Here is a 57,671-nt window from a genome sequence, read left to right as displayed (position 1 = left end):
ATTCTTGAGAGTTTGCTTTACAAAAAAGTTGGCAAGCCGCTCACGAATTGGGCCGGCGTTGAGTGATAACCCGAAAAGGCAAGAATGATGAAACCACAGATGCAGACAGATGTAACCGGCTATGAGTTGCAGATGTGGTTGTGATGTTTCTGCCGGCTTTATGGGCGGTTTACAGACTGCCCATATATCCTATAAATTCGACATCAAAGGGTCTTTAGTCGAATTTATCTAACCTTAGCTGTTCGCTGGGAAATAAATTTTTGGACGGCTTGGCGGGTGCAACTTCAATTTTATTGAAATGAGAAAAGTTTTTTAGTTAGATTTACCTAACTTTAGCTGTTAACTCGGAAGTAAAATTCTGGGCAGTTTAGCGGGTGCAACTTTAATGTTTTACTAATTTATTGTGTTAAGGCTGATTCAATTCTGATGCTGCAAAACCTCTACCCACAAAAGCGTTCAAAACTCATTGCCCTCTTCCTAACAGGGCTGGTTTCACAATCGCTGCTGCCTATTTTTATCCCGGAGAAAACGCTCGCTCAAAGCCCCGCAGCTACTGCCGCGTGTGCCGAAATTAGTGCGCCCCTAACGCCAGAAGAGCAGGTTTATGCGAAAGCTGCTTGGCAGTATTTTGTTAACAACTCTCAGGAAGCAACCGGATTTACCAACTCCACCGGCGGCTATCCCTCTGGCACACTTTGGGATATGGGAAATTACCTGATGGCGCTGAATTCAGCGCGTTGGTTAAATTTAATTGACCAGGCAGAATTTGACGGGCGCATCAACAAATTTTTAACCGGCATGAGTGCGTTAAAACTCTTTGAAGATGGCTTGCCCAATAAAGTTTATAACACCGCCACCGGCCAAATGGTTGATTACGGCAATAACCCCATAGAAAAAGGCATTGGTTGGTCAGCTTTAGATATCGGTCGAATTTTGGCAGCCTTTCACGTCATCCGAACCTGCCACCCTCAATATGGAGATTGGCTCAAAGGAATTGTTGCGAAGTGGCAAGTCGCCCGATCTGTCGAAGATGAACAACTTTACGGCGCAATGATTGACCCCAATAAAACCACCTTGCTCGTGCAGGAAGGGCGGCTTGGTTACGAAGAATATGGGGCGCGAGGTTACGAGCTTTGGGGGTTTAAAGTTCCGAAAGCAATTGCCGTAGAGCCGTTTAAATTGGTAGAAATTAACGGCATTAAAGTGCCGGTGGACACCCGTGACTACCAAACCACCAACGCCAACAATTATGTGGTTAGCGAATCCTATATTCTGGATGCCATCGAATTTGGTTTAGAAGGCTACCTAAAAGATTATGCAGCCAGCGTTTTAGAAGTACAAAAGCGCCGGTTTGAAGCCACCGGCCAACTAACGGCAGTATCAGAAGACAATATCGATCAAGCCCCTTACTTTCTCTACAATACGGTTCATTCAAATGGGCAAGATTGGGCAACCATTACCGATGAAAATAAGCCATTTCCGCAATTGCGAAGTATCAGCACAAAAGCGGCGATTGGTTGGTATTATCTTTACCCAGGTAACGCTTATGCCAAGCAACTTTTTGATGCGGTAAAAGATTTACGCGATCCGAATGGAGGGGGTTTTTATGCCGGCCTTTATGAAGAAACCAAAAAACCGAATACCGCCCTCACCGGCAACACCAACGGGCTAATTTTAGAAATTTTGTACTACAAAGCCAGAGGCAACCGCCCCCTGATCGGGCCGGAATTAGTCTCATTTGCCTCGGCACCGCCCACCGGCAACACGATCAGCCCAGCCGAATCAACCGCAGCCGCGCCCACTCCACCGCCGGCAACCCCAGCCGCCCAAACTCCGCCACTGGCAACCCCAGCCGCCCAAACTCCGCCGCCGGCAACTCCAGCCGCACAAACTCCGCCGCCGGCAACTCCAACACCCGCCCCAGTGGCTGCTGCGCCACCCAAGCCTGCCGCCCCAGAAGTTGTAGCAGTCGGCCCGATCCCGCCGGTAGGCAAACCCGAACCCTCCGAGTGCCCAGCGCCGGCTCGCTCCCTAAACGTCGTAGAACGGCGCTATGCAGACGCAGCTTGGGGCTATTTCAAAGCCAACTATCAAAAGGCAAACGGGCTGGTTGATGACCGCAGCGATATGAAAGCTGCAACCCTGTGGGGATTGGGAGATTACCTGGCAGCACTGCACGCGGCGCGCTCCCTTGAGATCATCTCCGACACCGAATTTGACGGGCGCACCCGGCAGTTGCTGGCAGCTTTGGGTAAACTCCCTCTGTTCGCCGGCGAATTGCCCCAGCGCGGCTACGACAGCCGCACATTGCAGCCGGTTGATTATGGCGGAAACCCGCTTCCCGAAGGCAACGGCTTCTCAGCACTCGATATCGGGCGGATGATGGCAGCGCTTTATAACTTGAAAAACTGCCATCCCCAATACACCAACGCCGTTGATCAAGTGGTACTCGATTGGTCATACCTGCGCGTCGTGCGGGACGGCGTACTTTCCAGCGCCTCCGTTGAAAAAGATGCAAATGGGCGCTGGCTGGCGCGAGTTAACCCGGAAACTCGTCTTGGCTATGAGGAATATGCCGCCCGTGCCTTTCAGATGTGGGGATTTGATGTTAATCGAGCGGCTGTGGGAGGGGAGTACAAAACCGAGTCCGTAGGGGGCGTTGAAGTGCCGGTGCAGCGCAACCGCGCAAACGTGAATTCCGAGGTGAATCATTACACCGTAAGCAATCCGTTCTTAGTATACGGGCTGGAATTTGGCTTTGATCCCCAGATGCGTTCCCTCGTTGAACCGTTGCTCCAGGCTCAAGCTGAGCGCTATCGCAGCACCGGCAACTTCACATCCTCTGCCACCACGCTGATTGATCGTGCGCCCTACAACCTACACAGCACCATTATCGGTGACGGAAAACCTTGGGCGACGATCGCAGATGATGGAACGTCGGCACCCGAGCTCCGCATGGTGAGTACGGCAGCAGCGTTTGCCTATTACGCGCTGTTTCCAGAAAATGAGTACGCCCGTGAACTGTGGCAGGCTACAACAGACTTGTACAATCCTTCTCTGGGCTTCTACGAAGGTTTTTACGAAAAAACCGGCAAAACAGCCGTTGGCTTCACCGGCAGCACCAACAGCACAATTCTGCAATCCTTGCTGTTTATGGTGACGAAGCAGCCTCTGATCAGTCCTGCAACAGCAATGGATTCCCCGTGGTGGCAAGAAGTGGCGAAAGGCAACTCCGGTCGGGGTTTGCCTGAGATTCCCACACAAAAAGCAAAGGTTGCTTCCGATGCTTCCGGGACTTACTGGACTTCTGGCGATGGCACTGTGACTTCCCCAACTTCAGCAAAGTAGCGTTCTTTCCAAGTCGTAAGGGCCGGTTGACGCAGGGAAATCGGCCCTTACGATGCCATTAACGAACTCAGCAAAAATCCTCAATTAGGTAGAAATTTTGCGCGAGATGTTAATCCTAATGCGATTATTTTAAACAGCCAACGCTACCGTACCAGAGGATTGTGTCCCCTGGCTTTTGCGGAATTGAGTGTCAGCGCACAGCCGTAAAGCCGGTGTGAAGTTCAATTTTTCCGCCGAACAGTCTTTCCCGAACCCATCTCCCCCTAACCCCATCGACCTTGCATGAATCCTGGCTGCTATGACAAATCCAGCTTCTATTGTTGAAAACTCACCCAGTTTTTCTGGAAACATTCGCTCTCGCTTAAAAGAGAGAACGTTGCTGTTTCGTTACCTTGCAGAAATCAACTTGATCTTAGGTGCTTGGTATTTGTATTGGCGCATCAACAATTCTATTAATTTTGATGCGCTGTGGCTGTCAATTCCCTTGCTCCTTGCAGAAATTTACAGCTTTTTCGGGGGGGTGATGTTCGTCATCGGGTTGTGGCGTCCTCTGGTTCGGCAGGTGAAGTCTATTGATAAATTGATGCCACCTTTGTCGCGCAGAGATTGGCCAACTGTGGATGTGTTTATTACCTGCTACAGTGAGCCGGCGGGAATGGTAGAGGAAACTGCAAGAGCGGCTTTAGCAATGGATTATCCCCCAACGAAGTTGCGGGTTTATGTGCTGGATGATGGCAACTCGCCGGCGATGCGGGCGATGACGGAAAAACTTGCTATCGAAGATTTGCAATCGCCGGTTTTGCAACATGAAGCGGAACAAATTGATAGTGAGCGAACCCAGTTAGTTGAGCGCCTCCGGCAACTCGAAAATCTCGCCCCTGATATTCAAGCGGCTGAAGAATTTTTGCAAGGGGAATCTGATAGTGCCAACGCAAAAATGGCGGGCTTTATACAGCGTTTGCAGCAGTTCGTTCTTTGGCTACCTCCCCAACATCAAAGTGTTCGCGAACACTTACAAGCTGAACGCAAAAGTTTAGAAGCAGCAATTGATCAAAAAGAACAGGAATTAATAGAACTGGCGCGGTTTCGCTACATCGCCCGCCCCAAAATTGCCGGGAAGGCTCACCATGCTAAAGCCGGCAACATTAATTACGCAATTTTTTCTGGGGAAACTTCAGGAGATTTTATTCTCACCCTGGATGCTGATCATATTCCTAAACCCCATTTTCTCAAGCGGGTTCTGCCCTATTTCTTTACCTATAATGTCTTTGCCGGTAAATACGAACACAATCGCATTGCGTTTGTGCAAACGCCCCAAGATTTTTACAACATCCCGCAAGGCGATCCCTTTGGACATCAAGCAAGTTTATTTTATGGCCCAATTCAGCAGGGTAAAGATGGAATGAATGCCGCTTTCTATACAGGAACCAATGCAGTTCTGAGGCGGGAAGCGCTGGTTAATGTTGGACTGCAATATTTTTCTGATGAATTTTCTAAGGATGCTCAGCGATTAGATGAATTTGATTTAGTTGGCGGCGTTTCCAGCAACAGCATTACAGAAGACATGAATACCGCCATGCGCCTGCACGGTGCGGGGTGGAAATCGCTGTATCACAATGAAATTTTGGCAGAAGGTTTAGCCCCCGATGACCTCAGTTCTACCCTGAAGCAGCGGTTGCGCTGGGCGCAAGGCACTATCCAAGTGCTCGTACGGGAAAATCCTCTGACAAAGCCCGGTTTAAATTTTTGGCAGCGGTTGCAGTATTTTCAAACAATGTATAGCTACTTTTCGGGTTTTGCTACCGTTGTTTTTATCGCTTGCCCAATTATCTATTTCTTCACCGGCGTTATTCCCGTCAAAACTTACGGGCCAGCTTTTGCTATCCACTTTATCCCCGCTTTTGTGATCAATCGCCTAACTTTCTTAGCCGCAAGTTGGGGCATTCCAGCTAGAGAAATTTGGCGTTCGGAGCAATATGCAATTGCTCTGTTTCCGCTGTTTATTCAAGCCGTCTGGAGTGTGTTAACCAACCGACCTATTAAATTCCAGGTGACCCCTAAACAGCGGCAAGCGGGAATTTACCTCCGGCTGGTTTGGCCGCAACTGTTGGTTTTTTGTCTGACAATCATCAGCATCGTATGGGCGCTTTGCTGGCTGGTAATCGGGCAAATTCAACATCCGAATTTAGAGCAGCCTATGGCTTATGTTCTCAATCTTGCCTGGTCAATTTATAATCTGACACTTTTGTGGGCTATTATTCGAGCAGCCATTTGGCAACCGCCATCTGCTGAATGAGCGACTAGAAGCCTTGTGAGCGCAGGCTAGCGCATAGATCTGGTTACAGCTAAACTGAGAAAACACAAAAAGTCACTCGAAACTAGGAGTACAATCACATGAGTACAGTCGTCAAAGTTGTTCAACCTTCTGGTATTTTAGATGGGCCGAAAGGCAACCAGTTACGTCGGGAGATTAGCGATGTTGTGGAAAGCAAACCTGATATTGTGCTGATCGATCTTCAAGATGTCCCTTTTATGGACAGTTCAGGGTTAGGTGCGCTTTTATCAGCGATGAAAATGGTGAGAACGGTGGGGGGTAAACTTTTTGTTTGCTCGATTAACCCTCAAGTAAAAATGCTGTTTGAATTGACAAAAATGGATCGAGTTTTGGAGTCGTTTGCGGACAAAGACGAATTTAACAAGGCTATCCTGAAAACTGAATAAGTTGAGCGGTTTAAGTGGCATGATTCAGGACAAATTTTTATTGTTAAAATGTCCGATCATGTCTTAAACATCAGTATAAGTTGAGGAGTTTAGACTTTAGTTAAAATTTACTCGTAATAAGGATAAATCATCATCAAGAACTTGTTTTGAATTTAAACACAGAATATAATTTATAAGTTTATCTAAGCAGAAATTTGTTTTTTGTTGAGAATCTAACAGGAAAGAAATGAAAGCCTCAAGCCCCCAGATTTGGGTATCTGTCAGAAGAATCTCATAAGCCCCATCACTAAAAATGTACATCGTGCTGCTTGGTGGAATCTCGCAAGAAGCCTCATCAAAATCAGTGTCAGGGATAAACCCTATTGGCATTCCGGTCGATTCTAAACGCTGAACTTGTGTGGCTGTCTCAGATGCCCCAAATAGCAGTACCGCCGGTGGGTGGCCAGCATTGGCATACACGAGTTGCCGGTTCACCGCGTTATAAACTCCGTACCAAATTGTAAAGTATTTATCACCTTGGGCGCTCATTTGAAAACCATTATTAAGAGCGCTTAAAACTTCGCTAGGCCGGCAAAAATCGGTGTTGGGTAAAGATTGTGTGCGTAAAACATTTAGCACAGAAACTGACAACAGGGCAGAACCGACTCCATGCCCGGAAACATCAAGTAAATACATTGCTAAATGATCACTGTCAAGCCAGTAATAATCAAAGCAATCTCCCCCCAATTGAGCGGATGGAATAAATTTGGCTTCTGTGGTGATATTGCCGGCTAATGGTGCCGGTAAAAGCGAACTTACATATTCCGCTGCTTCATCTAAATCGGCGCGTAACTCCTGGTTGAGTGCTTCTAAAGCGTACTTTTGGAGTTGCAATGTTTGGTTGAGTTCATATAAGCGCAAACCCGCCCGTACTCGCGCTTTCACTTCCTCCATATCAATCGGTTTGGAGACAAATTCATCTGCGCCGGCATCGAGTCCCTTCACGCGCTCATCCACAGATTCTTTATCACTACCTTTGCCTTTAGCAGTCAGCAAAATAAAGAATGTGGCTGATAATTCTTGATTGTCTTTAATCTGACGACAGACTTCTAATCCATCCACCGGCTCCATCACCCAGTCACAAATAATCAGAGCGGGTTTGATTTGTTGGGCTTGGATGATTCCCTCTTCACCATTACTCGCTACAGTCACCTCATAGCCCTGGTTGTGCAGGGTTCTTTTTAAGGCAGCCCGAACGATTGGGTCATCATCAATAATTAGCAGGTGAGACATGAAGCCGGCCCGATACAACAGGGGTATAACATTCTTTTATTATAAATTAGTTGAGCTACTTAAAATCTACGCCTTAAAAACATTTTGATTCGGGTTGTTTTATGAAGAACGAGACAACCTCATCACTTATTTTCAAAAAAAGCAGTTATTTTTTAATAAAATTATTAATCAATTCTATCATTAATAAGTTTCTGAATACCTTGAAGAAATCGCTCTAAATCTGAAAGTAAATCGGTTGCTCCTTCTATCTGTTCTCGGTGAGCAAGCTGATCTAATTTCTCGGCGGCTAGATGCATGGCAGTAGCTCCAATATTGCCGGTAGAGCCTTTAAGGTGATGAGCTTCTCGCTGCAACTGCTGAATATTATGCTCGGCAATGGCAGTTTTTGCCTTTTCCAAGTGGATCTGGCTATCTTCAACAAACATTTGCAGCAATTCCAATTCAAATTCCGCACTCCCTTCTGAAAGACTCTGCAAATGTTCCCAATCAAACTCAGCGGCAGCTGCCTTTTTTTCCTCACTGACATCTGCCAGCTTAGAAGTAACTGCTTCCTGTTCTGCCTGCTTGTAATGACTCCATCGTTCGATGACTGCTATCAGTTTTTCCTTCGACACCGGCTTACTTAGATAGTCATCCATGCCGGCACTTAAACACCTATCTCGATCTTCTTTCATTGCATTTGCAGTCATTGCAATCACCACCGGACGATGACCGGCTGCAAAGGCATTTTCCTGCCGGCGCTTTATTTCGATGGTGGTATTAAACCCATCAAGAATGGGCATTTGACAGTCCATTAAAACCAAATCATAGGGAATCGTTTTTAATAGCTGCAAAACTTCTTCTCCATTCGCAGCAACATCTGCTTCGTAACCGCCACTGCTAAGCTGTCTAAGGGCTACTTTCTGATTCACCGGGTTATCTTCAGCCACCAAAATTCTTAACTTGGGCTTTGCAGAAACCTCTTGTAATGGATCTGCCGGTTCTGATAAATTCTCCCCATTAGATATCGCAACAGGTCGCTGTGAGATATCCAAAACCGTGAGAATCGTATCGAGGAGACGTGATGGCTTAACAGGTTTAACCAAATAAGCAGCAAATCCTATTTTTAATGCCTGCTTCACCTCATCTCGCTGATTGGTAGAAGTCAGCATAATTAAAGGCACCCTCGCTAAAGCAGAATTTGTCTTGATTTGCTCCCCCAAACTCAAACCATCTGTTTGAGGCATCTGCATATCGAGTACAGCCACATCATAAGGCATTTTCTGCTCACAAGCTTCATGAAGCGCTTTCAAAGCGGCAGCCGCGCTGTCAGCCTCATCCACCTGCATTCCCCAGCGAGTAACTTGATGGTGGACAACCTTTCGATTTGTGGCATTATCATCAACGACTAATAAGCGCCGGCCACTCAATAAATTAAAATCTTGTTTGCTAATAGTAGCCGGCTGACTTCCTAGTACAAAAGGAACAGTAAACCAAAATTTAGTTCCTTGGCCTAACTGACTTTCTACCCCAATTTTTCCTCCCATTAAACTGACCAGTTCTTTACAAATTGCCAAGCCTAAACCCGTGCCGCCATACTTGCGAGTAGTGGAAGCATCTACTTGAATGAATGGGGAAAAAAGTTTGCGTTGAGCTTCAAAAGGAATCCCAATTCCGGTATCTGTCACAGCAAAATAAAGGCTTGCATTGGTTTCATTCCTTGATAGTAATTCTGTCCGAACCACCACCTCCCCAGAACTGGTAAATTTGATAGCATTGCCAATCAAGTTCATCAGGATTTGCCGCAGACGACCGGCATCTCCCTGAAGATAAACCGGAACATCCGGCTCAATTAGAGCAGCGATTTCCAATCCTTTCATATGAGCAGGAGGAGCCAGCAGATCTAACATTTCTTCAATACAAACCGATAAGTCAAAGTTTAAGACTTCTAACTCCATCTCACCGGCTTCAAGTTTGGAGAGATCCAAAATCTCGTTAATTAGGCTCAAGAGTGCATCGCCACTAATCCGAATTGTTTCAACGAAATCTCGCTGTTCAGGGTTTAAAGAAGTGTCTAAAAGCAAGCCGGTCATCCCTAATACCGCATTCATGGGCGTGCGGATTTCGTGGCTCATATTGGCGAGGAATAGAGATTTAAATCGAGAGGCTTCTAAAGCGGCTTCCCGCGCTTCTACCAACTCATTAATTCTATGCGTTACGACAACAATGCCGCCCACACATCCATCGCGCTCAAGCCACGGGTGAACCGCCCAGCGCAAATAAATTATAGAACCATCTTCGCCTTCAAATACATCTTCAGGACTGGAAATTGCCTCACCTTGAAGTGCCCGCTTATGAATGGCTTTCCAGCGTTTGGGAATGTTAGGAAACAGTTCGTAATGGCTTTTGCCAATAATCGACTGACCTTGTAAATTATAATCAATTAACCACTTATTGCTGTAGGCAATATAGCGAGTTTCTTGATCAAACATCGCCATTGCCACCGGCGCATTTGCAATAATTTGCTTAAGTTGCCGGCGCTCTCTTTCCAGGGCTTCTTGTACTAGCTTGCGCTCAGTAATATCTGTATCTGTGCCGGTCATGCGACACATCTTGCCGTCCGCATCTTGAAATGCGCTACCGCGAGAGAGAAACCACCGGAGGCTACCATCTTTATGCAGCCGCCGGTGTTCGATTTCATATTGGTAGGTTCGCCCCTCTAAATGTGCCTGAGTTACCTCTAATACCCGCTGTAAATCCTCAAGATGCACTAAAGATCGCCAGCCTTCTAAGGTGTCGGGAATGTCGAGTTCTGTATAGCCGAGTACGGCTTTAATGATGGGGTCGATATACATTTCGTTTGTCGCAATATTCCAGTCCCAGACTCCAACATCACCGGCACTGATTGCTAGCTCGTATCTTTCCTGGCTCAAGCGCAGCGCTTCTTCTGTGCGTCGGCGCTCGGTGATATCGTTGAGGGTGCCAAAAGTGCCGCAAATCGTGCCGGCGCTATCCAGTGCTAAACGGGCATCAACCTCGATCCAGCGGAAATCTATATGGGTTTCACCCTCTTCATTATTTTTGGAAAAAGCCAGGAGGGGATTTTGATTTTTAATTAAGTAACGAATTTCTACTCGACAAGACTTTCTTTTGCGCTGAATCAGGGATTGAAACAGTTCAGAAGTACGCTGTCGGTCATCTGGATGGATATAATCTAAAAAGTTTTTCCCAATACTTTCTTCGATAGTAAATCCGGTGATTTCTAACCAGGCTGGATTGAGGAATACCCACATCCCAGCAGCGTCAGTTTGGAAAATAACTTCCTTAATGTTGTTAACAACCGAGCGATATTTTTCTCCACTTTCGCGTAGCCCTTCCTCTGCCCGTTTGCGCTGGACAAACTGACCGATTTGGCTACCTATCGCTGTCATCATTTGCAGCAAATTTGCTTCAGGTTCTTCGATCTGCCGGCTAAAGAAAATGAGAACCCCTAAGGTTTCATGTTCATCCCGAACCGGCAAAGCGAAAGCGCCGTGTAGTCCCGCCCGACGGGCAATTTCAGCGCGTTGAAAGTTGGCATCTTTCACAACATCTGCAATCCACATCGGTTCGCCACTCGCCCACACACGTCCAGGCATTCCAGTGCCTTTTGTAAAGACACTCAGCTGGGCGAGTGCTTCAAACTCTGAAACTTCAATTGACGGCTGGTGCCAGGTTTGAGCGCAGTGCAGCGTATTGGCTAGCGCGTCGATACTCCAGAGTTCGCCGAGATCCCATGCTTGGTTTTCGCAGATAGCTTGCAGGATTTTCGGGGCTGCCTCGTTGAGGGTGGCTGACTCTGCCAAGATGCGTGAGATCGCGTGCTGTACTGTCAAACGCTGTTCGGCGCGTTTGCGTTCGGTAATATCAATGCCGGTGCTGACGATGTATTCAACCGCTCTTTCACTATCCAAAAGAACGGTATTTGACCACGCAATTAGTCGGCGATTTTTATCTTTTGTGAGCCAGTAGTTTTCATACTCTTTCTTTCGGAAATTGCCCTTCACTAGCTGCTGGAAAACTGCTTTAACCGGCTCTCTTTCTTCTGGAACTAAAAGTAAATTCCAGAAAGGCCGGCCTCTTACTTCATCGAAGGTGTAACCTGTGATCTGTTCACAGGCGCGGTTAAAGCGGATAACGTTTCCCTGCGGATCAAAAACTGCAACGAGAGCACTTGCTGTCTCAATTACTGCAAAGATAAAATTGCGCTCTTGCTTAAGTGATTCTTCTGTAAACTTGCGTTCGGCGATCTCACGATAGATCAGGTAATAGACGGCTGCAAGAATGATAAAAGCTAGAATAATACAAATCGAGAAGGTGAGAATTGTTTTTTGAGCTAGCGCATTTGCTGCTACCTTGCGCTGACTTAACAACGTCTTCTCTTCGTTTTCCATCTCCGTGATCATCTGACGAACTTGCTGCATCAGGCTTCTGCTTTGGTTCGTCTGGATCAGCTGCAATGCCGGCTCAAATCCTTGATCTTTTCGGACGCGAACAATTTCGCCAAGTACATCAATTCTTTTACCGATTAAAGGCTGCAACATTACTAGCCGTTGCTGTTGCTTGGGGCTATCCGTCGTCAGTTGTTTGAGCTTTTCTAGGTCTTGATTGAGGCTAGGAATTGCTGTGTTATAGGTTTCTAAATAAGACTCGTCGCCGGTGAGGATGTAGCCGCGCTGCCCGGTTTCGGCATAAGTCAAATTGGATAAAACGCTTTCGAGACTTTCAAGAACTTGGTGGGTGCGTTCTACTAAGTTAGAAGTTTCGATCAGTTCGTTAATACTGCGATAGGAAACTACGCCAATCAAAACTAGAATTGCTGATGCCAACCCAAACCCTCCCGCCACGCTTTTGAAGAAGTGTCGGCTGCGCTTGTGGAGTTGTTGGTGTTGTGTCGTGGCAAGGGTAAGGGTGGCTAAATTGCGCCGCAGTTCCAGTTGCTTAATCACTTGACGACCGAGGGCGCGTAATGCTTCCTTCTGTTCTGGGTTGAGGCTGCGTGGTACGCGATCAATGACACACAGGGTGCCCAAGGCGTGTCCTTCCGGGTTAATTAGGGGGGTGCCGGCATAAAACCGCACGTTGGGTTCAGAGGTGACGAGGGGATTGGTAGCGAAGCGTTCGTCAACGGTTGCGTCGGGAACAATAAAAACGTCTGGCTGCTGGATGGCGTGGGCGCAGAAGGCAATGTCGCGGGGTGTTTCTGAGGCTTCCAAACCCCTCTTTGATTTGAACCACTGCCGGTTTGCATCGATTAAGCTGATTAAGGCAATCGGAGTGCCACAAATATAAGCAGCTAAGCGGGTGAGATCGTCTAAGTCTGCTTCTGCCGGTGTGTCGAGGACTTGATATTCTCTAAGTGCTTTGAGTCGTTCTGCTTCGCTATCAGGTAACGGTACTTGCATATCAAGGATTTTATAGCGTTGATATTTTATTAATTTTTAGAGGGTTGTCAATAGCACTCGTTGAGTTCTAAATTTTATTTGCTTTTTTTGAAGTAGGCTTTGTGCAAGCCGATTTCAATTTTGCTTTTTTCATTTTAGGATAAGTTAGCAGTGTTTTTGGAAAAAGTTTTATTTTTTTAAATAACCGCAGATACACGTAGATGATAGCGCGAGAATTTTTCTATCTGTCTTTGATTAATTCCAGTTTCCGATTAATGTGAAGCCGGCCCAGTAGTGTGGGTGGGAAAAGTTTAGATTACCTTGTTCGGAAATTTTGGGGGGTAGGAGAATTGGATTGCCTTCTGAAAGCAACAATTTTCCTTCTTCAATTCGGACTTTTCCTCGCAGCATTCCGAGTTGAGCTTGCCTGAGGGCTTCTGTTTTAATCGGTGTTTTACTTAATTGTAAATAAAATTCACTCATGAGTGCTAATGTGCTTCTGTCATCAACACGCCAAAGGCTTGCTAAGGCAGATTTAACGCCGGCTTGAACGGCTAAACCGGCAAACCCTAATTCTGGTTCATCTCCCAAAGCAGTTTCGCAGGCACTTAAAACCAGCATTTCTACGGTTGGAGATTCTGCCCAATTCAATTCTTCTGCGACTTCTCGCAATCGATCTAAACGCAGTTTTGAGTCTCCAAACTGAATGTAAGATTGACTCACATTTCCTTGAACAAATTTCCCGTGAGTTGCGAAGTGTATCATCCGAAATCGCTGCTGCCGGTAAACAGATTTTAGATTTTCTAAGGTAAACTCTTTGTTGAGGAAAGGAACCCCTTGCCAAGGAAGTCTCAAAATCGTAGAGAGTTCCACCGGCACTGCCGGTAATGGGCTGGCATCTTCAAATTCTGACGCACCCATTGCTAAAATTGGCAAGTTTCTCACGTCAACGTAGCGGGTATCTGTCAAACCAAAGCTTGGAATTAAGGCAACATTATATTTTTCGATCAAAAACTGCGTTCCATCATGTAAAGCCGCGATAGGAATTGACCGCAAACCCGCATCCATCGTGAAAACTAAAGTATCTATTTGATTGGCTTTTAATCCGTTTTCTAAAGGTTTAACCAGCCATTGATAGAGTTTTTGAGCGTTATCTAGTGAGCCATTTCCAGAACCAATAGGAGGAAGCCCAATTTCTTCTCGCCAAGCGGTGACAGTTTCTTTAATTGCGTTGCGATTCGCTTCAGGAATAACTTGTTGCCCGACTTGCTCAATTTGTAGGTCTGTTTGGGCAACTTTGTCGCAACCGGCTGCACCGTCAGAATTTGGTAAAATATATAAATTTCGCAATTCTTCTGCTAAGGAAGCTAGATAAATTAGTGCCGACTTGTTTCCGGTAATTCGGGAGAGATTGCATAACGTTTGGCTAATTTCAGCCACGGAAGGCGGTTTCCCCACAACTTCTTTCCTGAAGTATTGGGCGAATTCAATAGCTTGTGATTGTTCAAAGAGTTGAAGGGCTGTATCAACTGAACCGGCTGTTTGAATTCCCTTTTCAAAATTTGTTCTTGTTACGCCTTCAGTTTGAGAATTAACAGAATTTGAAGTTCCTTCTATAAAGGATGGCCCTGTGGCGTCGGAAAAGTTACCAAATTGGCTAATAAGGGTGGGATTTGTATCAATTTGTGGGCTATTAGGTATCGTCTTTGCGTTAACTAACTTAACAGAGAATAAGGTAATTATTACAATTAAAGTAAATTCAAACAAGCGTTTAATAAGCGCATCAAATTTAATTCCCAACTCTTTTTGAAGAAAAGATCTTAATTTCTGTTTTTTTATTTTTTGACAAATTATATGCTTAATATGCTTAATAAATTTCATCACACTTATTTTAAAAAGAAAAACTGTAACCAACTCTCAGCAGAAACCGGCTGCCATCGCCGGCATTGCCGGTTATATCTGTAACCGCACCCGTCAGCACAATCGGAATGTTACGGAATGGCGCATAAGATAATCCTAAAGTTAAATCTTGCCCTGTCCATTCAGCAATCGCGTTAACAGGTTCAACGACGCGCAAAGCTGCACTGCCAAACACCCCGACTGACTCGATCTCACTATAAATATCGGATTCTGAACGAAATTGTCCGCTGCCAATGCCGGCAGAAATAACAAGTAAGCTAAAAGGTTCCTCTACACTTTCTTGCAGATTAAAGGTTTTCGTTGCAACTCCATAAACACTGGTGCCGGCATCGGTAAACCCCCAGATAATCGCATTTTGCACCCCAAAAGCAACGGACAAATCCTCAGATAAAGCTCGGTGAATTTTAAAACTTAAGGAACCCCGGCGGGCGAAATCTGAAACATCCAGAATTGATGCCACAACATCGAAACCAACAAATTTTTGGGAATTTCCTAAGCCGATACCAATTCCTAAACCTCCATCCGCTAGGTTTGTGTAGCGTGTACGAGATTGCCAGCCGGCACCAATGCCAATACTTCCGAAGTTTAAGCCACTCGCAAACGGCATCGCCACGGAAATGCTGGGATCTGCCTGGGATTCTTGCACAGTAACTAAACGTAGACTCGGTGGCTTGCCGGCAGGTTCAGGCAGTTCTTCTTGCAATCCTTCGTTTGATAGTAACACGCCGGACTGATTGTTAGCGATAGATTGATCTTGAGGAAAAGCTGAAGCGGAATTGCTCTCACAAATTCCCCTCAACTTAAGGCAAAATAGTTTTAAAGTTACAAATTTTTTCTGTATTTCTGGGTGAAAATCTTGAGAGTTATCAGTTTTTAATCTATTAACTATGAAATGCGATAAAACTCGATTTTTTTTAGAGATAGGCAGCGAATTAATTTTATTAAACCTATCAATTCTTTTTGGCCGAAAATTATCAGATAACACCGGCTCATCCCAGAACTCAGGAGCAAAATTCTGGGCCAAACTGGTACGGGAAATCGCAATCTCACTGGCGGCGCAGAGAAAAATAGCGGTGAGGAACCGGAAGGCGTGGCGGATGGAGGATTTCATCAACAAGGGCAGGCATCAATATTAATTCCCTATAAATCCTAATCAACTGCCGACGTTGAATGCCTGTGAATAATAGCGTTCTGCCTGCTGAGTCAGCCCCACCCGGTCGTAGAGAGCACCCAGCATCTGGTAAACTGCCGGTGTTGATTTGCCGCCCAATACCAACGTTTCAAGCGTCTCAATCGCATCCGCAAACAAGCCATAATTACTGTAAATATGAATTTTAGCCAGGGCTTGTGCCGGCTCAGAAAGTCCTTGTTGCGCCGCCGCGTTGAGTTTGTCCCGCACGGCTTCAGCCTTGTGCTTCTCTAGCACCAAAAAAATTGCTGATTCCATCGGCGCTAAGTTATCATCCGCCCGGACAATTATCTGATATTCCTCTCCCGGTTGCAGAGATGAGCCAGAATAGGCAATTTTTGCTGAATTGACTCGCGCCTCCCAGATCACACCCGTTGCATTCCTGATTTTGACGGTGTAATGCTTGGCACCTTTGACGGCATTCCAGCGTAAAATTGGCCGCTCATCAAGCAGCGCGGTTTGCCGGGGACTGATAATGTAAGGAGAATTTTCATCCACAGGGCTGCGAAGCGTCGGAACTCTGGGATCTTGATTGTTCGGCATCGGACAGCCATTGAGTGCGCCGGAAACGCCTTCTGGTAGCTTCCAAGTTCGCCCATCAGCACAGCGGACAGTAGCACTTGCGCCCTTCCTGACAATAAGCAAATCGCCGGGATGAATTTGGGTATTTTCACTCACTGGCGTTATCTGTTCATTGCCGGCGCGGTGCAACAGCACTTCCCCGCTAGCCTCGATTAGCCAATAGCCGCCGGCTGCCGCTTGGGCGGGAGGAAGGGATTGTGCGAGTGTTCGGTTTACGCTTTGTTTCACCGGCTGACTTTCGCACAATTGGGCGCTAGACAGCATCAGGGTGACGACGATTGCTATCGATAGTGTGCGTTTCATTTTTCCTCTGCAGCGGAGTTCAAGCGAGCGCGTGCCATGTCAATCCAGATTGCTTCATCTAGATTGAATATCGAAGCATATCTGAGACAATTTTGCCATTCAACCAGTGCTGCTTTCCATTGATTCTGATCTTCCAGAACTTGTGCCAGCAAGCAGTAAGCTGAGGCGCGGTGTTTGTCCAGACGAATCGCTTCTTGTAATTTCTCTCCTGCTTGTTGATAGCGTTTTTGCCCAAATAGTGCCCAGCCTAGGTTTTTGAGGATAGCGTATTTTTTATTATTATCGTTGGCGTGCTTGAGACTTTGGGAAAGTAACTGAATGGCTGTTTCATATTGGCCTTCTAGAATGTAAAGGCGAGCCAAGTTATTATCAGCAGCCGGCAAGCCATTTTCACTAGCTTTTTGATAAGCATTTCGGGCGCATTCCCAATTTTGCCGGTCTTCGCAAAGAGTGCCTAGGTTGAACTGAGCGATTGCTAAATTTGGTTGTAGGGTGAGGGCTTTTTCATATTGGGTACGGGCACAGTCCCAATCTTGCCGATTTTGGCAAAGAAATCCCAAGGCGTTATAAACTTTTGCAGAATTTGGATTATATTTTAATGCTTGTTTGTAATCGGCTTCCGCCTGATCTGATTGACTTGCTAAGTGATTTTCTAGTCCGCGATTGTAATAATAAGTTGCTAGGGCGACGCGCACCCCCCACAAGCCGGTTGTTCCAATTAATATTAAGATTACTGCTGCTAGCCACCGAGGAGGCTTAATCCATCCGCCCCGGTTATTTTTCACCATTTCTAAGCGATCTAAAATGAGCTGGGCAGTGGCAGGACGTTTACCGGGAAACGTGGCCATTAGCTCATCAATTAAGTCGGCCAGATGGGATGAAATATGGGGGGCGCAATCTCGCCAAATCAATTCGCCGGTTTCAGGATTTTCTGGTAATTCTACTGGGTGTTTTTCCGTTAGTAAATGAACGAAAGTGCGTCCAAGGGCGAAAAAATCAGATTGCGGCACGGCTTTGCCTCCTGCTTGTTCAGGTGGAGTATAGCCGGGGGAAACAATGCCGGTGATTTGTTGGTGGCTTCCCACTTTTGCCATATATGTGCCGGTGACTTCTCTAACAGTACCAAAGTCAATTAACACCAGTTCACTTCCCCCTTCTAGACTTGCTAATGGGCAGCGAACCATAATATTCGATGGCTTTAAATCTCGGTGAAATAAGTCTTTTTCATGAATAATTTGGAGAATTTTGGTTAGCTGTTTGAGCCAATCTAGGGCTATTTTTTGAGAAATACGGCCATATTTTTCAACCCACTGCTCTAAATTATGGCCTTCTATTTTTTCCATTACTACGCAGTGTAATTCTTTAGGAATTTCTGCTATTTTTAAAATAAAATATCCATCAAGCTCAACTTGAGGAATTCCCGGATGCTTGAGCTGCTGTAAAACTCGTGCTTCTCGTTGAAACATTTGGCTCCACTTCGGGCGTTTCAACACTTTCATGACTTTTAATTTTCCCCCATCCTCAACTTCAAACACTTCAGTGGGGCAAAATTCGTCTAATTCACGTAGAGGTTTAATCAGGCGGTATCGGTTATTGATCAGCAAAGGGGTGCCACAGCTCTGGCAATGAGCCAGATTGTCAGGATTTTGCCGGCAGATGCATTTGGGATTAATACAGTAGCTCACTCAGGGGATGTTAGAGTTTAGATTGGATAAAGTCTTAAATAAAATATTGAAATTTATTTAAAAAACGATTCACTAAATTATTCAGAATATTTCAGGTTTAAGCTGGTTACATATTCCATTACCACCGGCTGCAAGGTAAAACGCCCCGAACTTTTTTCAATCAGGGAGCGTCCAACTAATGATGCCAGCGCATTCGTTAATTCAATTGAAGATACTCCTGATAAACTTTCTTGCAGCTCACTCAGCGCCACTGGCTCTTTTTCAAGAGAAAGTTGGTAGACTATTTGCATTTCCAACTTAGATAATCGCTCAAAATGCACTTCAATGAAATCACTAATGTCACGCGTAACTTGCGTTGTCCCTATTTTTAAAAATTCGCTAACGTTGCCGTCAAAAACTTCTTTAATAAAAGCAGAAACGATTTTTAGCATAAAAGGATTTCCTCGATAAATATTAATCAGAGTTCCCCATTTATCTTCTTGAAATAAACCCTTTTCTTTGAAAATTTTTCGTGCTTCATCTCCTAAACCTGCCATTTGATAAGAACGAACAGGTAAAGTTTCTCCTTCTAATAAAGCAACTTCTCTAAGTTTTTCTCGGCTAGTTAGCACTAAGCAACTTTGGTGGGGCGTTTCTCCCACCCGTTTCAAAAGTTCGCCATAAACTTTATAACCGGCTTGATAGTGCCCAACGAAATCTCCACTGCTGAGAATCGCTTCTAAATTATCGAGTACCAGCAAACAGCGATAGCGACGCAAGCATTCTATGAGACGCGAAATCAATTCGCTGCTATCGTCGGTTAAATCAGTTGCCGGCTGGTGAGAAAAGAATTCCAGTAAGTCTGTTAAAAGTTCATTCAGGGGAGGCGCTTGGTGGAGACAGCGCCAAATTATATAGTCAAAATTATCTTGAACTTCTTTTGCTAATTTCACGGAAACTGCGGTTTTTCCAATGCCACCCATCCCCAGGATTCCTACCAGCCGGCAATTCTCTTCAACTACCCATTTTTTAAGCGTTGTGATTTCGCCGGCACGTCCATAAAAAGCAGTCACATCAGGTGCTTCCCCCCAATCCGTATGCGCCTCAATTTGTGGGAGTGCGTCAGCAATTTCTTTCCAATTGTTCAGTCCAACCGCTTGACAAATATTAATAAACGAATCTTGGCGAATCGGTATACTTCGCCAAAAGCGTTTCAACGTCGCTTCTGTGGTGTGAGCGGCTTGACACCAAGCAATTGATGTCTTTTTCCAGCCTTTCTTTTTTCGAGCCTCATCAATAATTTCTAACTTTTTTTGAGAGGCACTGAGAACTGGTGCTCTAAGATTGCCGGCCATATCCTAATCTGCTATTATGCTTTTTCTAAAATACCAACTCTTGCGCTCGGTATTAGCTCAGGTTCTTCGTCTACTGAGCTGTGAAGTGAGCCGTCAAATGAGCCGGAAAACTGAGCCACTAATGAGCCAAATTAATGTTGCTCGCTCTTTCATAATACAAACACGGGGGGAGGCGGGATTCAAGCGATTGTTGTACCGATAGTGAGTTTCAAGCGCGTATTTTTAAGTGCAAGCTTGAGACATGAGGTACACACTGGGGGTACTCTACCAAAAGTCCGACGCTAAAACAGGACACCCCAGTTTGATAGATAAACGCTTTCACAAGGGACAACAGAAATGCTGAGCAGCTTACAAGCTTCAAAAGAAAGAATTGTCAATCACAGCAGCAAAGCCAGTATCGTCTTCATTGACTCAGCGGTTGAGGAGTGCGATCGCCTGATTGGCGGGTTGGCAGCCGGCACAGAAGTCTTCACCCTCAACCCCAGACGTTGTGGAGTCGAGCAAATCACGGAATTTTTGGCCCAACGCACCGACACGTCTGCTACACCCTTTATCGATACGATTCATATCGTCTCCCACGGTTCTCCAGGCTGTCTGTATCTAGGCAATACACAACTAAGTCCACACAACCTCGAGATTTATGCTCAGCAGTTGCAGCAGTGGGACAAGCATTTAAACATTGGGAATTCTGTATGGGGAAACTATTCTCAATTCTCCATTCTCCTCTATGGCTGTAATGTGGCTGCTGGAGAAATTGGTAAAGCTTTTGTACTGAGGCTTTCGCAATTAACCGACGCAGATATTGCCGCTTCCATCAACCCGACTGGCAGCGCCGCCAAAGGTGGGGACTGGCAACTGCAATTCTTCACGGCTAAAATGACTGTTGCCTTAGCGTTTGATGAAACCGTCCTCAAGTCATACAGCCACGTTTTAGGTGGCACCACCCGCTACTGGAAGGGTGCCGGCGCGGATAAATACTGGAGTAACCCGCTAAACTGGTCGGGAGACGCCGTACCAGAAACAGAGGATGATGTCATCTTCAACGATGCCGGCACGAAAGATGTGGTTCTCAACATCATCCCACAAATCAAAAGTCTCACCATTTCCCCTGAATACACCGGCACTCTGTCAGGTTGGCATGAGTTGACGGTGTTGGAAAATGTTTTAATCCAGGGCGGAACGGTTAATATCAGCTTGGAAGCCGGTGGCAATATCACCATTGAAAATGGCACCGTCAACAGCTACCTTTCTGCTAATGGCGATCTCACGATTAAAAATGGGACGGTTGCCTGGAATGGGGGAAGTATTAACGGCAATACTTGTCTGAGTGGGGGCGTAGTTTCCTTTGCGAGTAATTACAATAGCTACTACATTTTCTACGGCAACTTTATTCGTGCCGGTGGTACGACAAAGGGAACCCCAATTTTCGGTTTCTACGGCAGCAACCCCCAGACATTTAATGCCGGCATCGAAGGCATGACGTTGCGAGATTTATACAACTGCTGTCCGCTGACGTTGCAGGGTAAGGTAACACTGAATGGCTTCTTTTCCAACTGTGGCACCCTTAACCTCACTGCTGGCGCTACGATAGACGCATCGGCGGTTTGTTCCTACCAAAACACCGGCACCATTCTCGAAATTGGCACCATTGTACGCCAAGATAAAGCAAAAACTCTCACATCCAAGCAAGATAAGCCGGTTTCCTGTCTTACTCCCAGTGCCGGCGATCAGCGGTTTCTCGCCTTGGAAGGTGCGAAGGAAAGCTTAAATGAAAATGTGCTACAAACCGTTCAGGTTACTTATAATAGCGTCCCCACCTTTGTCTAATTGTCCAGACAATAATTTTTCAAGTTAAGAGCCGGTTTATGGAAAGCACTAGGAGGTGAAATTCCCGCTTAGCTCTCGCAAGTTTGCCACTCACACACACTTAAAACGAACGAGATAAATTTCTATACCTCTCCTCTATGCTGTCTCTCAATTCTTATTAACAGTTATCAACTTATTAAGGTGACTTATAACTGCCAATTCGTAAAACTAGCTCACCTTCTTTCGGATTTCGAGTGAAGATAAACGCCCCTTTTTCAGCTTCCCCACCTGATAAAAAATCAATTTGCTGTTCCCCAGACTCCTGGACTTCTCCATTAATTCGCAATTCTCCAATGACTTGCACAGAATCAGCCGTATTTCCACCAGTATTCTTAATTTCAAATGGGACATAAAATTGTCCTTGCGTGTTACGAATTGCTCCATCACGGACAACGGCTAAAACCGGCGGTTCATCTCGCCTGGTAAACCAGTCATAGCAGACAAGTCCGACAAGTGCTGCCAATATAGAAAGGGAAATGCTAAAAGTTACCAACTCTGCCGGCGATCTTCCTTCATGTTGAAGTTCTGAAGGAGAATTTTTCTGTGGGTTTGACTGACTCATACCATTAACCTTCCTGCCGCGCCACCAATTGTTGCCGGTAAACCGAGGACTAATGTGTGACTCAACCACAATTGCCACGGATCTTTAAAGCTGAGTTTGTGGAAAAAAGCTAATAGCAATGCTGCTGCTGCAAGCGAGACTAAATATGCTGTAATTGTTTCACTCATCGGTCGCTGAAAAGGTCCTTTCTGCTGCCGACGGATGTCTTCAGAAGTAAAGCCGGCTTGAAACACGATGCCATAAGAAATCAGCAGTGATGCAGCTATAATTGCTAATAGCCAGGGAGGCGATATCGCCGCAGCTAGCATGGGAACTTCGTCAGTTGGGGCAATGTTAAAAGCCAAGAAAGTTGCGCCTAGTAAAGTGGCACTAAGGTCTAGCACAGTTGGGTTAAAATTAGCTGGATCTGGTTTATTTTGGCTTTGGGAATTCTCATTTTGGTCATACTGAGCTTGGTTGCGATCACCGCTTAACAATGAACGCGCTAGCCCAACTCCTATTGAAAATGGCATTCCTTCAAAGACGACTTTTCCCAGAATCTCACGCCAGGGTGTTTCAAAAGTAATTTCACGCAAAAGTATTAGGGTTAATAAGGCGCAGACAAGGCCCAGTGCCATCGCTTCCACGCTATCCATTGCTGCATCTTTGATGCGGACATTGTTACTTTTACGAAAGCCGGCGGTGCGATTGAGCAACAAAACCCCGATAAAAGTAGCAGCAAGACTGCTGATTCTTTGTACAGGTTCAGCAACTGATCCGATCCACCAAACTTCCATTGTATAGAACAGCGGGATGCCAAACAAAAAGCCACCGCAAACGCCCCGAATTAAATCATCCAATTCATTTTTCCAGGCATTTTTTCGTTTGCGATGCCGCATTTTTTTGTCCATGAGTTCGTGTGAAAAAGTGCCATTAGGCGGAGAGAAGGCTTTTTCTATTTAATTTTTAGAAGGGATCTGAATAAATCTCTCTTGAGATAGATTTAAAGATGGTTATAAGATATTGAGTTAAAAATTATTTCGATTTTTAACCGCAGATAAACGCATATATATAAATTTGCGTTTATCTGCGTTCGATGTTTTAACTTCTCAGGCTGACAGAGAAGTTTTTCACTAAAGCATCGCGCACTTTTTGCTGCACCGGCTCTACATCTTCATCGGTTAAGGTGCGATCGCTCCCGCGATAAATTAACCGCAACGCTAAACTTCGCTGTCCTGCCGGCACATTTTCACCCCGATATTCATCAAACAATTCCACAGATTCCAGCAAGCCACCAGCAGCCTTTGCGATCGCCCCTTCAATTTCAGCCACCGAGACATTTGCCGGTGCGAAGAAAGCAATATCTCGACCGGCAGCCGGGAAAGTGGAATAGGGACGGAACCGGCGCGCGATCGCCTCGTGGGAGAGGGAAGCTAAAAGCACTCCCCAATCTAACTGGAACAGGTAAACCTCATCAGGTAACCCCCGTTCTTGCCGGAGTTGGGGATGCAGTTGGCCGAACGTACCCAGCCGGCTTCCCCGCAACCACAAGGAAGCTGTGCGTCCCGGATGCAGACGCTCATCACTGCTATCGGCTTTGCATTCCACCGCGAGATTTAAGCGCTCAAACACGCTTTCTAATAAGCCTTTGGCTTCAAACCAGCTTAGCGGCTGTTCGCGCCCACTTCGCGCCCACCGGCCTTCGGTTGGATCTCCACCGATAATTCCTGCGATCGCATCCGTCTCTTTTAAAGCATCCCCTTCTTTCCAGAAAATTCGGCCTATTTCAAACCCGTTTAAGGGGCCATTTCCCTGTTCAAGATTGTACTGAAAAGCGTCAATGAGTCCAGATAACATTTCTGTCCGCAACGCTGAATACTCAACAAATAGCGGGTTAGAAAGCACCACCTGATTGTCTCCTTCAGTGCGGACGAGGGAGTAGTGCATCAATTCTGTCAAACCGGCACCCCGAAAAGCCGCTCTCACTTGCCGATTGAGCTTTTGTTCCACCGGCAGCACCCCCGCAGCCGTTTTACTCGGCAAGGTTTCGCAGAAGTTGTTGTAGCCGTAGAGACGGGCGATTTCTTCAATTAAGTCAATTTCCCGCTCTAAATCCCGGTAGCGGTAAGCCGGCACGGTTACTTTCCAAACCCGCTCTTGTTCTGTGGGAGTGACACTGCATCCTAACGCGGTGAGAGTGCGTTCCATTTCTGCCGGTTGCAACTCACCCGTTGCGTCTCCCTGTTTAATCGCGCCTAAAAGCTGATTAACGCGGTCTAGACGCAGTTCTATAGAGCGAGTGAATACTGACCTGTCCGCTTGGCTGCCGGCGGTTTCCTGAGCCACCGGCACGCCTTGTGCGAGTTCTGCAAGCAACTGCACCGCACGCTGGCAGGCGGTTGCCAATTCTGCCTGGTTCACGCCTCGTTCATATCGAGTAGAGGCTTCGGTTCGCAACCCTTGGCTACGGGCAGACCGGCGAATGGCCACCGGCTCGAAGATGGCGGCTTCGAGGATCAAGTTTTGGGTGCCGTCATGAACTTCGGTTTCCTCGCCACCCATGATGCCGGCCAGCGCTACCGGCTTATCGTTGGCAGTAATTAAAAGGTTTTGTTCTTGCAGGGTGCGGGCTTGTCCGTCCAAAGTTTTCAGGGTTTCGCCGGTTTTGGCAAAACGCACGCCAATGGTCAAATCCTCACTGCCGGCAACGGCTTGCAAGCGTTCCCGGTCAAAGGCGTGCAGCGGCTGACCCCATTCCTGCAAAATGTAGTTAGTGACATCCACCACATTGTTAATTGGTCGCACGCCGGCTGCTTGCAAACGTCGTTGCAACCATTCCGGAGAGGGGGCAATTTTAACGCCTTCGATGACGGTGCCGATGTAAATGGGGCAACCTTGCAATGACGTGTCCATTGAGAAGCGTGCAGCCGAATTCGCTGCGGTTCCCCCGATCTCCTGTGATCCGGCTGCCGGCAGTCGCAACGAGGTGCCGGTGAGCGCTGCCACTTCTCGCGCAATGCCCACCATACTTAGGGCATCGGCACGATTTGCGGTTGCTGTCAAATCTAAAATTACATCATCTAGACCGAGCAGAGGGCGAACGTCGCTGCCTAGTTTTAAGCCCTCTGCAAAAATATGAATGCCGGCAGATTCTTTGGCGAGTCCCAGTTCGGCTAATGAGCAAATCATGCCTTGAGAGGGGACGCCCCGCAATTTGGCCGGCTTAATTTTCAAATCAATCGTCGGCAGGTAAGTGCCAATCGTCGCCACCGGCACATAGAGATCAACACGGGCGTTGGGTGCACCGCAAACAATGTTCAAAGGGTCGCCAGAAGCCCCAACATCGACTTGACACACCCGCAGTTTATCGGCGTTCGGATGGGGTTGACAATCGATGATTTTCCCGACCACGACGCCATCGGCCCAAGTGCGCCGATCTTCGATGTCTTCTACCTCAAATCCAGCCAGTGTCAGCATTTGGGCCAACTCTTCTGGAGAGAGTGTAATGTCCACCAATTCCCGCAGCCAGTTCAGAGAGATACGCATTGCTAATTGCTAATTTTCAGTTGTCAGTGGGCAAGGGCCGGTTTTGTTCAGTGATCGTCTGGAGTTAAGCCAAAAGTCTCGACTAAACCCGCCCATATAATAGTCAGTTGGTAGCGGCACCTCCCATGAGTTGCCCGAGGCGTCAGTTGTCAGCCTTGATCAATGAGAGTCGTTCACTATAGACGCTTCGCCTTCACCTAGGCTAGGCTGATAGCCTGATCCTTGTGCCTGATCATTTTATCCTTCCTAGGAGACTGCCCTCTCACACGAGTTGCCGGTCTTTGCCACCCTTACTCCCAGCTTTGTTACACAGGGTCGGAACTGTGAAACTTCTTCATGGAACCAACACAATTTTGTAAATATCCCACTAAGATATTGATTATTATTGTTTGGGAGCCTAATTTTAGGGCATTTTAAATATAGGGAGAGTGTCACTTGGAAGGTCTGAAGGTGCCAACTGAGGGCGGCAGTACCAAACAGGTTCCACGCGAGCAAAGTTATTTCGGCAACACTTCAAGGGATTCCCGCTTCATACCCCGATAGTCGCCTTACATCATATAAGGTAGGTAGGGTATACCTAAGCAGCCCAGAAGAAAGAATCCGTGAGGCCAGAGGGAATTGAGCGTCTACTAATGTAAGCCTGTTAGCTGTCCAACAGCTGAGCATAATCCGGGTAAAGTTGAATGAGCTACTGTGTAAATCCAGCCTGTCCCCATCCTGAAAACCCAGACAACGCTCCTCGGTGTCAAGCCTGTGGCGAAAAGTTGCTGCTGCGAGATCGCTATCGAGTGACTCAAGCTTTAGGCCAGGGTGGTTTTGGGGCGACTTTTATCGCCCAAGATATTTCTTTGCCCGGTCAGCCAACTTCTGTGATCAAGCAGCTTCGCCCGGTGGCCAGTTCTGAGCGGGTGCTGGAAATGGCGAAGGAGCTTTTTGAGCGAGAGGCTAAAACGCTTGGCAAAATTGGCAATCATCCCCAAGTGCCCCGTCTGCTAGATTATTTTGATACCAATGATCAGTTTTATTTAGTTCAGGAATATGTCAGTGGGGCGACTCTGAAGCAGGAAGTTAAGCGCAGTGGGCCTTTGACAGAACTTGGTGTCAGGCAGTTTCTCACTGAACTCCTGCCGGTGGTGCAATACCTCCACGATCATCGAGTGATTCACCGGGATATCAAGCCGGCTAATATTATTCGCCGCACAATCGACCACAAACTGGTTTTAATCGACTTTGGCGCGGTTAAAGACCAAGTGAGCCAAACAGCGCTGATGAGTACGTCAGATCAGACAGCTTTGACCTCTTTTGCAATTGGCACCCCCGGTTTCGCGCCGCCAGAACAGATGGCGTTACGCCCGGTTTATGCCAGTGATATCTATGCGGTGGGGGTGACTTGCATTTATTTGCTGACCGGAAAATCTCCTAATCACCTCGGCTACGATCCGATTACGGGTGAGATTCGCTGGCGGGAGTACATTAATGTGAGTTCGCGCTTGGCGAATGTGCTGGAGAAAATGCTGGAGGTGTCTGTACGCCAGCGTTACCAGTCTGCCAACGATGTCCTCAGATCGTTGGCGGTGGAGTTTCACCGGGAAAGCCTCTCTCAAGGCATGATCAATCAACCTAAGAGTAGTGGCATTCTCTCTGACGAGCATACGGATATCGAGTCTGCTGGGGGGGTGGCAGGGGGATCGCAAGTGTCTCGGTTAGCGGAGGCCATTCGGGCACGTAAAGGCCGATCAGGGGGAACTCGTGTGCCGGCTGGGGAAACCCGAAATCCGGGTATGGTTTCCAAAGCCGCTGCCGCAATGGCGGTCGATGGCAAAGGCGGTTCCAGCGCGAAGATGAAAGGGCCGGTTAAGTGGGACGCCAGTGGGGTAAAAACATCCTATGCTAAAGGCCGGCGAGATTTTGCTGCGTGCGATCTCAATCTTCTAGATTTGTCGCGAACGAGCTTAGCAGAAGCAGTTTTCCATCAGGCGAGTTTGGTAAAAACTAAGTTTTTGGCAAGTGATTTGTCTAGCGCTAACTTTGGCAGAGCGAGTTTAAATCAGGCAATTCTGCGCGATGCTAATTTGACGAAAGCTTATATGAGCTACGCCAATTTGGAAGGGGCGGATCTTAGAGGTGCGGATCTGAGTGAGGCTTATCTTACCCACGCAAATTTGCGAGGGGCAAATCTATGTGGGGCAAATCTTACGGGTGCTAGAGTGAGTGATGAGCAGTTAGCGATGGCAAAGACGAATTGGATGACAGTCAGGCCAAATGGGAAGCGAGGTTTGTTTTAAGAAACCTGACCTTGGCTGCTTTGCTTTTATTGAAGAATGGGAAAAGCTGCCGGTTTAAGAAATTTGATTTAGCTCAATTCGTTGCATTTGTATGATTCCCTCTGCTTGCTTGCTGCTATAAAATAGCTCGTAAATAATGGATAATTCTCCATTATTCATTTCTTTGACGCGAACAATGCCAAAATTATTATGCCGGCAAATATATAAATTTTCTACCTGGTAGGGAATGTTTTCTCGGTGATCGCCAAGGTCGCCTTTTTTTTGAACCAACTTTTCTAAAAGGTGACGACCAAATTCCCTCATCGAAGCATAAGCAATGCCACTAGATGTAAGCTGAAACACTCTAGCTGAAGGGAATTTTTGATGGGAAATTTTAAAAACTGCGCCCATGTGAACATCGCCACTGAGAAAAACGACAGGTCGCTTTGTTTCTTGCGAAAACTGAAAGACTTTTTCGAGTAATTGATTGCGTTCTGACCAGTTGGAGTCGTGATCCCAGTGATCTCGGAAATCGTCGGTGTATTTAAAATAAGGAAGATCGAAGGTATTGACAACAAAGCTTTTGAAGTGAGCTAACGGCACTGGCGATAGAATAAACAAAACTCGTGCACTCGAATCATACTGAGCGTTTAACCAAGTTTCAAAGCGCTGCCATTGTTCAGCCCCCAGCAATCGCAATTTCTGCCGGTTAAAATCGTGGTGCCCTCGCATATCCAGCACATAAAAATGGGAAATTCCACAACTAAATTCATAATCAAATTGATCCACATTAGGGTCTGTATGTGGGTTGTGAGAATGTTCATATTCCCGATAAACTTGCTTGGCAGCCGAGAACATTTCATGAGCCAAGTTTATATTTTCTTTAAAGTTTCTCAATTCCCAAGAAACATCTAGCTTGGCAGCCAGTTCTTCTGGCGTGTAAGAACCCCAACCATCGACAATTTCATGATCGTCCCAAATCATGTAAGTGGTAAAATTTTGAAAAATCCGGCGCACTTCAGGTAAACCCCAATAACCTTGGTAAATGTCCCGATACCAAGAAACCATGTCATTCCGGGAAGGCTTGTGCTTTTTGACATTTTTGAGCCACTTCCAAATACTTAATTCTTTACTTCCATCTACATACACCTGATCGCCGCCGGCGAGGACAAACTGGGCATTAGCGTCCAACAATTCTTGATAAAATTTATCCCACATTTTTAAGCTGACTGTAGTTTGCCCATTATAAGGCTGGTGGCAACTGTACAGTCCAAAATTCACTTCTGTAGGATTTTCTGGAAATGTCCGAAAAGAAAGCGGTTCTTCATGCCCTAATATCCAAGGCTGGTTCTTGTTCGGTTGAAATAAAATATAAAAATATCGAAATTCTGGTTTTAAATCTTTAATATCTACCACATTTGTCAAATCATTGTTATAAACAAAATTGAGTGGATAAATTAATTGTGTGTCAAATTCTTTTATTTTATTCTCGCTCATTAATGCGAATTTCTCTGTTTTCCCCTCACGCTGAATGTGTGGGATTCCATCTGTTGGAATAGGATTTTTAGCTACTACTAAGCAATAATCCCCAGGCTGTTGCACTCGCAGCCAGAGGCGGACGCTTGTCGTGGTGGTATGGCCAATGATGCTAGCAGTTTTTAAACGCGGATTCGGCCAAGGTCTTTCTTCAGGGTCACAGAAATTTAACAGTACCAACGGTTCCCTCCTTTTTTTGCCTTATTCAAGATTAGCTTATTTATTCTTGAGGCCGTTTTAAAAAAATAAGTGCTTGTGCGTTGCTGAGGCAAAACGCTGGCTTTTCGTATTAACAAGTGTGGCAAGCCATAGACAAGCCGGTTACATTCTCTGTAGCCGAAAAAAACCCCCACCGGGTGGCGGGGGATTGATCAGCAACAAGCTAAAAGTTTAAGTTGAAAATCAACCGAACTTACCAGCAGTCGAAGCAATCAAGAACGCCGCATACGTCAGGACATAACCCACTGTAAAGTGAGCCAAGCCGACCAGACGACCTTGAATGATACTCATAGCCACCGGCTTATCCTTCCAGCGAACCAAGTTCGCCAACGGTGTGCGTTCATGTGCCCACACCAGGGTTTCAATCAACTCTTGCCAATAACCGCGCCAGCTAATCAAGAACATAAAGCCGGTCGCCCACACTAAGTGGCCGAACAGGAACATCCAAGACCAGACCGACAGATTATTCATCCCATAAGGGGTGTAGCCGTTGATCGTCTGAGCTGAATACAGCCACAGATAGTCACGCAGCCAACCCATCAGGTACGTTGAGGACTCGTTAAACTGAGCCACATTTCCTTGCCAGATTCCTAGATGCTTCCAGTGGAAGTAAAAAGTTACCCAGCCAATGGTATTGAGCATCCAGAACGTTGCCAGGAAGAAAGCGTCCCAGGCTGAGGTGTCGCAGGTGCCGCCGCGTCCGGGTCCGTCGCAAGGGAAGGCGTAGCCGAAGTCTTTTTTGTCCGGCATCAGCTTGGTGCCTCGTGCATCCAATGCGCCCTTGACGAGAATCAAGGTCGTGGTGTGCAAACCGAGGGCGAAGGCGTGGTGGACGAGGAAGTCTCCAGGGCCAATCGTGAGGAACAGGGAGTTGGTGCCACTGTTAATCGCATCCAGCCAGCCGGGTAACCACACGTTGCCGTAGTTGGGCCAAGCGGTGGTGGCGAGGCTGTCTGGGTTGGAGAGCAGCACGTCGAAGCCGTAGAGGGCTTTGCCTTGGGCTGCTTGTACCCATTGGGCGAACACCGGCTCTATCAGGATTTGCTTTTCTGGGGTGCCGAAGGCAACAACAACGTCGTTATGGACGTATAAGCCTAGGGTATGGAAGCCCAGGAATAGCGAGACCCAGGATAGGTGGGAGATGATCGCTTCTTTGTGCCGCAGGACGCGGTCGAGGACGTTGTTTTTGTTGGCTGCTGGGTCGTAGTCCCGCACCCAGAAGATTCCGCCGTGGGCGAAGGCTCCTAGCATCAGGAAGCCGGCGATGTACTGGTGGTGGGTGTACAGGGCGGCTTGGGTGGTGAAGTCTTGGCCCATGAATGCGTAGGGCGGCAGACTGTACATGTGCTGCGCAACTAAGGAGGTGACGACGCCTAAGGCTCCGAGGTGGATGCCTAACTGGAAGTGCAACGATTCGTTGTAGGTGTCGTACAGCCCTTTGTGCCCGTCTCCTAACCGTCCACCGAAGGGGGTGCCTTCTGGGGGCCGGTGGGTGTTGAGGATGTCACGGATGCTGTGGCCAATCCCAAAGTTGGTGCGGTACATATGACCGGCAATGATGAATATCACTGCGATCGCCAGGTGGTGATGGGCGATGTCGGTCAGCCACAGGGATTGTGTTTGCGGGTGGAATCCGCCCAGGAATGTCAGGATGGCGCTGCCGGCTCCTTGGGAGGTTCCGAATAGGTGTCCTGCTGTGTCTGGGTTTTGGGCGTATACGCCCCAGTTGCCGCTAAAGAATGGCCCGAGTCCTGCTGGGTGGGGCAGGGTGGTCAGGAAGTTGTCCCAGCCTACGTGCTGTCCCCGAGCTTCGGGGATGGCGACGTGGACGAGGTGTCCTGTCCAGGCTAGGGATGAGACGCCAAACAATCCGGCTAGGTGGTGGTTCAGTCGCGATTCTGCGTTTTTGAACCAGGCTAGGGATGGTCTGTATTTGGGTTGCAGGTGCAGCCAGCCTGCGAACAGGAATACGGCTGACAGCAGCAGTAGGAATACTGCCCCTTGATACAGGTCGTTGTTGGTGCGCATCCCGATTGTGTACCACCAGTGGTATACGCCGCTATAGGCGATGTTCACTGGGTTTGATGCCCCGGCTTGGGTGAATGCTTCGACTGCCGGTGCTCCGAATTGTGGGTCCCAGATTGCGTGGGCGATTGGCCGCACGTTTAGGGGGTCTTTTATCCACTGGGGAAAGTTGCCTTGCCATGCTACGTGGAATAGCAGACTTGAAGTCCACAGGAAGATGATTGCCAGGTGACCGAAGTGTGAGGCGAATATCTTTTGGTAAAGATTCTCCTCTGTCATGCCGTCGTGGCTTTCAAAGTCGTGGGCTGTGGCGATTCCGTACCATAGCCTGCGTGTTGTTGGGTCTTGCGCCAGGTCTTGGCTAAATTTTGGAAATTTTGTTGCCATAAGTTTGCATAAACCCTTCTCGGTTTTAATATTACTGCAATTTATCCAGCCAAGAAGAGTGCTTATCAACTCAGAATAGCGATTGTGCGCCGGCACTTCAAGCGTTTTGAACACTGGATTAGCAATCTCTGCCGGCAGTTTTGTCTCAGGGCAATCGATTTAGTGCAATCCACGATTCAGCTTTTTGCAGCGCCCAGCGCCAAACTCCATACCCACGTGGATTTAGATGCAAGCCGTCTGTGGTTAATTCCCGGCGGAGATTTCCCCCCTCATCGGTAAAGAAAGTGTAGATGTCCAAGTACCTTGCACCCTCTTGTTGGGCAATCTCTGCTAACTGCTCGTTAAGTTTACGAATCCGGCTGCTGGGAATCGCTGCAAGCCGAGTGGGAAGAAGGGATTGCAGGATGACTTGCGCTTGGGGGTGCTCCTGCCGCAGGCGACGCACAATCTGGCGGGAATTCCAGAGTAGATCTTCATCGCTTTCTCCCCGGCGCAAGTCGTTGATGCCGGCCATGATGTAAATGCTGCCGGCTCTGATTTGGGAGAGGGTGTCTAGCCGATTTAAAATGCCGCCGGCGGTATCTCCAGAGATGCCTTGATTGAGCCACAATCGACCGGCTGGCAGTCCTTCTGGGGGAAACCACATACTCAGTGAATCTCCCACTAAGACGGCTAGAGAATTGCCACCTTGTCCTTTTGCCAGGGCATTGGCTTCTTTTGCTAAAAGACGTATCCAATCTTGATAAGTGGGTTGCTCACTGGCATTTGCCCAGGATGACCTAAAGCTATCACTTGGCAGCCGTGTGTAAGTCTGGCCGTAGTTAAGCGCTGCTAACCTTTGGCGATAAAGTTGAGGACCGGATACAGGTCTCTGGTTGCGGCTGCTAGAGAATGCCATCAAATCAGGGGGGGCTTCTGGAGTGACGCTGGCAAACTGAGATAAGGGGATGGCCGTCTCAGATAGCACTGTGGGGGGTTTCTGAAAGGCCGAGTCTTCGGGTAAAAAGGCCGTAGCTGGGGGCAAAGGCGGCAGCCCTAATGCCGGCAGACTTAAGGCGGGTTTGCTGAATTCCAGGGGGCTGATTTCAACGGTTGGGACTGTTTTTGTTGCTTTTACACCCTCAAGGGTGTCCGACAGTTTAAATGGGCTTGCTAGCTGCGTCCGGGGGAGTGCCGGTGGGGCGCAGTCTAACATTTGTTTTTTGGTTAACAGCCCAATAGCCAGCAGACAGGGATCGCTCATGGGGGTTGACTCCATCACACACACCCTTACCTTTGCCAGTCAAAATGGCCACAATCAGGACGTTCGCGCTGTCCTCGTTTGGGCTTGGAGTCAAACAAATCCCATCGGCCTGTTTAACAAAAATTAATGGATTATTTCACGAAAATTTGAGGTAGCGCTCGGTTAAGTGCGGATTTTATCCGAGAAAACGTTGGCTGAAAAATTGAAAAATCAACTGAAAGTTATAATTTGTAACAAAATCGAGTTTCTTCAGCCGGTTTAATGAACTTTTCTAAAGCTCACAACCAATTCTGCGATTAGGCAACCCCTCCTTGCTTAGAATATGAGCTTAAGTTCTTCTACCGATTCTCAGAAAGGGAGGAAAAATTAAGCATGGCAGATCCTAGAGATATGGAAGTGGTCAAGCCGTTTAATGGCGACCCATTTGTTGGTAATCTCGAAACTCCCATCAACTCTTCTGCTTTCAGTAAAGCTTTCATTGGTAATTTACCAGCCTACCGTAAAGGTATTTCTGCGATCCAACGGGGTCTGGAGATTGGGCTGGCTCACGGTTATTTCCTAGTAGGGCCGTGGGTTGTATTTGGGCCATTGCGCGATTACAAAGAGGCAGCCAATCTAGGCGGATTAATTTCAACCCTGAGTTTGATTTTAATCGCGACTGCTGGAATGTCCCTCTATGGCATCGTTTCTTTCCAACAGGACAGTGGCTATCCGGGCGAAAATCCTCAAGCTCCTAATCCTTTGAAAACTGCAGAAGGCTGGAGCCAGCTTACTGCCGGCTTCTTCTTGGGTGCTGTGGGTGGCGCGTTCGTTGCCTACTTCCTCCTAGAGAATTTCTCTGGTGTGGATGCGATTTTCCGAGGCTTGGTCAATACCTAGACCTTGTTTTCGTTGGATGGGCCAACTTCATATTGATGGAGGCCGGTTCCAACTTTTGCCGGCAGTCAATCTCATTTGTGAGTCGCTTTCTGGCTCTTTGATGGCCAGCCTTTCAATAGGCGGCTATTATTTGACAAATTGGGATCGGAATGTCATGCATTCAGATCCTTTTTTGTTAAGAATCTTGAGAGGGAAGAATCTTAGGTACAAGGTACAGTAAGATTCCTCTCGGAAACCCTGTAACTTTAGATAGGAGAATTTAATATGACAGGTGCATACGCAGCTTCGTACCTGCCCTGGATTCTGATTCCTGTGGTTACCTGGCTGTTGCCTGCTGTAGTGATGGGTCTGCTGTTTATCTACATTGAAAGCGAACAGTAATTGTTGGCTTGATTTTAGAGCTATTCTCAGCAGGCTGTCACTCACATCAAAAGGGCAATCAGTCTCCTCGGAAGGAACCAGATGCTTGTGGGAGTTTAAGTGAATCGCTTGATTTTCTTGCAATCTTTGTCTTGAGTTCCAAAAAAATCCCCCGCTTTAGTTTGGGGGATTTTTTTATATTTGTAGCGGTTTTTAGTTGGATGAAATATTAGGGAAAGTCAGAAAGACCTTGGGGGGAAGCCCCCCAAACCCCCTCCAAAAGAGCTGATCTGCTGAGTGTCAATAGTCTGGAGGGCGATACTATTCTTATTTGGATGAAATACTGCGGGAAGTTAGAAAGGCTTGAGGGACAGTTGCGTTCTCCGAAATCCTTTTGGAAGGGGTGATTGCTAGGTGTCAATAGTCTGAAGGGCGATTGTGAATGAGTGATTAGAATTTGAAAGCTGTGATTGAACATCGGTGAGATTGCTATAAATATTTTTTTAGACAGGTTAATAATTTTTTAAGTTTTGAGAGCTATTAAAAAATTAAACTGTATGAAAGAAATGTGGAAAGGAAACACTTTATTAATGCTTTTCAGAAGTTTAATGAATTGCCGGCACTGAGAACAAGTAACCGAATTAAAGCCGACTTCTCCTCGTGGGATTTGTTAAAGTGTGCTAAAGCGGGTTGCATTTGACCAAAAAAGTCGAGTCCCAGATAGAACCTGCAAAATGCAAGGTAGGAGATAGACCTGACCATGCTGAACTTTTTTCAACAACGCCGGCATTCGTTTGCAAAGCTGGGTAATTGGGGCAGGCAGTCGGTTCGGAATCTCTCACAAGCCGCTGATGCCTTAGCGGCTTATGGCATCACTCCAGAGGTGTTAGGCCGGCTAAAAACTTTTTTACAGGCGAAGGACAGCCGAGAATTGTATCACGCTAATCCTCGCCGGATTGCTGATCGGTTGCAGTTGAGCGAGCAACAAACACTACGACTTTTAGTATTTGCGCTTAAGGAAGGCATTGTTGCGCTGAATTGGGATATTCGATGCGATCGCTGTGGAGGCGTTGATTTCAATATTAAAGGGTTGAGTGAATTACACACTCATTACACTTGTCCTGGCTGTCGTCAATCGGCGCTGACGGATGCAGATCGAGCTGTGCGAGTGACTTTCAGCATAGATGATCGCCTGCGTCAACTCGATTTATCGGCAGATGATTCAGAGTTTAGAGAAAAAATTGATGCTCAGTATGGTGTAGTTTCTGGCCACCGACTGTTAACTTTACAAACTTTTCGCAACCTATTTCCCCGCGAAACAATTCCACCGAATGAGAGTTTAATTGTGCGGCGGGTGGCGATTTTATTTACCGATCTTGCCGGCTCTACTGCACTTTATTCCCGACGCGGAGATACAGGGGCTTACAGTTTGGTACGGCACCATTTTGATCACTTATTTACCGTGGTAGATGAGTGTAATGGAGTGGTGGTTAAGACCATTGGTGATGCTATTATGGCAGCCTTTACGGAGCCGACAGACGCTTTACAGGCTGGGATCATTATGCATCAGCAACTCGCCCAGTTAAACCAGCAGTTACAACTGCCACCAGAAGACGAGTTAATTCTCAAAATTGGCATAGAAGTCGGCCCGTGTATTAGTGTTAATCTTAATGGTCGTCCTGACTATTTTGGTACCACTGTCAACACTGCAGCGCGTGTGCAAGCTACTAGCCACGGCAATGATATCGCCGTCACCGGCACCTTTTTAGAAGATCCGAATGCCGCCGCGCTGGTTAAAGATTACCTTGGGCAACCGTCTCAGCTACAGTTGAAAGGAATTGATGAACCGGTTGTTGTTTATCATCTTCATCCAACTGGCATTTTGATATAGAACGGGAGCAGAGGGAATGGGGATTTCTCTCCATTTTCCTCTCACTACCTGGGTGCCAGCTAATCGAAAACTTTGCAATTTTTCAACCGATTCCAGTGTGAACTTTTCCCATAACTTAATCAAAATAAACATCGAAAATTAATGATTGATTAACGCAGCCGAAGAACCCGAATTCCACTCACAACTGGCTCACCTATCTCTGATATTAATTGCACTTCAATTCCTTTTCCCTCAGCAGCTTTTATTTGAAATGCTTGATTAACTGCCTGAAACATCCCGTATTGTTTGACTAAGTCTAAATTATCTATAACCGACTGATCATTTATTTTAACATTAAATACGCGCTGATTCGGTTCTTTTAACAACCGTTCTGTAAAAAGTAATTCAATTTCATATTCTCCATCTGGCACATCGAATCGATAACGATGAGTGCCGGTTCGCATCATTTGATAAAGCGGATCTGCGGTTGTTCCTCGAATATTTTCTACTTCTGCCGGCGGTGTTTTCTCACCGGCAATATATCCCCAACTTCCTGGTTGATATTCTTGATCTGGCTCCCAAATTATGCCATTGTCATCAATAAATTGAGCATCTGAGCCGGCATTCACGGCTAGTTCTTTAAATGGAAGCGATGCATCAGCAAGATTTAAGGGTTGCTTAGTGAAGTTTATCTCAACGCGGTCGCAATTTACTTCTTTAGAAAAAGAATGATTTTTCAATCCACACGCCTTAATAATATTGATGCCATTACGGAAAGGCACATCCCAAGTTGCCTGCCGACTATCGTCTATTTTCTTAATTCCTAAAGATTGATTGTTGACAAATAGTTCGACTTTTGGGTAGTTTGAGTAAACTTCCATCGGCTGGACTGTAGAAAGTGAACTTTTTGCCGGCATTTGGGAATTAGGAGATTCTTGCGTGTTTGTTTTTTCGGGTGTTTGTGCGCTTCCTGAACGTTGCAACCATTCACGAGTTGCGATATAAATGACTGGTTCCTTAGAGAATTTTGCTTTATAAAAAAAGTAGATATCTTTAGGCTGCCGATCAAAGGTTTGGATGCCTTTTTGGTTAAGATGAGGAATAGAACCACCGCGAGCTTCAACACCGAAATCAAATTGATTCCATAGAGAGCTGCCGGCGACGAAAGATCGCGCTTCTATTTGCTCTAAATAACTTTCGTGTAGCCTTCGTTGGTATTCTGCTGTAAAATCTTTGCGCTGGGGATTTAATGAATGCAATCTTGAGTCACTATCGGCACCGTACTCACTCACAATTATAGGCCGGTTGGGAAATTTTTCATGCTGATCATCTAGAAACTTTCCAAAGTCTGTAAATACGCCACTATACCAGCCAGCATAGATATTCCAACCAACCACTTGCGGCACATCTGCAACACCCGCTTCATTATAAAGTGGGATGCGGTGCATTGCCATCACACTCGTTCTTGTCGCATCTTCTTGCCGTAGCAATTTTTCTAAAGTTTGAGCTAATTCTAGTGTTTTTTGCAGGTATTCTGGCGTTTTTTCTGGCCCTTTTAGGAAAATTTCATTCATATAACCCCACATCAGCACCGAAGGATGATTATAATGCTGACGAATCATTTCAGTCAGCATGACTTTGCTTGTTTCGGTAAATGCTTTAGAGGGAGTAATATAGTTAACAAGGGGAATTTCTTCCCATATAATTAAACCAAGCTGATCTGCGACTTGCAAGACTACGGGATCTTGGGGATAATGAGCTAACCGCAGGAAATTTGCCCCCATATCTTTGATCATTTGGAGATCGCTGCGGTGAATTTCATTACTGACGGCATTTCCCATGCCTTTGTAATCTTGATGCCGGTTGGTTCCTTGCAATTTTAAGGGTTTGCCGTTGAGAAAAAATCCCTTTTCTGCGTCAAAGGAAAACCAGCGGAAGCCAAGAGGATTTTCAACGATGTCTACCAGGCTATCACCGTCATAGATATTCGTAGCGACTGTGTAAAGATAGGGATTATCTGTTGACCAAAGTTGCGGATTATTAATCGATTCGCTAAGCTGTTCAAACGATGTTTTGCCATTTGCCGGCACGTTAACAGAAGACTCCAAAGAAGCAACTGTTGCACCTTTGGCATCTGTTATCGTATTTTTGACCTGCACCTGTTTGTTTTCTAAGGTACTATTAACAACCGTTCCCCGAATTCGTACCGTTGCACGTTCCTCAGAAACCGTAGGTGTATCTATATAAATTCCCGGCGAAGCAAAGTCTAAAACATTGATATGCACCGGATCAGTTGCGATCAGCCACACATCTCGATAGATGCCGCCATAAAATGTAAAATCTGCTGAAAGTGGGGCAATATTTTCGTTGAAACTGTTATCTGCTTTAATGGCAATGGTATTGCCGCCGGCACCCGCACCAAAGTTTACCAAATCGGTGATGTCACAAGCAAAGGCTGAATAACCGCCTTCATGATGGCAAGCCAGTTTTCCATTCACAAAGACATCAGCAAATTGATTAACAGCTTCAAAATAAAGGAAAAGATTTTTTCCTTTTAATTTACTGTCAATTTCCAAAGTTTTGCGATACCAGCCGGCACCCCGATAGTAACCGGGAACCTCATCAAACGCATCTTCAGCATTCCAGGTATGAGGCAAATTCACAACTGACCAACGAGTGTCATTATAACGGGGAAGTTCAGCGCCCTTCACCTCCTCTCGCAGAAATTTCCAGCTATTATTAAGACTGACACGACTACGCGGGCCGGCAAGATTACTAATTATTTGATTTTCCTGTAACATTTGGGTAAATAGCTCCCGTACTGCTGGGACAAAACGCTGCTGAATCTCAAATGTTTTTGCCGTTTGCCGGTGATTCGGTTCATTTACTGGCCGTGTACTTGCCATCAGGAGCAATGGATAAATAATAGAGGCAATCGTCGCTATTTTCATGAGATTTTATAATTTTTGCCGACTCTAAATCAGACGTCAAGGGTAAAAATCAAAATAGAGTTAGTTAATTATCTGCCATGCCGATGCTCTAGGTATGCTGATACAAAAAAAATTACCTTTTATTTAATAAAAGTAGACGTTGACATCGTATTATTTACATACTAAAATAGTGACGCTTGTGAAATTTTGGCACAGATTTCTATTATAGATAATAGCATAAAAGCCTTAAAAAATACATCATTTTTAATCAAATAAATGAAAAAACTCAATCACAATTAAAAAAAACAACCCAATGACTAAGTATTAAAAGTAGAAGAAGAGACAGCATCTGTATATGCCTGCCGACACGCTGCGCTATCATCTGCGGTTAAAAAAATCTAAATTTTCCAGGAACCTAATAAAGTAAACCCAAAAAATTCCCTAAAATCCCCAAACAATCATGTCAAGAACGAACCGTGAACTCAACACAAAACAGTAGCGAACACCAAATCATCTTTACCCGGTATCCAGAACCCGGAAAAACCAAAACCCGACTCATCCCTGCCCTCGGATCAGAAAGAGCAGCCGAACTACACCGGCACCTTGCCGAACACACCTTAGCGCAAGTCAAACAACTCGCAAATAACCGCTCACTCACCACAGAAATCCGGTTTACCGGCAGCACCCCAGCCCAAATGCAAACGTGGTTAGGCACAGAAATTATCTACCAAACACAAGGAGAAGGCGATCTCGGTGAACGCATGGCAAGAGCATTTCAAGAAGCATTTACCACCGGCAGCCAGCGAGTCGTGATCATCGGCACAGATTGCCCCAGCATCGATCCGCCCCTACTTGCTACTGCTTTTGACGAACTACACCGGCACGACTTAGTTCTTGGCCCTGCAGAAGATGGAGGCTATTATTTAATCGGGCTGAGCAGGTTTATCCCAGATTTGTTTGCCGGTATCACTTGGGGCACCAGCAGCGTTTTGCAACAAACCTTGACAATTGCCAATCAATTGCAGTTATCCTACAGCCTTTTGCCCCAGCGAGCCGACATAGATAGACCAGAAGATTTAGCGCTTTTAGACGAACGATTTGCCAACTTCAAGCAGCTAACACCCAAAATTTCCATCATCGTGCCGGTATTAAATGAAACCGGCACCCTTGAGAAAACCCTGAGAACCGCTCAATTATCTGCCCAGGTAGAAATTATTGTCGCAGACGGCGGCAGCGAGGATGGCACAGACGATTTGGCCAGATCGATGGGTGTAAAAGTAATTTACCCCCCAGTCGGTCGTGCGGCTCAAATGAATGCCGGTGCAGCCATCGCCACCGGCGACATTCTGCTATTTCTCCACGGCGACACCCAACTGCCGGAGGGCTTTGACAAAGTAATTACAGAAACACTCTCCAACTCAGACGTCATCGCCGGTGCCTTTGAATTGCGAATAGACGGCGAACACAGGGGGCTGCGCTTCATTGAAACCGGCGTGAATTGGCGTTCACGCTGGTTTGGGATGCCCTACGGCGATCAGGCGATTTTTATGCCGGCACAAGTGTTTAAGCGCGTCGGCGGCTTTCCAGAAATGGCGATTATGGAAGATTTTGAAATGATGCGCCGGTTGCGACGCCTGGGAAAGATTAACATTGTAGCGATGCCGGTGCTGACATCGGGACGCCGGTGGCAGAAACTTGGGGTCGTGAAAACGACATTGATTAACCAACTGGTGATTATGAGCTATTTCCTGGGCGTAGCACCCACTCGCCTAGCACGCTGGTATCGCCGGCAGCAAAAAAGTTGATCAATCCACCGCCGATCTTTGCCTGACAAACTTTTCTAAGCTTTTCTGGAGCAATCAAGAAGAGAAAATCTCTTTCCTATCCCCCTCTCCCCCATTTTCTGGCCGGTTTTCCCAACTAGATGTTTCATTTTTATGAGACATAGGGAATTTTTTTATAGCAATCCGGTAACTTTGAAGTAGACAACAAGCAACAAAGCTGAGAATTCTATGATTGATAGCCGTCAACCTTCCTCTATAGCCGCTCGAATGCTCACGATTGTTGGCACAATCTTAATAGTGGCTTATCTGCTTGACTGTGCGATTGTGCTGTTTCCGCCCAACTTCCTAGACAGACCTTGGCAGATGGCCTTCACCAGCCAGATCGTCGAGCGGGGAATTCTCCCGATGGTAGGTCTGGGCCTGATTTTCGCCGGCTATGGGATTGAGAGCAACGCCGGCGGCGGAACACCTTCCAACCGCAAACCTTTTCTAGACATAAAGTTTTGGAGCTTAGTGCTTTCTAGCTTGTTGGGGCTGCTTTTCTTATTACTATTTCCCCTGCATCTCAACAATGTTCGTCTCGACAGAAATGAAAAACTCGGTCAAATTACGACCCGTGCAGACCAAGCTGAACTCCAAGTAACCAGTCAAGTCAGTAACGCCGAGATCCAAAAGGAAATTGAAAAGCAACAAACACTCGTCAAAACCCAGTTAGCCGAACTCGTCAAAGACCCGCAGAAACTTGATGAAGCGATTAAAAGCGGTCGCGTTCCCAAAGAGCAAGCAGATTTACTTCAGAGATTTAAGCAAGACCCCCAGGCAATTGACCAGTTTGTTCAGCAGCAATTTAATGCTGAAACCCTTAGCAATCGGGAGCTGAGCCGAATTCGAGGCAACCGACAGCAACTTGAAGAACAAACGAAATTGACTTCATTAAAATCTGGATTGCAAACCGGCATTAGCAGTTTGCTTTTGGCCTTTGGCTATATGGCAATTGGCTGGACTGGATTAAAAAACTTGGGTTATGTCAAAGTAGGCCGACGCAAAAACGTACCTCGCTAATAAATCCTCAGATCGCTGGTTTAGACATTCGCTTTCTCAGGGAATCAATTAAAACCCCAAAATTAAAAATTAAAAATTAATTACATAACTTTTCTTTTTTAATTTTTAATTTTTAAGGTTTAATTATTCCTTCCTTGCTCCTCACGCGCTTCCCAGAAATGTTTTCTATTTATATCCTCACCTACAACGAAGAAATTGATATTGGGGCTTGCATTGAATCAGCCCTAATGTCGGATGATATTATCGTGGTTGATTCGTTTAGTCGGGATCGCACCGTAGAAATTGTCCACCGCTATCCTGTGCGCTTGGTGCAGCACCCGTTTGAAACTCACGGAAAGCAGCGGACTTGGATGCTGCAATCCGTTCCGACAAAGTATGAATGGGTTTATATTCTTGAAGCCGATGAACGAATGACACCGGCACTATTTCAAGAATGCCTGGAAGCCACGAAGACAGAGGAATACATCGGTTACTACGTGGCTGAGCAAGTCATCTTCATGGATCGGTGGATTCGGCGCAGCACCCAGTATCCACGCTACCAAATGCGGCTATTCCGTAAAGACAAAGTCTGGTTTAGCGACTACGGACATACCGAAAGAGAAGTCTGCGAGGGACCCACTGGCTTTATCACAGAAACTTACCCCCATTACACTTGCAGTAAAGGTTTGAGCCGGTGGATTGAAAAACATAACCGCTATTCCACCGACGAAGCCGCTGAAACCCTGCGCCAGCTAGAGAAAGGCAGCGTTAGTTTGCGGGATTTAGTCCTGGGGCACTCGGAAGTCGCCAGACGCCGCGCCCTCAAAGATTTGTCCCTGCGCTTACCCTTCAGACCCTTGCTGCGCTTTTTCTATATGTATTTCCTGCTGGGTGGTTTTCTAGATGGCAGGGCCGGCTTTGCCTGGTGCACCTTGCAAGCTTTTTACGAATACCTAATCTTGCTGAAAGTGTGGGAAATGGAGAATCTGCCGGTTCCTACACTTGACCCAAAAACCCTATCTGCTGAAGAGTCCAACGCTGATTCGGCCAGAGCGCTCTCTGAGCCACAAGCTTAACCGAGATCGGCGGTATCAAAATTAATGTTAAATTTGATACTAATTATTTTAAGCTATCCAAATAGCTCATCATCTGCTCATTTCCCTTAGTAAGCAAACCTCTAACATAGAAGGGATCGCCCTCGTCTCAGGACTGGAGCGAGTTAGTTATTATTTTTATGTAAGATTGGGCTGATTCAGCCAGAGGCAGCAATGCGACTTAGGGTTTAATAGATTTGAAATATTTCTTTACAAATCTGACACAATAATGAGTAGAGCTCCCAGCCACTCCCGCTCAGTCGAGACAGGTGCGTGTAAAGCCCGGTAAGGCAGAATCGCTGGCAGTTCGCCCCACCGGGGTGTTGGGTTGGAAATCTCATTGATCATGCCGCCAGCAACTCCTAGCGCTTAGTTGGGAGTGCCATAATTTCCACAGCCAGTTCAAGGAGAGTAGGCTATCTGTGACCCAGCGCTTCATGCAGGACTTAAAGAATGATCTAATTGCCGGTCTGCTGGTGGTGATTCCCCTAGCGACGACCATCTGGCTGACAATTACCATCGCTAACTGGGTGATCAACTTTCTCACCCGCATTCCCAAGCAGATTAATCCCTTTGATGGTCTGCATCCCATCTTGGTCAATGTGCTGAATTTAGTGGTGGGACTGGCTGTACCATTGCTGAGTATTCTATTGATCGGCTTGATGGCTCGCAACTTTGTGGGGCGGTGGCTGCTCGATTTCGGTGAGCGCCTCCTGCAAGCCATCCCACTCGCCGGCTCGGTTTATAAAACCCTCAAACAGCTGCTAGAAACGCTGCTAAAGGATTCTAACAGCAAGTTTCGCCGTGTGATCTTAGTGGAGTACCCCCGCAAGGGTATATGGGCGCTGGCGTTTGTCACAGGTACGCTCAGCAGCGATATTCAGTCTCACTTGTCCGGCTCCATGCTCAGCGTTTTCATCCCAACCACGCCAAACCCCACCACCGGCTGGTACGCAATTGTCCCAGAAGAAGAAGCAATTAACCTCTCGATGTCCATAGAAGATGCTTTTAAAGTGGTAATTTCCGGTGGAATTGTCAGTCCAAGCTCCTCAATCATTGCCTGTTCTTTGGCGAACGCCCCAGACAGAAAACTGGAACCATTGCGCTTTGAGGGGCGACGGCAGCCGATACCGGCAGAAGAAGATATATAAAAATTAGGAAAAAAGGTCAAGGTTAGCCGTCATGCAAGCTCGAAGAATCTCCCGTGAACTGGCTTTGCTAAGCCAGAGCCAGCTGAGCGCCAATCTGGAAAAATTAGCAGCGCAGCAGTTACAAGATGTAGTATTAGCAGCTGTGCGTACCCTAACGACAGAAGTTCATGACGTCCTTGAAACCGCTGCAGCAGAACTGAAACGAAGCAGTGATCGCCTTTTGAGCAGCGAGACCCGCACCACCGAAGTCGAAGGTGCGAGAGTGATGGTTAAAGAAGCCGTTGAACTGGGCCAAACAGCGATTAACCGACTGGGGATGGCGTTGGAACTTCCAGAATTTATCCAGCTAGCCAACCAAAAAGAAGTCCGTGCCTACACCCTAGAGATTCTCAGCGTGCTGAGCGAGCGCCGGCAGCAAATCGATGGCATCCTCTCAGAAGCGTTGGTAGATTGGCAGTTGAATCGCTTGGCTCGCATTGACCAAGATATCTTGCGGATCGCGGTGGTAGAAATGCAGTTTCTGGGCGTTCCTGACAAAGTCGCCATTAACGAAGCAGTGGAAATTGCCAAACGCTACAGCGGCGACGACGGACACCGATTTATCAATGGTGTGTTGCGCCGGGTGTCTGACGCAACCAAAGGGGTCACGAGAAATCCGTAAGGGTCAAGCGTTAGTGGCTAGAGGCGGGTTTCCCCCACCCTTGAGCTGGTAACGAACTGACAGCCGACAATCTAAAATTGAAAATCAACATCGCCGGCAGCATTTTGGAAAAGGGTAATGGTGTTTAATTGGTTCCGCCGCCAGTTTAGTGAGAAATCTGACGAAAAAGAAGAGGAGCAGTCTCAACCGGCTGCCCCTCAGCCTGAAACAGAATCTGCTGAATCCGCTTCTGAATCCGCCTCAACTGAGCAGCAATCACCAGAGGTGGCAGCGGATTACCTCAACTGGGCGAAGGCAGCTTACAAAAATATTCAGAAGCAACAACAGGAAGTAGAAGCGGAAACGGCAACCCCTGAAGCGGGTGCAGCCGCAGATCCAGCACAGAAAGTTGCGCCGACTGAGGAGATTAACCCGGTTGCCGGCACCCAAACCGAGGAACCGCAGCCGATTTTGTCACCAGAACTGCCGGCAGTCGAGGAACCAGCCACCCTTACAGAAACAGCCGCCGAAAGCGCAGCAGCCGGCGAAGTGGCGGAACAGGTTGAACCGGCAGTAGAACCTGAAACAGTCCCTATTGCTGAGCCGGCACTAGCTACAGAAGAACCCCCGGCAGCGCCTGAAATCGCAGCCGAGGAACCGACAGTACAGGAACCAGCCGTCCTCACAGAAACCGCTGCCGAAAGTGCAGCAGCCGGCGAAGTGACTGAACAAGTTGAGCCGGCACCCAGCACTGAGGAAGAACTCACTACTGAGCCGGCACCCAGCACTGATCAAGAACTCACCACCGAGGACTCAACACCCAGCACTGAAGAAACCCCAGCAGCGCTGCCATTGTGGGCCAGAGCAGAAGCAGACCGGCAAGCGCGACTGGAACGGCTCAAAGCCTCAGCGGTTGACTCAACGGAACCGGAAATTGTCAAACCGGCGGCTGTCCAAACTGAAGAGGTTACCGATTTTGTCTTTGACGAAGGGTTCCTCTGGTCAGCAGAAATTTTAGCCGCTCAAGGCCGACGTCCTGAAGATATTTCTATCGAAGAAATCACTTGGCTCAAAAAACTGCGGCAAAGTTTAGATAAAACCCGTCGCAGTCTAATTAACCAGCTCAAGGCAATTGTGGGTCAAGGCCCGCTGAACCAAGCTGGGGTGATGGAGATTGAGTCGCTGCTGTTGCAAGCAGACGTTGGGGTGGAGGCGACCGATTACATTATTAACGCCCTCCAGAAAAAGTTGCGGGAGGAAGCGCTGAAACCAGAGGAGGCGATTGCCTATCTGAAAACAATTTTGCGCGATATGCTAGACCAGCCCACCGGCAAGTCTTACAATCCCACCTTTGCCCCGGAAAAAGACCAGCTGAATATCTGGTTAATCACCGGCGTTAATGGTGCCGGTAAAACAACGACCATCGGCAAAATTGCCCACATCGGCCAGAAATCTGGTTATAAATGCTTGATTGCTGCCGCTGATACCTTCCGCGCCGCAGCCGTCCAACAGGTGAAGATTTGGGGCCAGCGCAGTGAAGTTGAGGTGATTGCCAATCCAGGCCAAAACACTGACCCGGCAGCCGTCGTGTTTGACGCGATTGCGGCAGCCCAAGCGCGGGGGACGGAACTGCTACTGGTTGACACGGCAGGTCGCCTCCAGAACAAGAAAAACCTGATGGAGGAACTCAGTAAGATTCGGCGGATTATCGATAAAAAGGCCCCGAATGCCAATATTCAATCCCTACTTGTTTTGGATGCCACTTTGGGCCAAAACGGTCTGCGGCAAGCCGAAGTGTTTGCACAAGCCGCCCAGTTGAGTGGAGTGGTATTGACAAAACTGGACGGAAGTGCTAAAGGGGGCATTGCCCTGGCTGTCGTGAAACAGCTTGGTTTGCCCATTCGGTTTATCGGTGCCGGTGAAGGCATTGAAGACTTGCGTCCCTTTTCCAGCTATGAGTTTGTGGAAGCCTTGCTCAGTGGCTGATGGAAAGATAGAAACCGAGGGCAGAAATATCAAGATTTTAGCCAATTCGGCGCTGCCGGCAGGACAAACGCTTTTGCTGCCGGCATTCTCCAACTTCTTGACTTAGTTTCCTGCCGGCACCAGTTCTTCTAAGATTTTGAACCGGACGTGATTGATGGCAAGATCGCCAATTGAAACGTTTTCTTTGTCCACCGGCTGTCCATATCGTGTCAGCGTGGCAAAGCGGATTCCTTTCCCAATTTCAATGTGATACCAAGCCAACCCCATGAAAAATCGCATCGGGTATGGGCCTTGTTCTTGGATATCATCAGGATTGGATTCCATCGGCAACCAGCCAAATCCGGGTGCGTAGAACTCTAACCACACATGATTAAAGTCTGGCATCAGGGGTACTAATAGCCGGTCAGGATAGGCTGGGCATTTGTAGCGCCCAATCGTCCGGCAAGCAATGCCATTCAGGCGCATCAGAGCGAGTAAGATTCCCACATACTCCCCGCAGGAACCAACGCCACGTTCTAGGGCCACATCGGGGGTGTCAATGTGGGGTTTAATGCCATAGGATAGCTTGTCGTAGACGTAATCCCGGATGCTTAGCACTTTCCGCAGCAAATTGGTTTCTGTACCAATTGCTTCACCGGCAGCTAGGCGAACCATTTCAGTATCCATTGCCAAGTTGTCATTATCCACCAGATAAAGCGCGGGATAGGTTGGCGGCATTTCGGGCGCGTTCTCAACATCGCGGGGCGTCAGGCGATACTTAATGCTGTGGACTTCCAGCAAAGCTTTCCAACCAAATATACGGGCTTCGTTGGGTTTGAGGGTGTCAAATTTGAACACGGCAACCCGTTCGCCATCTTGAATTTCTTCGGTGAAGGGGAAACCAACCGCTTCGATGGATCTAACTTTTTGCCGGTGCGTGTTAGACGGCAGGGCGATGCGCCATTCTAAATTGTCTACACTGACCTCGTCTAAGGGGGCCATTTCCTCTACATAAGACATCTCGATCAGATAGCCGTTGGAGAGGGCGTAACGACCGGCTTCGTCGTAGTGAACGAAAAGCGGATGAATGAAGGTGCGGTCTCGAAATGTTAGCTGATGAGGATCAGGTGAGTTGGGATCGTCCCGGATATAAGCTTCTTCGCCGGCGTAGGCCACATAAAGAATATCTTGGCCGGTTTCGGGGTTTACATGAAATGCTAAGCCGGTGGGAGATTCAAAGGGCGTCAACACACTAAAGCGAACCTGGCCGGTGCCCCGATCTAAGCAGTATACGCTTTGCTCGCTGGTGTCGCACAGCCAAAGTTCTTCTTCCCGCACTGTAATATTCTCGACTCCAATACCAGGGGCGTCAAATTTGGTAATTTGCTTGCCGGTGTTACGATTAAAAACCAGAATGTAGCCGGCTTTTTGGCAGGTAACATAAATGGTTGAACCCCACACTGCCACGCCATTAGCGAGGTAAGGCAAGGTGACAAAATGTTGCGGTGTAAACTCACCTAACTTGCAGAAGTACACACTTTCGTCAAGGGTAAACCAAAGGGTATCCTCCCATACCGCCAAGCCGGTGGCATCGATGAAATCTGCCGCCTGATAGGGGTTAAGAATGGTGGTGTTTTCGGTCGCGCAATCAATCTGTAGCAAATGGCCGCGCGCTGAATCTATGGCTATCAGTGCATCTTCAACAAATGCCATACCGTGCAGCGCATAGGCTGCATGAGGTCTAATCGTGCGTAACCAGGGATTTTGTGTCGGGGGGGAAACAGGGGAATGGGAAGCCATCTTAAATGTGGTGGGTAAGTTATGGTAGATGATAAGTAGTATCGTAACGAACCTGTTCAAAGTAACCGATTTTTGAATAATTGCTTCTTGATGCGCCGGCAAAAACGTCTGGTGAGCTGTCCCCCAATTTGGAAGGCAACTTAATTTATCCTTCAAGACGCAGCAAAAATGGCAATCTCGGCCTATATCGATTTACTCTCACCCAGCACTCAAGACTGAGGACTTTTCTCTTTACTCTCGCACCGAACACTCAAGACTGAGTACTTATCTGTTTCCTCTCTAACTCAACACTCAGGACAGAGAACTCTTCTCTTTACTCTCTAACCCAGCACTCATCACTCAGGACTCAGGACTCCGCCACTCAGAACTGAGAACTTTTCTCTTGATAGCTTCTCCGTCTTAAGCGAGTTAGTATTGACTAAATTGATTGTACGGCTTTGTAGGAACTCAAACTCCTGTGTAGCCGTCTTGTAAAGTTACTCGACTCACCAGAAGACTGGTATATTATGGCTCGGAAGAAGTCTCTTCTCTATTTGCTTCCATTGTCGTTAGCCCTGTCCTTTGGACTTGCTGCAACCACCAGCTTCCCAACTCTGGTGCAGGCACAGATATCACGGCCAGATGCAAATGGTCAAGGTCAAGGAGTAGGGGGCAATTGGAATGCGTTTAACCCGCCCAGTACAGGACTGCCAGGAGGCCGGCAAGAAGGCGGCGGCGTGCGGGGTCCCTGTCCCAATGGTTCTGAACACATCACTGCTTTAAGCCCTCAAACAAATGCTGGGTTAACTGCATCAGCTTCGCCTAAATTCTATTTGTATGTGCCGGCAACCATCTCACTCCCAATGGAGTTTAAGCTGTCGGAGTTTACAGATGCGAACAATGAAAATGAAAAGGAAGTTTATCAGACGACTTTTTCACTCACTGGAAAGCCTGGAGTGATTAGCGTCAGTATGCCGGAAGACGCACCGCCCCTAGAAGTTGGCAAAAACTACTATTGGTCTTTTGCATTGCTCTGTCAGAATAATGCACCGGAGGCGACGATTATCCGGGGCGGATGGATCAAACGTTCTGAGCTTAGCCCTCGACTCCAGCAGGAATTAGAAAGCGCTAAAGCGGTTGATCGTCCGAGTATTTATGCCAGAGAGGCAATATGGTTCGATACGGTTTCCTCTCTCGCTGAGTTACGCCGGCTGGAACCGGGCGATGTAACGGTGACAAAAAATTGGGAAGAGTTGCTGACTTCTGTGGAGTTGGGAGATCTGGCAAACGCACCCTTTATTGATACGGATCAACCATAACAAATTAATTGCTAAGGTTGAAAGTTCTGAAATCTCACGTTTGAGTGATGATAAGACTTGTGGCGAAAGTCTTTTTAAACCACAGATGTGTTAATTGGCACTTGAGGTTTTGCTAGAGATTGAGCGGTTAATTGACAGCTTCATTCTCTTTGGTGGGGACGCGGTCATGCTGTGTCTCTACTTATTTTTTTTAGGCGATATCGAAAATTCCGATATCCGCAGGAATAAAGTTAGCTGGATTGTTAATTTGGTCTGGGCGAACATCTTTCAATAACGCCAAAAATTCTCCACCGGCAGTGACGGCAGTATCTTGAGAAATCCCAAATAGCCCACGATTGAATTGTTGAAAGCTGAGCTGTTCAAAGGATAGATCGATCAGACCAATGATATCCGTGCCGGCCTTAAAATCTGTAATTAGATCGGCTTCATTTTGATTGCCGGCTTTGCGTTCATCTCGCTCAATTATAAATGTATCCCGGCCCGAACCACCTGTTAGCTCATCTTTGCCGGTTCCTCCATAAAGCAGGTCATTTCCCAAATCAAAAACGCCCCCACCTCCGACTAGCTGATCGCTTCCTGATCCTCCACTTAATGTGTCATTGCCGCTATCACCATTGAGCTGATCATTACCAGATTCACCAAAAAATTTATCATCACCTGATCCGGTGTAGCGGATATCGCCAGATATAAAATTGAAGTTATCAGTCCCATTAATATTATCGTTTGTAAAACTCCCAATCACAATATCATTATCTTGATTTGATGCGGAGCGGGCAATTAATAATTCGGGTATTTGAGCCGGATCTGGTTTGTCAATTGTTTCGTTTGATTTGGGATTAGGCACAACAAGGATTCCTTTATGCCGGCCTGCTTCCCTGCTACGAATTTCCAGTTCGCCAAAATCTTTAATCGCCAAGTCCTCAATATTTTCATAAGCTCTCATCCCCAGCAGCGAACCCATTTTTTCCGGTTCACTTGTTAAATGGGTAAATGTTTCAATTACCCAACCGTGTTCATCACCAATATCAGTAAGCCGCTCAGCTCGATTGCCAAAATCGATTTGAAAAGATTCATCCGCTGTTACTGCAAAATCTTGATTGCCGGCTAAACTATTAGAGCCAACAAATGCTCTAGAAAATTCTGAAACATCCCTAAAACTTTCAGGTCTGTTTTCTCCAGCAAATCTACTGTCTAAATCGTACTTGCCTCTAAATTCTGAAGGCGGATCGAGGGCGGTAATTGTTCTAACACCAACTGCATTAGGATTAGTTAGATTTAATCTCGTGTCGGCTCTATTCGTATCGTCTCGATAAATTCTTCCAATTTCTGCACTGACTAATGAACCCAAACTATGTCCGATTAAATTTAGACTTCTGAGTGCTTCTTCTGAATTAATTCCCCAAACTTCTTCTAACGTCTTAACAGCAAATTCTGCAACAGCGCCAATCCATGTAGCTGCTCTCAAATTGCCGCCGGCAGCAGAGGCATAGGCGTTGCCAATCGGGCCGAGATCCTCACGTAGCGCATTATAAGAGACTTCTCTCCAGTCAAGCGCTAAAACGCGATCTCCAGGTCTTGCTGCGGCGACTGATTTGGCTAAAGAGTCAATACTGTCAGTGAGAGAACTGTTATTCCATCCATGAATAATCACCCAGGTTTGCTTTGCTTCTGGTGAATCTGCAAGCACTCGAAACCCCACCCGCCGAAAATCTCGATCTACATTTGGAATGAGTTCGCCAGCTGTTTCACCTCCCTGAACTGTTCCTAAACCGGCTGTCGGCCATTCACTTAAACTGTTTGCAAGAAATACAGTTTCTAAGTCTTTTACATTTTGATTACTCGGTTGAAAATTTATGAGATTGTTGAAGAATTCAAAATTTTCAACATTGAGAGCAGCCATGTCTTGAGTGCCGATTATTGCACCCGTTATAGAATTTTCCAAAGTTAAGTTAAGTTCTTCATTGCCTTCTATGGCCATATCCGGAACGAATGCTGAATCAAAGAAAGAAGTCGAGGCGAGTTCGGAATATTGGCCGACTTTATGGGTGTATTCAAACGCATCTTTAAACTGGCCATTGATGATTGCTTCGGCTACGTCTAGTTTGGCTTCTAGATAAAACTCACCAGTGAATAGATCTCGATCATCAAGCTTCATAATTTTTCCTCAGTCCTTAGTTAAGAATATGGTTGAGCGCTTTATGACAAGCTATAGTCATAATTCTGTAGGAATTTTTATAAAATCTTCAGTTACATTTATCAAGAATAAGTTAAAATTTCTTCCGGAGCCAGAAATTCGCCGAGCATCGGGGAAGCGTTGCTGTTAGTGTTCCACCTCAAGATGCTTCAATTTTAGCTTTTTGCCGAGTATACGGGTAAGATTGTGGGGACTGAGTTCATGGCTTGGCTCTCCAGAAGCTAGCGCTAAATTAAGTTTGACGCACAAATCAGGCAATAAGAGACTAAATAATTTTTATGATAAACAGCGCCTGCCTTTAATTGCCAGGAAAGCAAACGCATTCATTAGAAACTAAGGAGATTCAGGTCAATTACAAAATTTAATAGTTTTCAAGGCTTCAAAAAATTAAATTTAAAATAGAGTGGACAACAAGACGGACAAGATAGTATCATTTTTACAAAAAGGCTATTTAGCTTGGGCAAATGATCAAAAGAGTAAAAAATAATCAGGTAAAAATGATTTATTCTTTTAATCATATTATTTTGGGTTAGCTGGGTGTGATAAGTGCGGCCTGAAGCCGAGAGCTTTATCCAAAAAGCTGCTACAGTGCCTCGAATGCAAGATGTCAGACAAACAAAAAACTGAAGCTTGAGAATAATTTTATGCACTGGCGTTTAAGCCTTGGAATGTTTTGGTGTGGGGTTTCAATTCCAGGTGCCGTGGTGATTGCTGGCATCTTTACAAGTGGTGCAACTGCCGCAGAACCGGCAAGTGCCTGGTACGAAAATCCGATGGCTCAAACGCAAACGCTACCGGCCCCCCCGGTGAACCCGCAACCCGAGCCGAACCGCGATCGCATCCCACAAACTCAACCAGAACCGCAGGCACCGCAACCAGAAGAACAAGAGCCGGTTTTGCCAACCCCACCCACGCCGGCACCGTCTCAAGAAACCCCGCCGGGAGAAACCGAGCAGAAAATTTCAGTTCAGAAAATCGAAGTAACCGGCAGCACCCTCTTTAGTGAAGCGGAAATTAAAGCCATCACAGCGCCGGTTGAAGGCAGCACAGTAACGCTTGAAGAATTGAGAAGAGTTGCTGATGGCATTACCCAATTATATCTTGATAGAGGCTACATCACCTCCAGAGCCGTTTTAGCAGACCAAACGATTGAAAACGGCATCGTGCAAATTGTGGTAATTGAAGGCAGTTTAGAACAAATTGAAGTCGAAGGAACACGCCGTTTAAATCCAGAGTATATCCGCAGCCGGTTGCGATTGGGAGCCGGCACACCCCTTTCCACCGCCGCCTTGGAAAATCAGTTACGCTTGTTGCGGATAGACCCATTATTTGAAAATATCGAAGCCAGTCTGAGGGCAGGGGAGGAAATCGGTCAGAGTATTCTCACAGTGCGCGTGACTGAGGCAAATCCCTTGGCTAGTAACTTTGGAATCGACAATTATTCCCCACCCAGTGTTGGTTCAGAACGAGCCGGCGCAAGCGTACTTTATCGCAACCTCACCGGCATAGGAGACGAAGTTTTTGCCTCTTACTATCAGTCTTTCGGGGATTCTAATGTTTATGAATTAAGCTATCGTGTGCCGGTTAATGCCATGAATGGCACGGTACAAGTTAGGGTTGCACCTAACAATAATGCAATTGTTCAAGAACCCTTTAAAGCATTTGGTATTGAGGGAGAATCTGAGCTGTATGAACTGAGCTACCGGCAGCCACTCCTGCGCTCACCGAGTCAAGAATTTGCCTTGTCTTTAGGGTTTGCTTATCAGGAAAGCCAAACCTTTCTTGCCGGCGAACCAACACCTTTTGGATCTGGGCCAGATGAAAAGGGCCTCAGCCGCACCAGCATCATTAAATTCGGTCAAGATTATGTGCGTCGCGATACAGTGGGCGCTTGGGCATTGCGTTCACAATTTAACTTTGGCACCGGCTTACTAGACGCCACAATTAATGAAGACCCCGTTCCCGATGGTCGGTTCATCAGTTGGACTGGACAGGTACAGCGCGTGCAGCGTCTCGGCAATGATAACTTACTAATTGTGCAAGCCGACTTACAGCTCGCTCCTGATAGTTTATTGCCCTCACAGCAGTTTGTGATTGGTGGAGGTTTATCCTTGCGAGGCTACCGGCAAAACGCCCGATCAGGTGATAGTGGCTTCAGATTTTCCATTGAAGATCGGATTGCGCTGCAACGAGATTCTGCTAGCGGTGCGGCTATCGTGCAAATTGCACCTTTTGTTGATTTGGGTATGGTGCGAAATAGTGGAGGAAATCCTAACTTATTACCGGAGCAAAGGTTTTTAGCCGGGGCCGGTTTAGGCGTTTTGTGGGAATTGCTGCCTGGATTAAACATCCGGATAGATTATGCGATTCCCCTGGTTAAAATAGACGACAAAGGCAATAACGCCCAAGATGAAGGATTTTATTTTAGTGTGAATTATTCGCCCTGAAATTAAATTTCAGAAAAAAAAGGTAAGAGCCGAAAATATCAACCTTATTTTGTGAATTAATTCCAGTATTCCGTTTCACTCCGCCTACCCAAGTGATCAATGACAGTTTAATGCTGTCATTAATAACAAATGCTCAATCAACTTGTCGTCAATAATGCAAAGATCGTTGAGAGTACCTTAACAGGGCTATAGCCATCCTAATTTGAATGGTAAAAATTGGAGTGCCGGCATATTGAGAGCGGCCCAGCCCGCACGCTACGCGAACGCACTCCCCGAAAATCTCGCGAATGGTTTAGGATTGCTATATCCTAAAACTCTCGTGCATTGTTGACAAAAGCAATATCGTAAAAGTCAGTAGAACCCGCTCGCTTGCTGGTGTTGCATTCGGATGCAAACATTGGAGAAGGCGCAATAAACTGCTACCCCAATGTGCTTATATCCGACTTGTTTATCTAGCTAAGACATTGCAAAAAAGCTTGTTTCCTTGTAGGGTTAAGAGTTGTTGAATTCAGTGAATCTATCGGTCGCAAATATTTTTTGAGCCGGCCTGATAGTCGAGAATGTGCAGGAGTGGGGTAGAATGAATTCCGTTTATAACCTGCATCTTGCATTTTCACTGGCCCATAAGATTTTTTATGAAGCAATGGAGATCGCAGCGCTTTTGCCCAAACAGGCGTTCAACAAGCCCCTTAGCTGGCCGTGGCGCTCTATCACGTATAACCCTTGCAGAGTAGAAATCCTAGCCTCAAATAGCTGAGTGCAAGCCGTTAAAGGCAAAATGTCGGTTTTCAAATCACGTTAAATCGGAAATTTCGTGCAAGCAAACGCAAACACTGTGATCACAGAGGCAACGCTTACAGCCTCATCCACTCGTACCGCAGAGTTACCCTTTACCCTCCAAGATTTGAAGGCGGCAATACCGGCTTCCTGTTTTGAACCTTCTATTTGGAAGTCTCTGAGCTACTTCTTCCTGGATATTTCTATTATCGCTGGACTCTATGTGCTCGCCTATCGGCTAGATTCGTGGTTATTTTTCCCACTCTTCTGGTTGATGCAAGGAACCATGTTTTGGTCATTGTTTGTGGTGGGGCATGACTGTGGTCATGGTTCCTTTTCTAAATTGAAATGGCTAAATAGCCTAATTGGGCATCTTTCTCACATCCCCATCCTCGTCCCTTATCACGGTTGGCGCATCAGTCACAGAACCCATCACGCGAACACGGGTAACCTTGATACCGATGAAAGCTGGTATCCGGTGTCGCAGACGAAGTACGAGCAGATGGCGTGGTATGAAAAGCTATTACGCTTCTATCTACCCTTGATCGCTTATCCCATTTATCTGGTAATGCGCTCTCCGGATCGGCAGGGTTCCCACTTTCTGCCAAATAGTCCCCTGTTTCGTCCCTCAGAAAAATGGGATGTGTTAACCAGTTCTGCACTCTGGGTACTAATGGTTGGCCTTCTGGGTGGGTTAACCTATCAGTTTGGCTGGTTATTTCTGGTGAAATACTATCTGGTTCCTTATCTAGTGTTTGTGATTTGGTTGGATTTAGTAACCTTCCTGCATCACACAGAATCAGATATTCCCTGGTATCGCGGGGATGATTGGTACTTCCTGAAAGGGGCTTTGTCTACCATTGATCGTGACTACGGCTTTATCAATCCGATCCATCACGATATTGGCACCCATGTAGCCCATCATATTTTCTTGAACATCCCACACTATCACTTAAAAACTGCAACCGAGGCAGTTAAGCCGGTGTTGGGCGACTATTATCGTTGCTCAAATGAGCCGATTTGGAAGAGCTTTGTTCGCTCTTACTGGGCTTGTCATTTTGTCCCGGATCAGGGTTCTAAGGTTTACTATCAATCACCGAAGAATCCGAAATTGCATTGATAATATTCAACTTCTAGAAATAGATAGAAATGCAATTTTTGGCAGAAGTTGAGTTGCCTTAAAAGAAAGTTATGCCAGTTATTAAAACCGGCTAGCTTTTTAGGTAGCTCAACTGAGCCATTGAGTAAAGCGATCCCTTGACCTCTTGGTGAGTGATGTTCAGCCCAAGGCAATCCTCCCAAATGGCGCAACCATAACAATCATCGGCAGGCGTCATCTTGGGCTTAACATAGTATTGAGAACGATTGACGCGGGACTGCTTCATTCATGGATATTATCGAGTTTTTCCAACAGAGTGCTGGCAAATGGTTTTCCCAACGCAGCAACCACTATCTGGCGAATCCGCATTTAGAAGCCGGTAAGACAGACTTATGGATTGAAATTCTTGCTTCCAGCGATCCGGCAGTGATCGAACTTTGCGAACAGTATCGGATCGAGCCTTCCACCGCATTATTAGGTCTCCATGTCAAGTGGGATGGCACAGTGGGAGCCGATCAGCGCAAACAAGCCGGTTCAACGGTTTTAGTTCCCATCGCCAACCCACAGAACCCCAAAACCGGCCAACTCCTGCAAAAAACAGCAAACCAAGATTCGCCGGTAACGGGTCGTTATATCCTGGGCAACGACGATGCCCTGACACTGATTACCGAAAGCCCCACGATGTCTGTTGAGGAGCGCCTGTGGTTCGAGAGTCCAAACTTACGACTGCGTACCAGCACCGTTAAGCGCTCAGATGGCTTTAGCCTTGCCTCCTTCTGCTCTGAAATTCGCATGGGCGTAACTCAACCAGCAGCCAAGGCTTAGAGGGGCTAGTCGAGGAAGAGAGGAGCCAGGGGAGCTTGAGATCCCTGATTTTATTCTTCCTAGCCCCGAAGATCCTGCCCCTCATTTTCAAGATAGGATTTTGGATTAGTCTAAAATTTAAAGTTTAGAATCTA

38 protein-coding genes (1 of these 38 only partly in view) are annotated in these 57,671 nt (G+C 46.8%); 20 read left to right on the top strand and 18 right to left on the bottom strand.

Annotated features, from left to right (window positions below):
• Positions 1 to 66, top strand: partial view of a DUF3131 domain-containing protein gene (locus H6F56_RS10385; RefSeq protein WP_190667541.1) — the 3' portion only. Its footprint begins 1,353 nt before the window's first position; only the last 66 of its 1,419 coding nucleotides appear in the window; its start codon lies beyond the left edge, outside the window; the stop codon is at positions 64 to 66.
• Positions 67 to 426: 360 nt separating this feature from the next.
• Positions 427 to 3,348, top strand: a complete 2,922-nt coding sequence (locus H6F56_RS10380) for a DUF3131 domain-containing protein (protein ID WP_190667539.1) — start codon at positions 427 to 429, stop codon at positions 3,346 to 3,348.
• Positions 3,349 to 3,477: 129 nt separating this feature from the next.
• Here H6F56_RS10380 and H6F56_RS10375 read toward each other — a convergent pair whose 3' ends face one another.
• Positions 3,478 to 3,699, bottom strand: a complete 222-nt coding sequence (locus H6F56_RS10375) for a hypothetical protein (protein WP_190668229.1) — start codon at positions 3,697 to 3,699, stop codon at positions 3,478 to 3,480.
• 25 nt (positions 3,700 to 3,724) lie between these two features.
• Between H6F56_RS10375 and H6F56_RS10370 the strand changes: the two genes are divergently transcribed.
• Together H6F56_RS10370 and H6F56_RS10365 are read left to right on the top strand one after the other, a co-directional pair.
• Positions 3,725 to 5,644: a glycosyltransferase gene (locus H6F56_RS10370; RefSeq protein WP_242031947.1), complete on the top strand. Its 1,920-nt coding sequence runs from the start codon at positions 3,725 to 3,727 to the stop codon at positions 5,642 to 5,644.
• Between the two features lie 98 nt (positions 5,645 to 5,742).
• The gene (locus tag H6F56_RS10365) at positions 5,743 to 6,069 is read left to right on the top strand and encodes an STAS domain-containing protein (RefSeq protein ID WP_190667535.1); all 327 of its coding nucleotides are present in this window, start codon (positions 5,743 to 5,745) and stop codon (positions 6,067 to 6,069) included.
• Between the two features lie 96 nt (positions 6,070 to 6,165).
• Here the strand turns inward: H6F56_RS10365 and H6F56_RS10360 are convergent, their stop codons facing one another.
• The 7 genes from H6F56_RS10360 to H6F56_RS10330 form a co-directional block, all read right to left on the bottom strand.
• The gene (locus tag H6F56_RS10360) at positions 6,166 to 7,341 is read right to left on the bottom strand and encodes a SpoIIE family protein phosphatase (RefSeq protein WP_190667533.1); all 1,176 of its coding nucleotides are present in this window, start codon (positions 7,339 to 7,341) and stop codon (positions 6,166 to 6,168) included.
• A gap of 164 nt (positions 7,342 to 7,505) precedes the next feature.
• Positions 7,506 to 12,764 (bottom strand): PAS domain S-box protein, encoded by a 5,259-nt coding sequence (locus H6F56_RS10355; protein WP_190667531.1) that lies wholly within the window; start codon positions 12,762 to 12,764, stop codon positions 7,506 to 7,508.
• Positions 12,765 to 12,998: 234 nt separating this feature from the next.
• Positions 12,999 to 14,543: a CHAT domain-containing protein gene (locus H6F56_RS10350; RefSeq protein ID WP_190667529.1), complete on the bottom strand. Its 1,545-nt coding sequence runs from the start codon at positions 14,541 to 14,543 to the stop codon at positions 12,999 to 13,001.
• A gap of 91 nt (positions 14,544 to 14,634) precedes the next feature.
• Entirely contained in the window at positions 14,635 to 15,387 is a 753-nt protein-coding gene (locus tag H6F56_RS10345) for a hypothetical protein (protein WP_190667527.1), read from the bottom strand.
• A 429-nt stretch (positions 15,388 to 15,816) separates the two neighbouring features.
• The gene (locus H6F56_RS10340) at positions 15,817 to 16,737 is read right to left on the bottom strand and encodes a hypothetical protein (protein ID WP_190667525.1); all 921 of its coding nucleotides are present in this window, start codon (positions 16,735 to 16,737) and stop codon (positions 15,817 to 15,819) included.
• A complete protein-coding gene (locus H6F56_RS10335; protein WP_190667523.1) occupies positions 16,734 to 18,422 on the bottom strand; it encodes a serine/threonine-protein kinase in 1,689 nt (562 codons plus the stop codon). Before H6F56_RS10335 ends, H6F56_RS10340 begins: the two co-directional genes overlap by 4 nt.
• A 77-nt stretch (positions 18,423 to 18,499) precedes the next feature.
• Positions 18,500 to 19,756, bottom strand: coding sequence for an NB-ARC domain-containing protein (locus H6F56_RS10330; protein ID WP_190667521.1), 1,257 nt, complete (start codon positions 19,754 to 19,756; stop codon positions 18,500 to 18,502).
• A gap of 336 nt (positions 19,757 to 20,092) precedes the next feature.
• On the opposite strand from H6F56_RS10330, the gene H6F56_RS10325 reads away from it, so the two are divergent.
• Entirely contained in the window at positions 20,093 to 21,583 is a 1,491-nt protein-coding gene (locus H6F56_RS10325; protein WP_190667519.1) for a DUF4347 domain-containing protein, read from the top strand.
• A 175-nt stretch (positions 21,584 to 21,758) separates the two neighbouring features.
• Here H6F56_RS10325 and H6F56_RS10320 read toward each other — a convergent pair whose 3' ends face one another.
• The 3 genes from H6F56_RS10320 to pheT all read right to left on the bottom strand — a co-directional run bounded on the left by H6F56_RS10320 (position 21,759) and on the right by pheT (position 25,709).
• Positions 21,759 to 22,184, bottom strand: coding sequence for a TIGR02588 family protein (locus H6F56_RS10320; RefSeq protein WP_190667517.1), 426 nt, complete (start codon positions 22,182 to 22,184; stop codon positions 21,759 to 21,761).
• Positions 22,181 to 23,074, bottom strand: coding sequence for a TIGR02587 family membrane protein (locus H6F56_RS10315; RefSeq protein WP_199312721.1), 894 nt, complete (start codon positions 23,072 to 23,074; stop codon positions 22,181 to 22,183). The genes H6F56_RS10320 and H6F56_RS10315 overlap by 4 nt, the downstream gene beginning before the upstream one ends.
• 190 nt (positions 23,075 to 23,264) lie before the next feature.
• Positions 23,265 to 25,709, bottom strand: coding sequence for a phenylalanine--tRNA ligase subunit beta (gene pheT / locus H6F56_RS10310; protein ID WP_190667515.1), 2,445 nt, complete (start codon positions 25,707 to 25,709; stop codon positions 23,265 to 23,267).
• Positions 25,710 to 26,392: 683 nt separating this feature from the next.
• On the opposite strand from pheT, the gene H6F56_RS10305 reads away from it, so the two are divergent.
• A complete protein-coding gene (locus tag H6F56_RS10305) occupies positions 26,393 to 27,994 on the top strand; it encodes a serine/threonine-protein kinase (RefSeq protein WP_190667513.1) in 1,602 nt (533 codons plus the stop codon).
• A gap of 54 nt (positions 27,995 to 28,048) precedes the next feature.
• Here the strand turns inward: H6F56_RS10305 and H6F56_RS10300 are convergent, their stop codons facing one another.
• From H6F56_RS10300 to H6F56_RS10290, 3 genes are all read right to left on the bottom strand, one after another.
• Entirely contained in the window at positions 28,049 to 29,689 is a 1,641-nt protein-coding gene (locus H6F56_RS10300; RefSeq protein WP_190667510.1) for an alkaline phosphatase D family protein, read from the bottom strand.
• A gap of 222 nt (positions 29,690 to 29,911) precedes the next feature.
• The gene (gene psaB / locus H6F56_RS10295; RefSeq protein WP_190667666.1) at positions 29,912 to 32,140 is read right to left on the bottom strand and encodes a photosystem I core protein PsaB; all 2,229 of its coding nucleotides are present in this window, start codon (positions 32,138 to 32,140) and stop codon (positions 29,912 to 29,914) included.
• A gap of 145 nt (positions 32,141 to 32,285) precedes the next feature.
• Positions 32,286 to 33,383 carry an SGNH/GDSL hydrolase family protein gene (locus tag H6F56_RS10290; protein WP_190667508.1) on the bottom strand — a complete coding sequence of 366 codons (1,098 nt, stop codon included), beginning with the start codon at positions 33,381 to 33,383 and terminating at the stop codon, positions 32,286 to 32,288.
• On the opposite strand from H6F56_RS10290, the gene H6F56_RS26820 reads away from it, so the two are divergent.
• The 4 genes from H6F56_RS26820 (at position 33,382) to H6F56_RS10275 (ending at position 36,513) form a co-directional block, all read left to right on the top strand.
• Positions 33,382 to 33,510, top strand: coding sequence for a hypothetical protein (locus H6F56_RS26820; protein WP_255513703.1), 129 nt, complete (start codon positions 33,382 to 33,384; stop codon positions 33,508 to 33,510). The two genes, H6F56_RS10290 and H6F56_RS26820, sit on opposite strands and share 2 nt — an antisense overlap.
• A gap of 245 nt (positions 33,511 to 33,755) precedes the next feature.
• Entirely contained in the window at positions 33,756 to 34,262 is a 507-nt protein-coding gene (locus H6F56_RS10285) for a photosystem I reaction center protein subunit XI (RefSeq protein ID WP_190667506.1), read from the top strand.
• A 264-nt stretch (positions 34,263 to 34,526) separates the two neighbouring features.
• On the top strand, positions 34,527 to 34,643 hold the full coding sequence (locus tag H6F56_RS10280; protein ID WP_190667504.1) for a photosystem I reaction center subunit VIII: 117 nt from the start codon (positions 34,527 to 34,529) through the stop codon (positions 34,641 to 34,643).
• 739 nt (positions 34,644 to 35,382) lie between these two features.
• Positions 35,383 to 36,513 (top strand): adenylate/guanylate cyclase domain-containing protein, encoded by a 1,131-nt coding sequence (locus tag H6F56_RS10275; protein WP_190667502.1) that lies wholly within the window; start codon positions 35,383 to 35,385, stop codon positions 36,511 to 36,513.
• 149 nt (positions 36,514 to 36,662) lie between these two features.
• On the opposite strand, the gene H6F56_RS10270 is transcribed toward H6F56_RS10275, so the two are convergent.
• Entirely contained in the window at positions 36,663 to 39,443 is a 2,781-nt protein-coding gene (locus tag H6F56_RS10270) for a glycoside hydrolase family 2 TIM barrel-domain containing protein (RefSeq protein WP_190667500.1), read from the bottom strand.
• Between the two features lie 455 nt (positions 39,444 to 39,898).
• Between H6F56_RS10270 and H6F56_RS27085 the strand changes: the two genes are divergently transcribed.
• The 3 genes from H6F56_RS27085 (at position 39,899) to H6F56_RS10255 (ending at position 43,323) form a co-directional block, all read left to right on the top strand.
• Positions 39,899 to 41,227, top strand: coding sequence for a TIGR04283 family arsenosugar biosynthesis glycosyltransferase (locus H6F56_RS27085; protein ID WP_190667498.1), 1,329 nt, complete (start codon positions 39,899 to 39,901; stop codon positions 41,225 to 41,227).
• Positions 41,228 to 41,434: 207 nt separating this feature from the next.
• Positions 41,435 to 42,268, top strand: coding sequence for an HpsJ family protein (locus H6F56_RS10260; protein ID WP_190667497.1), 834 nt, complete (start codon positions 41,435 to 41,437; stop codon positions 42,266 to 42,268).
• A gap of 158 nt (positions 42,269 to 42,426) precedes the next feature.
• Positions 42,427 to 43,323, top strand: a complete 897-nt coding sequence (locus H6F56_RS10255; RefSeq protein ID WP_190667494.1) for a glycosyltransferase family 2 protein — start codon at positions 42,427 to 42,429, stop codon at positions 43,321 to 43,323.
• A 228-nt stretch (positions 43,324 to 43,551) separates the two neighbouring features.
• Here the strand turns inward: H6F56_RS10255 and H6F56_RS10250 are convergent, their stop codons facing one another.
• Positions 43,552 to 43,689, bottom strand: coding sequence for a hypothetical protein (locus H6F56_RS10250; protein ID WP_190667492.1), 138 nt, complete (start codon positions 43,687 to 43,689; stop codon positions 43,552 to 43,554).
• 74 nt (positions 43,690 to 43,763) lie between these two features.
• Here H6F56_RS10250 and H6F56_RS10245 point away from each other — a divergent pair, with 74 nt between their 5' ends.
• The 3 genes from H6F56_RS10245 (at position 43,764) to ftsY (ending at position 47,118) form a co-directional block, all read left to right on the top strand.
• Positions 43,764 to 44,492: a DUF502 domain-containing protein gene (locus H6F56_RS10245; protein ID WP_309236494.1), complete on the top strand. Its 729-nt coding sequence runs from the start codon at positions 43,764 to 43,766 to the stop codon at positions 44,490 to 44,492.
• Positions 44,493 to 44,523: 31 nt separating this feature from the next.
• Positions 44,524 to 45,153: a transcription antitermination factor NusB gene (gene nusB / locus H6F56_RS10240; RefSeq protein ID WP_190667490.1), complete on the top strand. Its 630-nt coding sequence runs from the start codon at positions 44,524 to 44,526 to the stop codon at positions 45,151 to 45,153.
• 117 nt (positions 45,154 to 45,270) lie between these two features.
• The gene (gene ftsY / locus H6F56_RS10235) at positions 45,271 to 47,118 is read left to right on the top strand and encodes a signal recognition particle-docking protein FtsY (RefSeq protein ID WP_190667488.1); all 1,848 of its coding nucleotides are present in this window, start codon (positions 45,271 to 45,273) and stop codon (positions 47,116 to 47,118) included.
• A gap of 102 nt (positions 47,119 to 47,220) precedes the next feature.
• Here ftsY and H6F56_RS10230 read toward each other — a convergent pair whose 3' ends face one another.
• Positions 47,221 to 48,897 (bottom strand): transglutaminase domain-containing protein, encoded by a 1,677-nt coding sequence (locus H6F56_RS10230; RefSeq protein ID WP_190667486.1) that lies wholly within the window; start codon positions 48,895 to 48,897, stop codon positions 47,221 to 47,223.
• A gap of 506 nt (positions 48,898 to 49,403) precedes the next feature.
• Between H6F56_RS10230 and H6F56_RS10225 the strand changes: the two genes are divergently transcribed.
• The gene (locus H6F56_RS10225; protein WP_190667485.1) at positions 49,404 to 50,195 is read left to right on the top strand and encodes a DUF928 domain-containing protein; all 792 of its coding nucleotides are present in this window, start codon (positions 49,404 to 49,406) and stop codon (positions 50,193 to 50,195) included.
• A 190-nt stretch (positions 50,196 to 50,385) separates the two neighbouring features.
• Here the strand turns inward: H6F56_RS10225 and H6F56_RS10220 are convergent, their stop codons facing one another.
• Positions 50,386 to 52,350 carry a hypothetical protein gene (locus H6F56_RS10220; RefSeq protein ID WP_190667483.1) on the bottom strand — a complete coding sequence of 655 codons (1,965 nt, stop codon included), beginning with the start codon at positions 52,348 to 52,350 and terminating at the stop codon, positions 50,386 to 50,388.
• 683 nt (positions 52,351 to 53,033) lie between these two features.
• Here H6F56_RS10220 and H6F56_RS10215 point away from each other — a divergent pair.
• The 3 genes from H6F56_RS10215 (at position 53,034) to H6F56_RS10205 (ending at position 57,537) form a co-directional block, all read left to right on the top strand.
• Entirely contained in the window at positions 53,034 to 54,836 is a 1,803-nt protein-coding gene (locus tag H6F56_RS10215) for a ShlB/FhaC/HecB family hemolysin secretion/activation protein (RefSeq protein WP_242031946.1), read from the top strand.
• Positions 54,837 to 55,650: 814 nt separating this feature from the next.
• Positions 55,651 to 56,733, top strand: coding sequence for a DUF3474 domain-containing protein (locus H6F56_RS10210; protein ID WP_190667481.1), 1,083 nt, complete (start codon positions 55,651 to 55,653; stop codon positions 56,731 to 56,733).
• A 267-nt stretch (positions 56,734 to 57,000) separates the two neighbouring features.
• Positions 57,001 to 57,537, top strand: coding sequence for a phycobiliprotein lyase (locus H6F56_RS10205; RefSeq protein WP_190667479.1), 537 nt, complete (start codon positions 57,001 to 57,003; stop codon positions 57,535 to 57,537).
• Positions 57,538 to 57,671 lie beyond the last annotated feature (134 nt).

The organism is Microcoleus sp. FACHB-672, from assembly GCF_014695725.1.
Classification (GTDB): domain Bacteria; phylum Cyanobacteriota; class Cyanobacteriia; order Cyanobacteriales; family Oscillatoriaceae; genus FACHB-68.
Note: the sequence above shows the minus strand (reverse complement) of the source record. Positions and strands in the feature narration are given on the sequence as shown.

Excerpts from the sequence above, each read along its gene's own strand:
- H6F56_RS10380 (WP_190667539.1), top strand. The coding sequence starts at position 427 with ATGCTGCAAAACCTCTACCCACAAAAGCGTTCAAAACTCATTGCCCTC.
- H6F56_RS10375 (WP_190668229.1), bottom strand. The coding sequence starts at position 3,699 with ATGTTTCCAGAAAAACTGGGTGAGTTTTCAACAATAGAAGCTGGATTT.
- H6F56_RS10365 (WP_190667535.1), top strand. The coding sequence starts at position 5,743 with ATGAGTACAGTCGTCAAAGTTGTTCAACCTTCTGGTATTTTAGATGGG.
- H6F56_RS10360 (WP_190667533.1), bottom strand. The coding sequence starts at position 7,341 with ATGTCTCACCTGCTAATTATTGATGATGACCCAATCGTTCGGGCTGCC.
- H6F56_RS10355 (WP_190667531.1), bottom strand. The coding sequence starts at position 12,764 with ATGCAAGTACCGTTACCTGATAGCGAAGCAGAACGACTCAAAGCACTT.
- H6F56_RS10340 (WP_190667525.1), bottom strand. The coding sequence starts at position 16,737 with ATGAAACGCACACTATCGATAGCAATCGTCGTCACCCTGATGCTGTCT.
- H6F56_RS10330 (WP_190667521.1), bottom strand. The coding sequence starts at position 19,756 with ATGGCCGGCAATCTTAGAGCACCAGTTCTCAGTGCCTCTCAAAAAAAG.
- H6F56_RS10325 (WP_190667519.1), top strand. The coding sequence starts at position 20,093 with ATGCTGAGCAGCTTACAAGCTTCAAAAGAAAGAATTGTCAATCACAGC.
- H6F56_RS10320 (WP_190667517.1), bottom strand. The coding sequence starts at position 22,184 with ATGAGTCAGTCAAACCCACAGAAAAATTCTCCTTCAGAACTTCAACAT.
- H6F56_RS10315 (WP_199312721.1), bottom strand. The coding sequence starts at position 23,074 with ATGGACAAAAAAATGCGGCATCGCAAACGAAAAAATGCCTGGAAAAAT.
- pheT (WP_190667515.1), bottom strand. The coding sequence starts at position 25,709 with ATGCGTATCTCTCTGAACTGGCTGCGGGAATTGGTGGACATTACACTC.
- H6F56_RS10305 (WP_190667513.1), top strand. The coding sequence starts at position 26,393 with ATGAGCTACTGTGTAAATCCAGCCTGTCCCCATCCTGAAAACCCAGAC.
- psaB (WP_190667666.1), bottom strand. The coding sequence starts at position 32,140 with ATGGCAACAAAATTTCCAAAATTTAGCCAAGACCTGGCGCAAGACCCA.
- H6F56_RS26820 (WP_255513703.1), top strand. The coding sequence starts at position 33,382 with ATGGGGGTTGACTCCATCACACACACCCTTACCTTTGCCAGTCAAAAT.
- H6F56_RS10290 (WP_190667508.1), bottom strand. The coding sequence starts at position 33,383 with ATGAGCGATCCCTGTCTGCTGGCTATTGGGCTGTTAACCAAAAAACAA.
- H6F56_RS10285 (WP_190667506.1), top strand. The coding sequence starts at position 33,756 with ATGGCAGATCCTAGAGATATGGAAGTGGTCAAGCCGTTTAATGGCGAC.
- H6F56_RS10280 (WP_190667504.1), top strand. The coding sequence starts at position 34,527 with ATGACAGGTGCATACGCAGCTTCGTACCTGCCCTGGATTCTGATTCCT.
- H6F56_RS10275 (WP_190667502.1), top strand. The coding sequence starts at position 35,383 with ATGCTGAACTTTTTTCAACAACGCCGGCATTCGTTTGCAAAGCTGGGT.
- H6F56_RS10270 (WP_190667500.1), bottom strand. The coding sequence starts at position 39,443 with ATGAAAATAGCGACGATTGCCTCTATTATTTATCCATTGCTCCTGATG.
- H6F56_RS10260 (WP_190667497.1), top strand. The coding sequence starts at position 41,435 with ATGATTGATAGCCGTCAACCTTCCTCTATAGCCGCTCGAATGCTCACG.
- H6F56_RS10255 (WP_190667494.1), top strand. The coding sequence starts at position 42,427 with ATGTTTTCTATTTATATCCTCACCTACAACGAAGAAATTGATATTGGG.
- H6F56_RS10250 (WP_190667492.1), bottom strand. The coding sequence starts at position 43,689 with ATGATCAATGAGATTTCCAACCCAACACCCCGGTGGGGCGAACTGCCA.
- nusB (WP_190667490.1), top strand. The coding sequence starts at position 44,524 with ATGCAAGCTCGAAGAATCTCCCGTGAACTGGCTTTGCTAAGCCAGAGC.
- ftsY (WP_190667488.1), top strand. The coding sequence starts at position 45,271 with ATGGTGTTTAATTGGTTCCGCCGCCAGTTTAGTGAGAAATCTGACGAA.
- H6F56_RS10230 (WP_190667486.1), bottom strand. The coding sequence starts at position 48,897 with ATGGCTTCCCATTCCCCTGTTTCCCCCCCGACACAAAATCCCTGGTTA.
- H6F56_RS10225 (WP_190667485.1), top strand. The coding sequence starts at position 49,404 with ATGGCTCGGAAGAAGTCTCTTCTCTATTTGCTTCCATTGTCGTTAGCC.
- H6F56_RS10220 (WP_190667483.1), bottom strand. The coding sequence starts at position 52,350 with ATGAAGCTTGATGATCGAGATCTATTCACTGGTGAGTTTTATCTAGAA.
- H6F56_RS10215 (WP_242031946.1), top strand. The coding sequence starts at position 53,034 with ATGCACTGGCGTTTAAGCCTTGGAATGTTTTGGTGTGGGGTTTCAATT.
- H6F56_RS10205 (WP_190667479.1), top strand. The coding sequence starts at position 57,001 with ATGGATATTATCGAGTTTTTCCAACAGAGTGCTGGCAAATGGTTTTCC.